Source organism: Paenibacillus sp. J31P316 (assembly GCF_056269105.1).
Genome location: NZ_JBWDNI010000010.1, coordinates 1 through 57671, shown reverse-complemented (window position 1 = coordinate 57671; position 57671 = coordinate 1). Strand labels below are relative to the sequence as shown.

Below are 57671 nucleotides of genomic sequence, written 5' to 3'. Positions count from 1 at the left end.
TTGGATCAATTGGATCCGGCGTCGTGCCTCCGGCTTCGAACTGGAACCAATCGACGATTGCGCCGTTCGTGAATACGAGATAGATATCCTGCACGCCGCTTGCTCCGCTGAGCGTGGCCGTCCCTTCCTTGGACGCGTCCCAATTCGAGCCCGAGATGTCGACTGTTCCGAGCACCTGCCCCGTCACGCTGCCTTTTCTGATTTCGATCGTGCCCGTATAGTTCGTTTTATAGGCTACTTTTATCTGGTTGTAACCGCTTCCTAAATTGACATTAGAATAGCTAACCCACGTATTTCCCCCTGAAACGAAGATTTCGCTGCCTTCGCTCCATGACCCCACGTGCACGGGATTTCCATTGGTCACGCCCTCTTGCGCATAGGTCTCCGCTTCGATTTTGATCGGCGCTGCTTGTTCCGCATGAACCTTGCTTGCGGGCATAGCTCCAAATAAACCCGTGAACGTTAGTAATATGGACATCAATAATGCCAACGACACCCTTGCTCTTGTCATCACTCTAGACCCCCGTTTATTTATTTCATCGCGACTAACAGGGCTAGTATAGCGAGTAACGCAGGCAGAAAAATACTTTAAATACAGGCAAAGCGACTGCAAATAGACAACATGGACGCAAAAAAACGAGATATTAAAGTCCAATATCTCGTTTTTAGAATGCTTAAACAGTCGCCTGTTTGCTGTAAGGCTCATCCGATTGGAAAGTTCGCTTTACATCATGTGCAAGGCACGCTATACTCCTCTTATGGAAAGCTAACTTTCCACAAGGATGGTGAATGCATTGAACAACCGCTTAGAAGAAATCCGCAAGCAACGCGGAATTAAGCAAGAAGAATTAGCGGCGGCTCTTGAAGTGTCACGGCAAACGATTAGTTCGCTGGAAAACGGACGTTATAACCCATCGATCGTTTTAGCATTCAAGATTGCCCGTTTTTTCGATATGGGCATCGAAGAGATCTTTATTTATGAGGAGGACGAACAGGCATGAATAAAATAACTGCGTTTTATTTTCTTACCGTTGTAGGCGTAGTACTATTTGCAGGCGGTCTGTACCTCATCAAAACGATTGAAGATCCGCAAGGCATGCTGCGAGCGTTGTCTTTTCTCAGCGTTGGGTTTGGCTGCAGTATATTCGGTTACGGCGTGGGAGAAATAATTGTCCGACACGCGATGAAGCATGCCCCAGCCGCAGCGAAGCAGCTAGAGATCGATCGGAAAGACGAGCGTAATTTGGCAATCTTTAACCGGGCAAAAGCGAAAGCATACGACATGATGGTTTTTGTGTTCGGAGCTTTGATTTTAGCGTTTTCCATGATGGGTATCGATTTCATGGTGCTGTTGCTATTTGTCTTCACTTATCTATTCATCCTAGGATATAACGCTTATTACCGTTTCAAATACTATAAAGAGATGTGATGGGTTGACGCCAGATAGTCAGAAGAGAGGATTTAATTCTTTATTTCAAGAATCCGTCACGCTCTCATCCCGGCATACCATGACAAGATTATGATCGGGATCCTTCAGGACGAAGAAGGAAACCGGGCCGTAATGCTGAGGCTCGCCGAACAACTCGAAGCCGTTATCCTTGGCGTACGTGAGCGAAGCCTCGAGGTCCTCCGTCACGAACATAAACGGAATGGTGAAGTCGTTGCCTTGCAGATGGCGGTTGGCGTCCAATAGAATGCCGCCCCCTTTCGTCGTCGGCAGGTCGACGACTTCGCCTTCGGCATGGTAAGCATCCGCCGGAATACCGAGCAGATCCGCATACCAAGCCGTCATTGCGGTCATGTCCTTCACGTCGATGAATGCGGCCCCGATGCGGGGGAGGATCGGACTTGCGCCTGCCGGTTCTCCAGGGTCTTCCTCTAATGCGGAGGTCCAGCACGCCATCTGCGCATTGCCTTCCGGATCGCGGAAGTTGAAATAAGCCATGACGCCGCCGTGGCGCTCCGGTTCGGAGAACGGCTCGCCTTTCTCCTTCACGTAGGCATACGCCTCGTCGATGTCCGCAGCCTTGAACATGATCCGCGGCTTCATGGATGCCCGCCATTCAGGGTTTGCCCGATTCGCGGCGTTGTCGTCCAGGACGAGATTCGTATGCTGCAAATTGTACCAATAGACAGGGCCGCCATTGAACCGGTCCTCCAGCATGGGCAGGCCGAGCAGCTTGTTATACCATTCCGCCGATCTCCGCAGATCCGACACATGCACGAATATGGATGCCGCTCTCGGCTCCAACGGGGTGATTCCTCTAACGCGGCTGTTCAACGGTCACCGACTCCTTCTCCGATATGCGAATCAATAGCCCTTCTGTTGAACGGACGTGAAATTGCATGATTCCGTCCTGTTCCGTGCATTCGTCCGCCGTCACGCCCCGCTCTCGGAGCTTCCGGTACGTCTCGTGAATGCGGTCGGACTGCAGCGAATAGTACGGAATGTCGTTCATGCCTGCGATCGCCTCGCCATGAACCTCCTCGGACATCGCGATCATCGTAACGATCGTCTCCCCGCCGCCGACGGTCATGTCCGCCCCTTGCCCCCAATGGTTGTGAAGCTTGAAGCCGAGCACGCCGACATACCAGGCAATGGACGATTCCAACTCCCGCACGGGCAGGAATACGGCCAGCACGCGGTGGAACATCGGGGGCAGCGGGCCTTCATGGGGCGTATGGTACAGGGAGCCTGCCTTCTCGTGGCAAATGCCGATGATATTGCCGTCCGGGTCCGCCATCTCGGCGACGTTCATATGCGGATCGATCATCGCTTCGGACGTACGCACGCCTCGTTCCTTCAGCCAATCGAGGTGCAAATCCTCCCAATGCGTGTAGAAATTAAAGCAAGGCACATGTCCATCCTCGTGGAGATGCGTCCTCGGCTTGAACGGCTGGACTTCCGTCAGCGTCAGCAGCGCTTCGCCCCTATGAACATGCAGGTCGATTTCCCGGCCGCGATACCGGTGAATCCGGAATTCCAGTTCGCTTGCATACCAGTCCGCGGCGCGCTTCACGTCGGCGACAGGCAGGAAGACACGATCGATACGCTCAAACATCGGCGGTTTCCCCCTTGATCGGAACGTATACCCATGCCTCGTCCGGCCAGATCGGGCTGGCGAAGCGGTATTCCTCCCAGAACAGCGCCTTTTGGTCCGAAGCCTTGCCGATTTCCGCCAGATAAGCGTGCGCCGCTTCATAGGGGTCGCTCTTAGAGCGGACGACAACATAATCGTGGGCGGGTACCGAGAAACCGATCATGCCATCCGGCACATCATCCAATTCGTCTACCTCCAGACAGTGGCTGTACGTAAACAACACTTCGGACGTAAAGCTGACGCAGGCGAATTGCTCCGAATCGACGACGTGCCGGATCTCGCCGCGCCTATTCATGAATTGCTGCCGAACGGCCGCGATTCGCTCGGGTTCATGGGTCGCGAATGCCGACGTGCAGGGAATGCCGACGAACTTCTTAGCCTGCAGCTGACCAGCCGAATTTCCACGCTCATCGTCAGGCCTCCTCCTGCTTCTCGTTCATCTGCAAGGCGCCCCACAGATTGCCCTCGGGATCGTAAAATTTCAGCACCCAGGCGAAACCGCCGTCTTCATAGACTTGGATTCGGGCTCCCGCTTCCGCCAGCCGATCATGCAGCTCGTGAATGCGTTCCGTCCGGTACAGCAGCACGGGAAAATCCACGCCGTCCACCTGATAATGCGCCGCCGTATCGCTCGTCGTCTTCCACAGCATGAGAATCGGCCCGGCAGGAAGCGACAGGAACGCGATCCGGTCCCCGTCCCTCCCCGTAGGCTTGAAGCCCAAATATTCCGTGTACCACTTGATCGCCCGGTCCATATCCCTGACCGGTATTTGCGCGTGCTCCAAAGCCTGCAGCATTCTTCATCCTCCTCTTCTTGCTTCGCCTAATAAACGAACGAGCGGCGTGTAACCATACACGCTCGCAGGCAAGCTGCAAAAAATATTATCCGGTGACCATCAGGAGATTGCCGTCGGGATCGCGGAACGTGAACGACAATAGGCCTCCGGGCGACGTTCCGATTCTTGTAATTGTCGATCCGCTCTCGTAGAGCTGCAGATACGCTTGATAGATCCGCTTCGGATCGTGCCGGCGGAACGCTTCCGCCACTTCGTCGAGCAGGCGGGTTTGCGGAACCGAGATCGAAGAGGAGGTTCCGGCGACGTCAGGCATGGATTCTCTGGATGCCAGCCGGCGAAGCCGGCTTCGGGCGCGGGAGAGCGCGACCTGTACGGCAACCTCCGCCGAATCGATGCAGTTCGCCGTTTCTTTGGCCGTAAATCCGAAAACGTCGCAGAGCAGCAGAATCACGAACGGCCTCGGCGGCAGCCGCCGGATGAGCGTATCGAGCAGCTCGCGCGTGGCATAAGTAGAGTCCTCCCCATAGGCCGCCGTCTCTGGCGATTCCGGCATGTCCGGGACCGGCACTTCCCGCCGCTTCCGCAAACGGTCGATCCAGAGATTGCGGGCTGTCCGCAGCACATATGTTTTGGCAGGTTGAAAATCGGGGTCCTGCGCGCGGCGGCCGAGCAGCCTGGCAACGACCTCCTGGGCGACGTCTTCCGCCTCCCAGCCTTGGGTGCCTTTGCCGCATAACGAGCGGCAGTAGCGGAGCAGGTCCGGCCGCACCGTAACCAGCCAATCTGAATGGTCCATCATAGGTTCATGTCTCCATAGTGAGTGATTTGGGCCTATGCAAGCCTCGCAATACGAATGTATATTCGCCTTTTGGGTGGAAATTCCTTCATGAAACGCAAAAAGAACCCAGTGTTCCGGGTTCTCTAACGCCGCGCTTTGCAATTCTATAGCGCACTAGTTTGTCGCTTCTATGACCGCCAGCATATTGCTTTACTTTAGCGATTCGGCGACCTTCATTGCTTCAACAGCCGTAATATTGCCCGTAAGGCCGTACTGGATGCCGTCCTGCATCCAATACAATTCCGTGAGCTCGGGCTGTTCGAACACGAATCCGTCTTCCCGGCCAACCTTCGTCTTGGTGAACATCTCCGTCGGAAAAGCAGCCGGCATGCGGCTCGCCAAGAACGTGAGGGTCTTGTCGCCCGCGACATACGTGATGGTGACGTCTCTGATCGGTTCGTTCTTCATCCCTACCGCTACGATATCCGTCAGCGTAAAACCCTGCGGCAGGACGCTCGGAACGCGCAGGCTGGGCCCGAAGGCCGACTTCGCATCTTCCACGGTACTTAGCGGCGTGGTAATTAATTGCGTCAGCTCCGAACCGACGTTGCTTCCGTCGGATGGCGCTCCGTTTCCGGCCAAATTCTGATCGGGATTCGTAGCATTAGGCTGTTGCAGTAGCATGAAACCCACGATCAGCACGACCGCGGCAGCCAGCGCCGCCGTCCACGATTTCTTGAAGGTGAATCGACGGCCCGCCTTCTCTGCAGCCGCTTGCTGCCTTATCTTCTGCTTCATGCGATCACCAAGCTCCATATCGGAAAATAGCAGCTCATCCGCTTCTTCTTGAAGCTGCCCGCGCAAATTATGATCCATGTCCGTCATATCTGTTGTCCTCCTTATTCATCTCTCGGGCCAACGCCTCGCGTGCCCGGTGCAGCCTGTTGCGCACGGTTCCTTCGGGAGACGCGGTCGCTTCCGCGATTTCCCGCGTGCTCAGCTCCAGATAGTAATACAGATACAAGGCTTCCTGGTACGGCAAAGGCAGGCGCAGCACATGCTGCAGCACTTCGCTCTTCGCCATCCTTTCAAGTGCCTCATCCTCGACGCTGATGGTACGGCCTTGATCCATTCGACTAGGGTCCGTAGGCTGCTCCGTGTACATCCGAACGCCCATCTTATCTCTGCAGACGTTGATCGCGATCGTCGTCAACCAGGTTTTAACGGAACTGTCCCCCCGGAAAGAGGTCCATTTTCGAAATGCGCGCAGGAAGGTTTCCTGGCTGATATCCTCGGCAAGATGCCGATCTCCCGAATAGAAATAAGCGGTACGCATCACGATGGTGCCGAAGCTTTCCATTAACTGCTCAAGTGCCTGGGCGGGATCTTGCGCGAAATTTTCTTTGGTTACTAAGCCGGCCGGCTTCACTGGATAACCACCTCCACCCTATTAGACGCCCTTGGCGCGTAATCCGCTGCATGGATTTAAGAAAAACAGGCTGCCATATGGGCAACCTGTTGTTTATCGTACGATATCGTCCTGTTTGTATAAGCAAATTTATGATCATCGGAGTATTATTCAGGCAAGCCCGCTTGCAGTTTTTCGAATAGCGCGTATGAATCCATCTCCATGTCCACGTAAGTGTTTACCTTCAAATGCAGCTGCCCCTTTGGATGATCATGCGGGATAAAGACATGGCTGAGCGTCCCTTCTCCTCGCGAAATGCCTCGATACGAAATGTGCAAATCAATACGCGTCGAATTCAATTCCTTATCTAGTTGTTTCGCTTCTTTGTTCGTGGCCGCGGCCCTTAGAATTCGGATCCCATCCGGGAATACGATGTCCGGGAAGAACAAATACTTGCCTGATACCTCATCCTCCCCCGACCTTGCAAACGATCCTTCTTCGATGGTGCCGACGATTTCATGGCGCGTCCGAAAATCTGGCGACGTAATGACAAGCTTGGCTTCCGCCACTTCAATCTGACCATCGGAGAGGACATCTCCAAAAATCCCAACCTCCAGACCCGTGAAGCTTCTGCCTTCATTGCGCAGCCCAAACCGTTCGGTTACGACTTGGTCGGGCGCACATTTAATAAACATTCGGTATCCGGTGGACGTAAGCTTGGGATAGCCGTTTTCTTCATAATGAGGCGTGCGCTTGTTCATCTCCCTGAACCGCAGTGGCGTGTAAGAGGCCGATAGATTCGACTCATCGATGGCTTGATAGTCGGTCAGACATTCTTCCGGATGCCATCCGACGACTTCCGCAACGGCGGCTACGTTTTCCTCTGCGAATACCGCTTTCTTCTCCCATGCCTGCCTTAAATCCTGATCCGAATAGCCGGGCAGCACAAGGGACTTCCATTTGCTCGACAGGCCGTTTCGCTTACGGCTCTTCCCGAACATGTCATTATACATCGCCAGGTTATTAACAACCGTATCGATCCGTTTTCCCTGCTCGAATAAACTTAGCAGCATGAGGTCGCTGTCATGCACCAATACCCCGACGGCCGGAACTGACCCTTCTTTCGAGATAAATACCGCTAATTCTTCTAACGCAGCGCCCTGGCTTGCAAGCTCTTCATCATACACCGTCAACCAACGTCCGTTATGGACGTCGCCGACGAGAAACGTCCGATCAGCTTCGGATGCCTCCGACTCGCTGTTTTCGATTATTTCCTCATAGCCGGACTGTTCCATCCACGATCGGATCGCAGATTGAATTTGAAGAACACGCTCTCCGTTATCCATGCTTCCCATAAACACTTGAACGTTTGCAAAGAAAGCGCCCATTCCAATCCCTCCGTGTGTATGCGTCTAATCGCCATTTTACACGGTTTGTCTATCTTGTTAAATATTTCTTATCCGTTCATAGTCAAACATCTCCCACGATCTAAAACGGCAGCCCCTGGCGGCTGCCGTTTCTTCGTGTATGTGTCGCAATTTGCAGCCTTACTTCAGCTTCATGATCAACGAGCCCTGGGTCTCCACGACCACCGGCTCCAAGAATTGAATCTCATCCCCGTCGATCCGATACGCCACGTTGACGCCGCCCGCTTCGATCCGCTCGATGCGCGACGCCTGCTCCTCGCGGAGCTTGAGCGTTTGCAGCGATAACGTCCCGCCCTGAACCTGGACGCCGACTCCGTTCGCGCTTTGCTCGTAGCTGCCCCAAGCCATGTCGAGCGACCAAACGACGCGGAACTCATCGGCAGCGCCGGCGGACACCGGTTTAAACCCGATCATGCCCGTGACCATGTCGTACTCAAACCCGCTGTATGCCTGCAGCAGCGCGTAACTGGCCATCGATCTGGCGTAGTTGCTGCCGCATTCGATCTCGTTCCACGGATTGCGTTTCTCCCCGTCGTAACGATCGCGGATTGCTTGCACGACCGACAAGCCTTCGTCGACCAAGCCCTCTTGGATCATATGCGCGGCCGCTTGATATTCGAAGCCCGTCATCGTCTCCGAATTGTACGTGAGCGGAATGGCCGGCTTGCTCGCGCCCTCTGGCCATGTGCAGATGACAAGCCCGCCCTCGTCGTTCAGCGAATACAGCCGCCACGTGTTCGCTTCCTGGCGCATCGTCGACTTGAAATTATGCCGGTACAACGATCGCAGCGCCTTCCGCGTCTGTTCCTTGTCGAATATCTCGCCCAGCCCGCTCAGATTGGCGTGCCACTGCGCGACCACCTGATCGATGGCGCAGCCGTCCGCGACCTGGTATTTGATCTCGCCCAATTCCCGGTTCCAGTACGTACGAACCGTCCCTTCGTCGAAAGCATCCAGCAGCGACTTATCCGACAGATCCACCTGCTGGATATAATAGTCGCCGTTGAACAAATGCTCGTCGACCCAACGCTTGCCCGACCGGAACAAGCGCTCGAATTCATCCGCCGTCTCCCGCTCGCCCAGATAAGCTGCCATCTCGGCACCGGCCTTGAGCGCGGCCAAATAAAACCCGTTCAGCCAGGAATTCGGTCCGTATAGCTCCATGTCCAGCGTATGATGCTGCCTGCCCGACAGCACGCCCGTTTTGCCCGGATCCCACTTGTCTTCGTTGCTGTCCGCCCACGCATAGGTGATCGAGTCTTTGACCGCCGGCCAGACGGATCGCAGCCAATCCGGGCTGCCCGAGATTTTCCAATCGCGGTACGCCTTGATGACGCCGCCGAATTGTCCGTCCGCGCAGGCGCGGAAATTCTGCCTGTCGCGGCCGAGCGGCAGCATCAGCCGGAACGACATTCGGCCGTCCTCGCGTTTGTTGTACGCGAAGTCCAGCTCCCGCATGCTGCGTTCCAAACGCGGGAACAAGAACGGCAGCGCGTAAGCGTAATTCCATACATGCGTGCATGAGCCTTCGCAGCAGCCGGTATCCTCGATGCAGCCTTCGAAGCCGTAGAACGAACCGTCCGTCAGACGAAGCGTCGTCGCCGATTTGACGACGGACAAGTTCGCGGATACCGCGTCCATGACCGCGTCCGGCACCGTCGAAGCGAACAGCGCTTCCTTGAACCGCAGCGTCTCCCCGTACAGCCGGTCCCAATGCTCGAAGACGTACCGCGCGCTCGCGCCGGAATCCTCATACAGCGACGCATAGTAGTTTCGCCAGCCGTTCGGGCCTGCCGGATTCGGGTTCCAGTAGTTCTCCACGTTCGGAAAATGCCAGCTGATCGCGAAGCGGACCGCCTTCTTCTCACCTGGCTGCAGGTCGAAATGCGCCGCAAGGGAAGCGGTATCTTTTCTTCCCGCAGGCGGTTCGTCCGCGCCGTACTGCCTGTTCGTGAATCTGCCGGGCTGCGTGAAATCATGCCAAAACATCTCGAGATTGTCGCACCATCCGCCGCGGTACCAATATTCTTGATAGCTCGCGTCCGCCGCGTCGGAGGCAATCGTAATATCTCCGTACCGAGCATCCTCTGGGCTATACTGGTTCGAGCTTAGCTTGATCGCATGAACCTTCCGATCCTGATCGCCCCCGATCTCGCCGTACCGGTACGCCACGTTCTCGGTAGCATAAGGATTTCCTGCCGACAGGCATACCGTGTACGTGATCGGCGCATCGTCCGTATTCTCCAGTTCCCATTCGAAGAACGCCGCGGGCAGGCTCGAATCATCCTCCTGCAGCGGGATGAACGGGTTGAACGCCGTTAATCGCGCCAGTCCCGGGAACGCCGGTTCCGCGAAGGTCATCTCGGCCAGCGGGAATTCGCCCCTGAACGTCGTCTCCCGAAAATGCGGCATACCCGCCATCGTTTGGCTCTCCGGACCGAAGCCGTAGCCGCTGTGCAGCGGCCCCCCTCGCACGGTCTCGCCGACGTACGGAGACTGCATATCGCCGTTCAGCACCCTCGCGTCGAGCAGCTTCCCGTCCCGTTCCGCCTTGACGGCAAAGTGGCTGAAGCCATTGAAGCTCCGTTTGTTCGGCCGATTAAAAATTTCCCAATCCACCAGTCTGCCGTTTCCCGCCAAGCCGATGCTTCCGCTGCCGATTCCCCCAAGCGGGAAGACGATCTCCCGCGTTTGTGCGCCTTTGTATAAATGAGTCACTTAAGTGATCCCCCTCATGACATGGTATACTGAAATTACCTTCATTATAGAGGTTTGCGGACATGGTGCCTTTATATATAAGCACTGTTTTTTATGTAGATTACGATTGTTTTGAGGAGGTAACGATGAAATTAGAGGACCATGCAGTCGCCCCTTATATTCGCAACGCGGACTATGCGATCCGTCCTCCTTTTCTGCTCGGCGAACGCAGCTTGCTCGATTATATTATTTTCTACGTCCAGGAAGGGCGGTTCGACCTGCACGTTAACGGTCAGCACCATGTGGTGAAAGAAGGCGACCTCTGCCTGCTTCAGCCCGGAGACGTTCATACGATTCAGGGTTTGGACAATACGATCAATCCGTACGTGCATCTCGATTTCTTCTATAATCCGCACCGGGCGGACAGCTTCGTCACCCGCCCGGGACAATTGGACATGACGCCGTACGCATCGTACATGCAGCCGCGGCTGCATGACTGCGATTCCTTGCGGATTCCGCTCAAGCTGGAGACCCCTCATCCGAAGAAAATGCGCGATCTCGTCTTCCGGATGATCGAGAGCTGGCAGCTGCAGACGTATCTCGGCGTGATGGAAGCCAATCAGCTGGCCCATGAATGGGTTACCGCCTTGTTCAAGGCCTACATGACGCCGGATCCGGGCACGCTTTCCGTTCAGCCGTTCTTGAACTGGATCACGTCCTACTTCGCCTTCCACATCTCGGAGCCGATTAAAGTGGAGGACATGGCCAGAAGGGCAGGGCTGTCGCCGTCTCGGTTCACCGTGCTCTTCCGGCAGAGCTTCAACATGTCTCCGTATCAGTACTTGCTGAAGCTCCGGATCGAACACGCCCAGGAACTGCTGAAGGACGGCCTCTCCCTGCAGCGGGTGAGCGAATACTGCGGGTTTACGGATGTCCACCATTTCTCGAAGACCTTCAAATCCGCCACCGGCGTGAACCCGGGTTATTACAAGCGGCATCAGGATTGACGGGGATGACAGGCACGACAGACACGACAAGCACGACAGGCACGACAGAGCATGCCGAGTGGCGAAGCGAGCATCGAAAAAAGCTGACCCTCGCCATTAGGAATGGTCAGGTCAGCCCCTAGGTTTTGCTTATCGTGAAACCGCCGGCATTGATACAAATCAGGCATCTTCGGCTTTTCCAGCCGCTCATAAGGACCCTTCCCTTAAGAACCGGCCCTGTACGGACTAGCGGAATGTCCGGTTCGCCTTCAACCATTCACCTGCCGCATCCACTCCGGCTCTTAAGCTGAAGAGGCGGCAGTTCGCCATGCCGGCTTTGCCTCGCCGCACCGGCAGAACGCCGCGATCATCCAGCTCTGCGCCGATCAGGCTGAAATCAGCCGAATCGTAGGCGAAGTCCTTGAACCATTTCCAGGTTCTCGCGCCAGCTTCCATCATCGCCGTCCCCATCTTCTTGGAAGGCATGTCCTCGAGCAATGACTCAGCTAGGTGGAAGCTCGTGCAGACGTCATAGCCGGCGCCGAGCAGCAGCACCTTGGCGTTCGGCAGTCCGTAGAGCTTGCCGAGCGGAGAATCCATGCCGAACTGCGGCGTAAGCGGATGATCCGCTACAAGATGCGCAGCCAGCTTCCCGTTCGCGCAGAAGGAAACCTGCGGATGACCCGATCGCAGCGTGCCCGGGTACGTCCGGAACGTCTCCGCGATCCGGCCCATGCCGCGCGTCGGCGTCGCCAAGGGATCGAAAGCCGGCATTTCGCAATAGATGACGTCGAGCCATTCCGGCGGAACGGGCGGGTTCGCCCACTCGGCAGGATCGCTCCAATCCCCGCTTTGCGCCGGCATGACGATCGTTCCCGCTTCCCCGACCGCGCCCAGCAGCGCTTGAATGACGGCCTGCGGCCCTCCGCATACCCAGCCGAGACTGGACAAGGAGGAGTGGACGAGCAGGCAGTCGCCTTCCCGGACGCCGAGCGCGACTAGATCGTGCTGCAGGCTGCTTACGGTAACGGGATTACTTGTATTCGCAACAATTTCATGTTCTCTCATGTTGTTTGTTCTCCTAAGTGGCTCTGGCATGCTCTCATATTGCGATCCCTTCAATGCTTATCCGCGCACGCCGCCATGAACGTTTGCAAAATCGCACGCAAGCCATCCGGGTTCCCTAGCATCGGGAGATGGCCCGTATCCAGCTGCTCGACCGTCTCCGGCTTCAAATTCGCGATCATCCGGTCCTGCAAAGCCGGGCTGAATTCTTTATCCTGGGTCAGCTTAACATATAGCGATGGTACATCGGGAACCGCAGCATGGCAAGCATCCGTATAAATGCGCCGCGATTCCGGTACGAACGCTTGCACGATATCCGCCGATTGCGACTCGGACAAGTCCTTGCATAAACCGGCGCGAATCGCCGATTCCGGCGGCCGTGTCCCCGAGGCGCGCATGATGAGGCCAAGCAGCGTCCGTTTCAGCAACGGCAGTTCCGACAAGAAGGAACCGCCGCGGCTCGGGATCGCGGCTCCGACTGCCACGAAGCCGGCCAACCGGCCCTGTTTCAATAAGGCTTCGGCTATTTGCAAGGCTAGCACGCCGCCGAGGGAATGCGCGACTACAATCACATTGGACACATCCCACGATTCCACCTGCCCGCGCAGATGAGAAGCGTAGTCGTCCAAGTTCAAAGCAAGCCTCGTTTGCTCGGGACCGTCCCGATACGGAAAATCCGCCAGCAGTACGGGCGCATCAAGGCCGCTTGCCACCGCCTCCCATACGCCCCCTCTTAGTCCCGCGCCGTGAATGAACATCATGCCCGTTTCTTGCCGCCGATCCCGGTGCTGCGTCCTCATGCGAATTCCTCCCTCTCATTGAACGCTATGGTCTAAGCATAGCAGGCGTCGACTGACAAACGCCGTCAGTGGATCGATAGCATGCGCTTCATAGCAAAATGACTCCCCATGTTGTCATGAGGAGTCATTGAGGTGTCCCGAGGTCGGGTATGGTGGTTGATAAACCAATCAAAGCTGATTCCACGATGTAGACGAATGCTGCATTCTCCGACCGATTCGAGGAAGCTGGATGAATGCTGCATTCCCGTCTCGCGACGGGAACGCAAACCAATCATCCTACGCAAACCAATCACCTTAAGTGAATGCTGCATTCTCCGACCGATTCGAGGAAGCTGGATGAATGCTGCATTCCCGTCTCGCGACGGGAACGCAAACCAATCATCCTACGCAAACCAATCGCTAAGCCTATTCCACGATGTAGACGAATGCTGCATTCCCGTCTCGCGACGGGAACGCAAACCAATCGTCTATGAATCCATCGTTTTATACTCGCTCGCCGTCGTCGCCATATTATTTTTACGCTCCAGCATGATATTGCGGATATAGATGAAGACGCTCGGCAGCTGGCCGAGGATGAAGACCGGGTCTTGGCGATAGATCGCGTAGATCGACAGCACGATGCTGCCTAAAATGCTGTAAACCCAGAAGGAAAGCGGCACGACGGTCCGCTTCGCCTTCTCGCTCGCCAGCCACTGCGTGATGAACCGCATCGTGAACATGATCTGTCCGATGAAACCGAACACGAGCCATCCCATGCCGCTGCCGGAGAAGCTGCCTATCAACGAATGCCACCACATCTTACTGTCCCCTGATCTGGTAGCGAATGACCCGTTTTCGCAGCCAGCCGATGACGATGGCGTCCATCAGACCGACGAACGCGCGGTTGAATACGCCGTATTTGGATACGCCGTGCTGCCGCTCATGATGGGACACCGCGATCTCGATAACCTTGAAGCCGTTGATCTTCGCCAGCGTGGGCAGGAAGCGGTGCATGCCTTCATATAAGTAATAGCTGTCGGCCACCTCGCGCTTCATCAGCTTCATCGGGCAGCCCGTGTCGTAAATCTCGTCCCCCGTCAGCCAGTTGCGCACGCCGTTGCCCACCCGCGACGATACCTTCTTCACCAACGTGTCCTGCCGTTTGACGCGCTTGCCGTTCACGAAATCCATGTTCGGAATGTACGGCATCAGCTTGAAAATATCCCTCGGATCCGTCTGCAGATCGGCATCGATCAGCGCGATGAGCTCGCCCTTGGATTCCTTCATGCCTGCGTAGATCGCAGCGGTCTGCCCGCAATTCTTGGTGAAATGGATCACCTTGACGGCCGGATCGCGCTCCGCCAGCTCGGTCAGAATACTCGCGCTTCGATCCCGGCTGCCATCGTTGACGAGCATGATTTCGTAGCTGTCCACCTTGCCTGCCACTGCACTGGTAATCGCCTCGTGCAGCAGCAATATATTCTCTTCCTCGTTATAGATCGGCGCGACGATCGAGAGCTTGACCATATCTATTCCCCCTATACCAGTTGACGAACTTGTGCAATCCTTCGGCAAAATCCGTCTGCGGGTCGTAACCGAACAGCCGGTTCGCCTTGGAAATGTCCGCGTACGTCTGCTCCACGTCGCCGGGCTGGTTCGCCAGCCAGCGGAGCTCTGCCTCTTGGCCGAAAGCCTGCTCGATGCCTCGGATCAGCTCGAGAAGCGAAATCGTCCGGTTTGTGCCTAAATTCACGATCTCGAAGACCTTCTCCTGCGATTCGACGAAAGCAAGCGCTCCGACCAAGCCATTCAAGATATCCCCGATGTAGGTGTAATCCCGTCTCGACGAACCGTTGCCGTAGACCGTCAGCGGCTCCCCGCGCTCAAGCATGCCCACGAATTTGTGGATGGCCAGGTCCGGACGCTGCCGCTCGCCGTAAACGGTAAAGAAACGAAGCATAATCGTGTCGATGCCATGCAAATGATAGTAGGCGTGGCCCAATACCTCGCAGGCTTTCTTCGTCGCGGCGTAGGGCGATATGCTTCGGTCGACGATGTCCTCTTCGGAGAAAGGCACCTTCGCGTTGTTTCCGTACACGGACGAGGAAGAAGCGCACAGCCACTTGCGTACGCCGTGCCGCCGCATCGCTTCCAGCACCGTCAATGTTCCTTTGACGTTGACATCCTCGTAGAGCAGCGGATCCTCGATGGAAGGCCGTACGCCGGCCATCGCCGCCAAGTGAATGACCGCGTCGATCCGCTCATGCTCGAAGGCCGCTGCCAACTCGTCCACATGGCGAATATCCGCAACAACGAGCTTGAAGCTGTCCCCGCGTACAGCCTGCTGCAGATGAAGCAGATCGGTTTCTCTGTCCATGAATTGAAAAGTCGATAGTGATCCTGTACTATTCAGGATATTCCGGATTTTGATTCTGTAGTCGTACACGTCGTTAAAATTATCGATACAGATGACGCGATGGCCAAGGGCGAGCAGCCGTTCGCAGAGATGGGAGCCGATAAATCCCGCTCCTCCGGTAACGCAGTAGGTTTTCACTCACTGGGCCTCCTCCAGGGAATACGCCAGTTCATTCGAGCCGATCGGGTAATAGTCAAACAATCGGCGTACGCGAGCATGCTCCGCGAACATATTGCGCAGATCGAAGAACACATTGCCGCGCATGCTCTTGGCGATGATATCCCAGCTGCTCTCCCTGAACTGTTCCCATTCCGTCATTAATACGATGGCATCCGCGTTCTGGGCGCAGTCCGCCTCGCTCTCGCAATACGCGATGGAGCCGTTCAAGTCCGTCCATAATCGTTCCGCCTGCTTCATGCCTTGGGGGCAGTATGCTTTCACTGCCGCGCCCCTGCCTAGCAGACCGCTGATGATATCATAACTCGGCGCGGAGCGAATATCATCGGTCTCCGGTTTGAACGAGAGCCCCCATACGGCGATCGTTTTTCCTTTGAGCGTGCCGCCCCACGAAAGCACGTCGTTGATTTTATGAACCATTTTCATTTTCTGCTTCTCGTTGGCCGCGATAGCCGCGCGTACAACGTACAGCTCTTCGCCGTTCTTCCTGCCGACATCGACGAGCGCCTCCGTGTCCTTCGGGAAGCAGCTGCCCCCGTAACCCGGGCCGGCCTGCAGGAAATGCGGCGAAATGCGGTCATCGAGCCCCATGCCCGCCGCGATATCTTGAATGTTCGCGCCGACCTTCTCGGACAGAAGCGCGAGCTCGTTTACGAATGATATTTTGACCGCGAGAAAAGAATTGGATGCGTACTTGATCATCTCTGCCGTTTCTAGATTCGTATACAAGAATGGAACATCCTGGCGAATATGAACGTCATAGAGAGATTGAAGCATCCGCTTCGCTTCCTCGTTCTCGGTTCCGATGACGATCCTGGACGGATGCCGCGAGTCGCCGACCGCTTTGCCCTGCCGGAGAAACTCCGGATTCGAAGCGACGTCGACCCGGAAAGGCTCATTCCGCGCTTTCAGCACGCCGTCCAGATAACGCGCGATGCCGCGGTTCGTGCCGACGGGCATCGTGGACTTGCAGACGACCACTTTATAACCGTTCACGTATTTGCCGATCAACTGCACGACTTCTTGGACAAAGGAAAGATTGGCGCTCCCGTCTTCCTTCGCAGGCGTTCCTACCGCTATGAAGATCACGTCGCTCGATTGAATCACCTGCTTGGCGCTCGTCGTGAACGACAGCGTCCCATCGCGGAGCCCGCTTGCCAGCAGCTCATCAAGACCCGGCTCATAGATCGGGGATATCCCGCCTGCCAGACTTTCGATCTTGGCGGCATCCACATCCATGCAGGTCACCGGGAAGCCATAACTGGAAAGGACGGCGCCATGAACTAAGCCCACATACCCCGTTCCCATAATTCCAATCTTCACCATTGTTCCTCCTCGCCATCGTGCCGTTTTCGCAATATGAGAAAAATTAGTTTACCAACTTAACTTTTATAATAAAGATCCATGTAGTATATTTCAAGTATCAAAAAAAAAACAGAGATGGATAGGAGCACGTTATGAAGGACGACCAAGAAACCATACAACGGTTGAAGGACGCGTTCACGCTGTTTGCAAAAGCCGAATGGCGGCAGAAACCGGTTAACGGCCTAACGCGCAGCGACATACGCATCCTCTTCTGCATCATGGAAAGCGAGTGCAACGGCAATCCGAAACCGCGCATCTCGGATCTGAGCAAGCGACTGCTCGTGACGACGCCGACGGTCACCCAACTGATCAAGAAGCTGATCGATGAAGACTTGATCGAGCGCACCGTCGATCCGGACGACCGGCGCTCCGTGGGCATCGAGCTGACGGAGAAAGGCAAAGCAGTCGCCATGGAAGCCGATGCGAGCATCAAGCAGACGCTTGGCGGACTCATCGACCATCTGGGCGCGGAAGAAAGCGATCATTTGGCTGACCTGCTCACTAAAGCGTATCATTATTTTAATAATCGTTAAGCTGAAATATGCCTGTAAGCACGGCAAAAGCCGGAGGGCGCGCTCGATAACGAGCGCCCTTCCGGCTTTTTTCTAATCCCCCAGGATCATCTGATCCAGCGTCGTGCCGCCAAGCACCATCGGATATACGTTCTCGTCCGTCGGGACCGTGAACTCCACGAGCACCGGCCCCGAGGTATCCAGCGCTTCCTGCCACGCCTGCCGGGCTTCAGCCTTCGTGCGCGCCCTCAGACCTCTGATACCGTAAGCTTCGGCCAGCTTGACGAAGTCGGGACTGCCCGCCAGGTCGATCTGGCTGTACCGGCGCTCATACATCAGCTCCTGCTGCTGCTTCACCATGCCGAGCACCTGGTTGTTGATAACGACGATCTTAACGGGAAGATCGTGAATGGCGCAGATCGCCATCTCCTGCGCGCACATCTGCATGCCGCCGTCGCCGTTGATGGAGACGACGAGCCGGTCCGGATGCCCCAGCTGCGCCCCGATCGCCGCGGGGAAGCCGAAGCCCATCGTTCCCATGCCGCCCGACGTAATGAGCGAGCGCGGATGGTTGAACGCGTAGAACTGCGCGGTCCACATCTGATGCTGACCGACGTCCGTCGTGATAATCGCTTCGCCGTTCGTCGTCTCGTGAATCATCTCGATGACGAACTGCGGCTTCAGTTCCGTCTCGGAATCCCGATAATGCAGCGGATATTCCGCCTTGCAGCGCCGCAGCTCCCCGATCCACTGCTCTGAACGGGACGGCTTCACCGCCATCTCGTTCGCGGCGCGCAGCACGTCCTTGATATCCCCGATGCAGGCGATGTCGGTCCGCACGTTCTTGCCGATCTCGGCCGGATCGATATCGATATGTGCGATGCGCTTCGCCCTCGGAGCGAAGCCGTCCAGCTTCATCGTGACCCGGTCGTCGAAGCGCGAGCCGATCGCGATCAGCAGATCGGCGTTCTGAATGGCCATATTGGCCGTATACGCGCCGTGATGGCCGGGCATCCCCAGCCACAGCTCGTGGGCGCTCGGGAAGCCGCCGAGTCCGAGCAGCGTTGTCGCGACGGGCATTCGCGTCCGTTCCACGAATGCCAGCAGCTCCGCCGACGCATCGGCATACACGACGCCTCCGCCGGCGATAATGACCGGCCGTTCGGCTTCCGCGATAGCCGCGAGCAGCTCGCCGACTGCAGCCGGATCCACGGCCGGAGCAGGCTCATAGCCCTCCGGCCGAATTTCGGTTTCCGCCGGCTGGAACGGCATCCGATGGTTGGACACATCCTTCGGAATATCGATCAGCACCGGTCCCTTTCTGCCGCTGCCCGCATGGTAGAAGGCTTCGCGAACGATACGCGGGAGGTCGCGCGCATCGCGGACCGCATAGCTGTGCTTGGTGATCGGCATCGTCATGCTTACGATGTCCGCCTCTTGGAAGGCATCCGTCCCCATGACGGTCGTCGGCACGTTCGCCGTAATGATAACCATCGGGACGGAATCCATATAGGCTGTCGCGATGCCCGTGATCAGGTTCGTCGCCCCCGGTCCGGAAGTCGCGATGCAGACGCCAATCTTCCCCGTCGATCTCGCGTAGCCGTCCGCGGCGTGAACGGCCCCCTGCTCATGCCGCGTCAACAGATGCTTGAACGCCGGGTTGCCCGTCATCGCATCGTAGATATTCAGCGCGTTTCCGCCCGGATATCCGAATACGCACTCTACCCCCTCTGCCAGCAGCAAACGCAGCAGCGCCTCCGAGCCGGTCATCCATGATTGCTCCTTGCTTTGATTCTGTCCTGTTTCGAGCTCCCGTTGCGGCTCATGATTCCGTTCTGCTTCGCGCTCCCGTTCCGCGCCCATTCCCGTCTCTAACTTCGTGTTCATCTTCAACGGCCTCCTCCAAAAATAAATAACCCCTCCGCGAGCGCGAACGGCGGCTGCCGTCCGGCTCTGAAGGGGCGAAAGAGGTCGATATTCGCGGTACCACCCTGGTTTGCCGAAACCATGCGGTTCCAGCCTCAAGAGACAAGGTCGAGTACCCTTGCCTGCCGCACGATAACGTGTGCCACTCCGTTCGAGCCTACTCCCCGAACCCGATGCGCATGCCGATGACAGACGCAGGCTCCGGTTTTTCGATCGACCGCTCCGAGACGACGTCATGCAGCGCTTACGACGGAGGTTTCACCGTTCCCCCCGCTCTCTGGGCATCAAGTCCGCTGCATGTGATTCTCTTCATCGCGTTACTCCTATGAATAAATCGTGAAGCACATCAACAAACCCCTCTCCTCCCAAGGCGCGGACAACAGCTGTCCGGCCTAGGGACGAAAGGGGTTAACTTTTCGCGGTACCACCCTGGTTTGCCGAGATCTCGCGATTCCGGCCTCAAGAAGCAGTCGATTGCCTTGCCTCCGCACGGTAACGTGTGCGCTCCGTCTGAGCCTACCGATCGTGTCCGGGAACCAGCAGTTGGCTTCCAGGCTTCGATGTTCGGTCAACCGCTCCGAGACGACGTCATGCATTGCTTATGACGGAGGTTTCACCGCTCCCTCCGCTCTCTGGGCATAAGTCCGTGCATGTGCTTCTCATCTTCGCGTTCTAAATTTGATTCATAGTAGCATACTCGTTCACGCTTTTCAACGCTTTTCAACGCTTTTCCGTCCGCAGCCCTGCAATTCTCGCTGCCAGGCACTTCTCGCTTACATTTTGAAAGGAACTCCCCCTGCCTTGCGTCCATTGGTATAATACGGAGAGAAGGAGTGTGGCAGGAATGAAACGACTGATCGATACTTATATTCGCAGCGAAGATGAGCAGGCCAGGGTTCAACAAGCGGAGGCGCTGGCGGCCCGTTTCGCGGAGAGAGCGGTCGTTCATGACCGCGAAGGCTCGTTCCCTTTCGACAATTTCGCCGACCTGCGTGAGGCGGGTTATCTGAAACTGACCGTTCCCCGCGCATACGGCGGTGACGAAATATCGCTCTACGAGTTCGTCATGCTGCAGGAACGGCTGGCCTACGGAGACGGATCGACCGCGCTCGCCGTCGGCTGGCATCTCGGCCAGATGCTTCATCTGCGGACGACCGGCAAATGGCCGGGCAATACGTACGAGGAGCTCTGCCGCTCCGTCGTGAAGGACGGCACGATGATCAATACGTTCGCCAGCGAAGCGGCAACCGGCAGTCCGAGCCGCGGCGGAAGGCCGTCGACGACGGCGGTGCCCGTAGATGGCGGCTGGCGCATCACGGGACGCAAGACGTTCAGCACGCTCTCCCCGATTCTCGACCGTTTCGTCGTGACCGCGTATCTTCCGGACGAGGATTGCACGGCGGATTTTCTGGTCCATCGCTCGGACCGGGTCACGCTCGTGGAAACATGGGACACGCTCGGCATGCGCGCGACCGGCAGCCATGATGTCGTGCTGGACGGAGCATTCGCTGCCCAGAACATGCGGCTCACGGGCGGTAAAGGCGTGGATGACGGCGGAGGATGGATGCTGCATATTCCGGCCTGTTACATGGGCATCGCCCTGGCCGCAAGGGATTATGCCCTGGACTTCGCAAGATCCTATCGCCCGAACGGGATGGAAAAGCCGATCGCGGCCATTCCATACGTCCAGCATACCATCGGGGAGATGGAGGTCGAGCTTCGAACCGCGCGGGCGGTCCTCTATGCGGCGGCGGAGCGGTGGGACAGCGAAGTCGACGACCGACCTTCGCTCAAGCCGGAGCTCGGCCTGGCGAAGTACGAGGTTACCAACAACGCCATCCGGGTCGTGGACCTGGCCATGCGCATCGTCGGCGGTTCAAGCTTGTCTCGCAATACGCCGCTTGAACGCTACTATCGGGATGTCCGGGCCGGCCTTCACAATCCCCCGATGGACAACGCGGTGCTCTACGGCTTGGCTGCGGCCGCGCTGGGCGAGGCGGACGAGTAAGGGGCGATTCTTTCGGTGCATTGGGACACTGGAAGCTCGAAATGCTGCGACTACGTAATTTCATCGCCCTTTACGCCACAAGAGGCTCAAAACGCTGCGCTACGCCAGCATTTCGAGCCTCTTAATTATCATCTTCGCCGTATTAGAATAAATCCGTGCTATCCCGCTGTGCCGCCTGAACGTCGCCTTTGAGGAAGTATTCATGCCGCCCGAAACGGGACAACGCCTCGTCATCGGCCAGCCACACCCATTCGTCGATCTCGGTCTGGCAGCGATGGGCTCGGAACGCCGCGAGCTTCGCGGTTTGATAGGCTTGCACGTCGATCTTGACGACGTCCTTCCGCTTGTAGCCGTATCGCTCCGGACGCTCCATCGCATCCCCGAACGTAATGAAATATAGCGCGCCCTTGCGTGCAGTCCGCCGGAACGCTGCCGTTGTCGCTTTGCCGATCGCGCAGTGGTCCGGATGCCCGCCGAACCGCTCGTGAAACGTCAGCACGACGTCCGGCTCGATATCGCGAATCAAGTCCTCGATGCGCCCCGTCAGCGATTCCTCGTCTTCGAATTCGACTGTTTTGTCGCGGATATCGAAGAACAGCAGATTCCCGATGCCCAAGCAATCGCAGGCTTCCTTCAGCTCCTGCTCGCGGGCGGCCGCCATCGTTTCCCGGTTGAGGTACGGCGGGTTGCCCATCCGGCGTCCCATTTCTCCCCGGGTCGCGCTTACGAGCGTAATCTCGACGCCCTCGGCGGCGTATTTGGCAAACGTCCCTCCGCAAATAAACGTCTCGTCGTCAGGATGAGCGAAAACCGCCAGCAGCTTGCGCGGCGTATTCGCGTTATTCGAAGTCGTCATTCCGGGAACGGCTCCTTTCCTAGATGGAGCGCCACGTTCATGCGTCCTCTGTCATCGTAGCCGGCCAGCAGCAGGCGGCCGTATTCATCGACCTCGTAATGCGTGAGCGCTTCCATGCGAAGCCAGCCGTGACCGTCAAACCGCAGCGCGGCGCGGTACGAGCCCTCTCCGGCGATAAAAGCGTGCGTGACCCTAACCTTGAAATTGCGAACGAATACGAATGAAGTCGCCTCGCTGTGGATATAGGCATCGGCTCCGACGAATTTCCGAAGCTCGGCCTCCGCTTGCGGCTTGTTTATTGGCAGCATGGCATAGGTTCCTTTTCTGAAATAGAGTAGGATTGCAGCATTATTGTAGCATGCGACGGACGTTTTTCCGAGAGCAGCGCATAAAAGAATAGATGACGCGCGGCGGAAAAGCCGCGGTGGCAGGCCGCCGACCATGGCAAAAAGCACGCACGGACAGCCGATGAACCGGTCATCCATGCGCGCGAATAAGCGTGAGGCGCAGCGTATCTCCGCTACCGCTTCTTCTCCCGCTTGCGGCTTGCCTTCTCGATGTTCTCCGCCACGCGGTATTCCACGATTCGCTTGATCAGCGCCAACGGCAGCGGCTGCCCGATCGGGAATTGCACCGCTCCCTTCGACGTCTTATAGGCCGCCAGCTCGTCCTGGAAAACGCGGATTCCGCTTGCGGTCGGGTAAAAGCCGATGTGATTTTTGTAAGCGGCGAAGTAGACGAGGCTGCCGTGCAGGTCGAATGCGGGCATCTGATACGCGATCTTCTCCTTTGCTTCCGGCGCCGCCTCTTTGATCGTTTGCCGTAACGCCTGCATCATGTCCTGAACGTTCGGCGGGAAAGCCGAAATATAATCGTCGGTCGTACCTGGTGCCGTTTGGTTGTCTTGCATGGCCGTCCTTGTCTCCTTCCGCTTGCCGGGGTTGCCCGAATGGTCGAGCCTTGGCTCCATTTTATCAGAATGCGGAGAAGGATGGAGGCTCGGACACTCGAAAAAATACGGACCGTTCAGACAGGCGTCCGGTCACGGCTGCCCATTGCTCCCTTGCCCGGACTTTGCGAAGCACCGCCTCCTCCTGCCCGCGTCTGCTTCTTGCCCTGTCCTTCTTCCTCTTGTTCCGCCTTCGGCAGCTTCTTGCCGAGCATGAGACGAAGCGCGAGCAGCAGGAACGGCAGCCCGAAGGCGATCGGGAGCGCGATATACGGCCATGTATGTTCAAGAAAAGTCATCGACCGATAATGATCGTTCAACAGCCAATAGTTGAACGCGCCGATCAGCACGCTGATGACGGAAATCATCGGCCTGATGCTCTTGATCCCGAAGATCCGCGAAGCGCTCACGGACATGCCGTAGATGCAGAACATGATTTCGAACAGGCTGGGCAGGGCGTACAGGGCGATCATCACCATTTCGTACCGTTGGAGGAAATTGCCCATATGCGCATTGCGGGCCAGCTTCATGCAGGATAACGTATACTGCCCCGTCACCTCCGCCGACAGCACGGCACCCTCGAGGATCGCCCAAATGACGACCATCAAGCTAGCCGCCATGATGCCGAGCATGCCGACCTTGCCGCCCAGCTTGCCGGGTTTATTGATCATCGGCATGATCAGCGCGGCCAGCATCGTCCCGAGCGCCCAATCCGCGTCGTAGTGCAGGCTGGCGCTCAAGTTGCGGGGCAAGCCGGATTCCATGACCGGCAGCAAGTTCCGGATATCGAATTCATGGGTGGATCCGATTACGATCAGCACGTTAAGCACGAACAGAAACACGAGGCCGATCAGAGCCGCGCGCGCCATGACCTCCACGCCGTAATAGCAGCCCAGCATCCCGACAAGCAGCGCGGCAGCAAGAAACACCCCTAACGGCGCCGCAGGCAGAAAATAATCCTGCAAGTGATAGACGAAGGTCATCATGATCGGCCCGCTTCCAGCCAGGAAGAACGCGAAGATCAACAGCGCGACGATGACGGAGAACCATTTGCCCAACAATCGCTCGCTAAGCGCGATGAAGTCGAGCCGCGGCGATTTGCGCATGACAAGATAAGTGACGTACATCATCACGATGCCCTGCAGCGCGCCGAGCGCTGTCGCAATCCACATATCCTGGCTAACATAACGGGCCAAGACGCCTTGCGTCAGCCCGATCGATTTGACGAAGATGAGATTCACGATCATCGCGATGAACATGCCGTTCGAGATCCGAAATTTGGTCATTTGATCTCCGCTCCCGCCGCTTTGACTACCGTGCTCTTAATCGTCGTCTTCACCATCACGGACGTTTGCGCATCGGCGAATACCGTATCCCACTTATCCTTCACCTGCCGCCACTCCACGGGATATTCATTGCGGAACGAGTCTCCTAACTTCAGAAAATCGGACCGATACCGGTCCTGCGCCTTGGCGAGGACGCCTTCGATTTCGGATTTGAGCTCCTGCGCCAGCTTCTCTTCGAGTTCATCCCTGCTGCTTTTCAGATTGATATCGCATCCGTTCTCCACGATATCCGCGTCCGCCCTCAGCCGGATTTGAAACCGCGGCTTGCCGTCCTGGAACTGCGGATCGACCGAGAATCGCGCTCGCTTGTATTCCAACGTCACCTGATTGCGATTATTCGGACAATCGACCGGGATGATGCCGCTCTCGAGTCCTTCCAGGAAGAAGAGCACGCCCTGCGTTTCCTTGACGTTCAGCCAGCCGGCCATCTTCCCCTGCTTGAACGCCGCGGCCCCGGCCAGCTCGACCTGCTTGAACGAACCGTGTTCGTCGGGCTTCTTGTTCGATATGCCGCGCGGCATGAGCTGAAGCTTCGCCAGCACCGGGCTGGTCGAGCGGCTTAAGAAGGCTTCTTCCAGGTTCATCATGTTGCTCCCGGAAGCCTGCCCGACGACATGATTGTCATTGAACAACCTGTCCACCGCTTCGCCGGGCACGACCTCGAGACCCGTCACCGTGGAGATGACTTCCTCCGGCTTGTCCGGCGTCACGGCGACCCACGTATCCATGCGAAGCTCATGGTTGCGGGTGAAGAAGTCGACCATGTCCTCGATCCCTTTCCTCGCGTAATCCTCTCCCATGACGATAACGAAGTTATGCGCCCAATAGACTCTGCGCGAAGAGACGCGGCCCAAATTCCGTATCGCCTCGAAAATGCTTCTCCCTTCGCTGCTGATCGTATAGATGGGGTCGCCCGTACCGCCTGAAGGCGCTCCGGTCTGACCGCGCGCGTCCGCGGGACGGATGATTTGAACGGACAGCTTGGTCATGCCCGGCTTCTCGCCGAGATCCAGGCCGACGGCCGTAACGATGGCCAATTCGTTGATTTGACGCACGCCCATGCATGCGGTTAAGGACAGAAGCGACGCGACGATGAGCAACCACCGCAAGGCGCGCTTCATGAACCGTTTCCCTTCTCCGACGGCTTCGGCATCATGCCGTCGCCCATCCGCTGGGTATCCTGCGCGAATTCCGGACGTTCCTCCTGCATCCAGATCGGCAGGCGAAGCAGCATGTCGCGCTGGTCGGAAGCCCGGAAGGGGCTGGCAGGCGCCAGGTAGGATTCGCCGAACGAACGGATCGAGAGGGCGTGAAGCATCAGCGCGAAGAACATCGTCGCAAAGCCGAGCAATCCGAGTACGCCCGACGCAAGGAGGATCGGAAACCGGTAAATGCGCAGCGCAAGCGAAGAAGAATAGCTCGGGATCGCGAAGGAAGAGATCGCCGTGATCGCGACGATGATGACCATGAACGGCGAGACCAAGCCTGCCTGTACCGCGGCTTGGCCGATGATCAGCGAGCCGACGATGCTGACGGCTTGTCCGATCGGCTTCGGCATGCGCAGGCCGGCCTCGCGCATCAGCTCGAAGGCCAGCTCCATGACGACCGCCTCGAGCAGCACGGGGAACGGAACGACCTCCCGTCCGGAGGCGATCGTCAGCGCCAGCGAGGTCGGAATCATTTCTTGGTGAAACGATACGAGCATGACGTAGATTGACGGCAGGAACAGGCTGATCATCAGCGCGACGTAACGGACGAAGCGGAAGAACGTGCCTACCCAATAGCGGCTGTAATAATCGTCCGGCGCCTGGACGAACTGCCAAAAGAACGTCGGTACGATCAGCACGACGGGCGTGTTGTCGATGAAGATCGCGACTCGGCCTTCCAGGAGAGCGGAAGCCGTTTTATCGGGCCGTTCGGTGCTCTGCACGGTATTGAACAGCGACAGCGGCGCATCCTCGATCAGTTCTTCGATATACCCGCTCTCCAGAATCGCATCGATCTTGATGCGGGCAAGGCGCTGCTTGACCTCGTCGACGAGACCGACCTTCACGAGATCCTCGATGTAGGCGATATTGATATCCGTCTGCGACCGCGTCCCAATGACCATGGCGTCGAATCGCAGCTTCGGATCCCGGATTCTTCTCCGGATCTGCGCGGTGTTGGTTCGAATGCTCTCGGTAAAGCCGTCGCGCGGCCCCCGGACATTATTCTCGGACGACGGCTCCTCGACGCCGCGCGCCTTCCAGCCCCGCGAGCTGACGAGAATGGCCGCTTCGAGCCCATCGATCAGGACGAGCGTATCGCCGGATACGATGCCCGCGATTCCTTCCTTGACGCTGCCGCAGGATTTCGCCGATGCGTTAATCAGCAGCTGCGTGCGAATGGCATCTGCCGTCGTCATGGAGGCCGGATCGCGTTTCAGCTCGCTGCCGCTCACGATCAAGGCTTTCAGCAGCTCCTCCACGACGGCCGTATCCGCCATTCCGTCTAGAAAACAACATAAGCCGGGATAATTCGGGCTGCCGCACAACTGAAATTCCCGCCGCTGCACGTCCGCGCTCTGTCCCAATATCGTATCGATGGCGGCGGCATTGACGGACAGCTCCGCTTGGAACTTCTCCTTCCCTTCTTCCTGCCGGTCCGGCATCCGCATCCCTCCCTGAAAATGGTATAGGTCGTACAACGTTGGCTGATACTAGCATGGCAATCATGCAAAAGGAGGCCGAGTATGGATTTCTATCATTCCTGGTTCTATCGCGAACTCGTTAATACCCGTTGGTTCATGTGGACCATCGTCTATCTCGTGCTGGGCATCAATGTTTTGGCCCCTGCGCTGGTCTGGTATTTCGTCAACGGCCGGCAGATCATCCGCAGATTCACGGCGAGCAAGAAGCAGCGGGCCGGGAACGGCAGCTCGCAGGATTCGGCGCCCGGTTGACAGGAATCGTCGTCCCGAATCGGCACCGAACGCGCATCAATGCCCAGCATATGGAAAGCGGCGCTCGAGTGGTTAGGTTCTCCTAACGGACTGAAACTATTCCCAATTGCCATGCCAAAAAAGCCGAATGAGCATCTCGGTATGAGATGCGCATTCGGCTTACTAAACCGCAATTCTTGAATTCTCTTATTATGACGGCTTTAGTCGAACCGATACGTCCAGAAGCGTTCCGTCCCGAACCGTTCCTGCAGCTCCGGATCCTCCAACGTCTTGCCGCCCATCAGCTCCACGGCCTGGAACTGCGAGCGGTGCGCTTCGATGCTGGCCAGCTTCTGCTTCAGGAAGTCCCGAATATCGACGACCACGTCGGGCTTTCCGATCGCTTTCTCGAGGTCTCTGGCGAATGCCATCGCATGCACTCGCGGCCTTTCGTTCTCCGGCAGCCGGCCGATCACGCGCACGACGGCGGCGCCGGTGGCATCATGGTCGGGGTGGACGGCGTAGCCCGGATAGAAGGTCAGGACCAGCGAAGGCTTTAATTCCTCCAGAAGCGCCCCGATCTGTCCGTCGAGCAGCTCTTGATCTTCGAATTCGAGCGTCTTGTCGTGAAAGCCGAACATTCTCAAATCCTCGATGCCGATCGCGCGGCAGGAGGCTTCCAGCTCGCCTTTGCGGATTTGCGGCAGCGTGACCCGATTGGCGAACGGCGGAATGCCCATATTGCGGCCCATCTCGCCGAGCGTCAGGCAGGCATAAGTCACCGGGGTTCCGGCTTGGATATATTTGGTCAGCGTGCCCGACAAGCCGAAGGCTTCGTCATCCGGATGCGGCAGCACGACTAGAATATGGCGTTCTCGTTCCATGGCGTTCCTCATCTCCTCTTCCATCAGAAAGGCTCGCGGCTCAACTGCAGCGCGACAACGAGCTTGCCCTGTCCGTCATGTCCCGCCAGAATCAACCGTTCCGTATTGGCTTCCTCGTAATGCGTCAGTCCCTCGGAATAAATCCAGCCGTGTGCCATCTTCAGGCCGACCCGATACGGACCGTTCCCCGAGATCGAGCCGAGCGAATAGCGAACGACCGCATTCGTCACGAACGTCGCCGCGGGATGCTTCGAGGCGTCGAGATGGGAGGCGTACGCACCCGTCGTCATTTCCAAATGAAGATATAAATCCTGATCCTTGAAGCGATCGATCCGTTCCTGGATCGCCGTGCGTTCGATAAGCTGCATAGCGCGGCCTCCTTCCTGCTTGCGAATGATACGTATATAGAGATTATAGCCGATAACGGCTCCGGTTCCAAATCTAATTCCTTGTATTCCGACCAGTTCATAGGTAATTATACACTACATCATCCTTGTTCTGCACGAACAATTTTGCTCAGGGGGACGGATGTTGTCCGCCAATAAGAAAAACCTGACCAAGTCGTGTCGGGACTTGGCCAGGCTCGCTGCACCTATTTGATTCAAGCATTTTACGAAAACCTATCCTTCCACATCGATCAGATACACGCGCTCCTCGAAGCCGCCCCGTTTCTCCGCCTTCATCGCCCGTATCGCTTCGAGCCGCTCCCAGTCGGCGCCGTTCACGCTGGCTAACGCCCGGATAACCTCAAGCAGATCCGCCAATTCTTCCAGCGCTTCTTCCGGCTCCTTTGCCCGCAGCAACTCTTCCGATTCTTCCTGCAGCTTTGTCTTCAGTTCGCTCACGTATTCTTCTGGCTCCAATATACGCGTGCGAAAGCTTTTGCCATTGGATGCAATGATGCGCGGAATGCCGTCACGTACGAGCTTGTTGTAAGTGGGCATGGGTTCATCTCCCTCTCAGGCATTCCTTATGCCTGCGCCTTAATCTGACGATATGTCGCTTCATCCGCAACCACATAAAGCCTGGCCGCCGCAGGAATCGGATCGTTCAGTTTGCGATTGATCCCGAGATCTCCCCGGTCCGACAGCAGCGTAGCGCCGCGTTCCAAGATAGCCTGGAAGGCATCTCTATACGTCTTCCACTCCGGTCTGACCGGAATCTCGTAAATGTCGTCCCCGACCTCCCGGCTGATCAGCTGGTGGATGATCTCGGAGCCGCCTTGCTGCAGAGCGCTGCGGACCGCAAGCCTGGAAACCGCGTCATGCGACAAGACGAATTCATTGACCTTGGCATGCCGGAAATTTTTGATATTCTTATCCTGCGTGATTTCAACGGTCGTGTGGATATTGGGATGAAGACGTTCGATGCTCGAGGCGATCAAGAGCGTTTTGCCGTCCGCAAGCGCCGGTTCGTCGATCCGGGTATCCGCGAAAATAATGACGGCCCTCGCCTGCTTGATCATCGCTTTATCCAACACTTCTTCGGCCGAAGGATCGCCGCTGATAAAATGAATCTCCTGCCGATCCACGATGGGATGTTTGTCCGACTCGTCCAGGATGACGATATGCGAAGCGGGCGAGTAAGACAGGATCTCGTCGATGGCGTACTGGGCTTTCTTGCTCCAGTTAATGATAATGATGTGGTCCTTCCCGTGAAAGTGCATTTTGCCGGCCTCCCAATGCTTGTAAATGGTCGATATCGAATCGATGATTTTACCGATAATCAGACTGAGAAGGCCAATGCCGAACACGTAGATAAACAAGGAGAATGCTTTGCCTATCCAGGTTTTCGCATAAAAATCCCCGTATCCGACCGTGGCCATCGTGGTCATTACCCAATACAGCGCATTGAACCAGTTCCGGAACGTGGACGGCTCGATCGCGTACGCAATGGTGGCGCAGCCGAGAATAAAGGCCAGCACCGTAATGAGGATGGTCGTATTCGGCACCCGTAAAACCTTCAGCATCGTCCTCATGATCAAGGGCATCCAGCTTCTTCCTCTCTTCTGTGCAGTCCCGCTCCCGTTCACAAGAAAGGCTTCCGTTCCGATGCGCTCGGTAATGGAAGCCCTCTTGCGATGCGAAGGAAGACCTTAAATGATCAAGCTGCTGATGGCGAAGCTCATGCCGATGAACACGCAGCATAGCAGAATGCCGATCGCTACGTTGCCTTTCTGCAGATGCTCCGACACCTTCAATCCAGGCGTCACCAGCTCAAACAGCCAGTAAGTCGCGATGAGAATGACATAACCAACCGCAAACCATAGCATCATGTGCCAGATGGAGGTGTTGGTATAGGCGGATACGCCGATGATGATGGCGGTGGAGAGAAACTTCCCTCCGAAAGCCAAGCCGACGGCCGTATTGCCTTTCTTGAGTTCCTCTAGATCGTTGAACGGCGTCATGGCGCTGAAAATCAGCATGCCGGCCAGCTGCAAGGCCACGATGACGACGACGCTGCCTACGAGATTAATGAATACGGTCATTGCGCCCACCCCCGAAATTTTGCGTATACGGTATCGTAATCCCCGAAATCATGAATCTGTTCGATATTCGCTTTGACCTTCTTCTGATTCTTCAAGGCAGCGTACTTCTCTTCGCTGACCGGCTGCTTGATCACGTTGCCGGACGGCATGGTCACCACGGCGAACTCGCGGAACTTCCCTTGGTTCTCGGTCTTGTAGACGCCGACCAGGTCGAGCTCCGTTTGAATCGTTTCCTTCAGCTCCGCCAGATCCTTCTTGGCGCTAGCTTCGTCCTTATAAGACTTCAGCGTTCCCCAAGCGGAGAGCTGAAGCTGATTGCGCTTCTGTTCATCCGTCGTGATCTCGGCGTCCATGTACTGCAAGGTCCACACCGCGTCGCCGGTCGCGAAATTATTATCGTTCGGAAGCATGACGTTATCGGGCAGGATCGTCATGTCGCTGCCGACTAGATCGCCGACCTTGCCGTTCACGATCCGGTAGTCCCACGGAACCCGGGCAACGTCGGGCGCAGAGGCGTCTGCCGATGACGAATCGCCCGAAGACGAAGACGTGCTGAAGATCGACGTCTGATCTTCCGTGCCGCAGGAGCTGAGAAGAAGGCAGAGCATCAAACCGCCCAGGATAAGATAAATGCGTTTCATCGCGTTATAACACTCCAATCGGAATAAAGTGGCTGGTGTTCCCGGTGATCGGCCCTCCGGCCCGGCCTAGAAGGCCGCATGGCTTGCCGTTAATGACGAACATGCCCACCAGCAGATGGAACTCGCCTGCCGCGGTTTCAATGCGCGCGAGGTCGGCCCGCTTCTGGTACACGACCGGGAAGAGCGCGCTCGTATCGAAGCCGTCTTGGTCTTCGACCTCCAGCTGTCCGCTTTCGTCGAACATTTTGACCGAACCGCCTTCGCGGCCGAACATCGACTTGGACACGAAGTCCCCTTCGAAGACGGGCTTGTTATAGGTCGGAAGCAAATAGCGCCCGATGGTGTCCCGTTCTTCCGCGTCGAAGAGGAGACCCAACTCGTAGAGGCCCCATGCGGCGGCCTGAAGTCCTTTGGATTGCAGCAGAATGCTGTGCATGCCGTTGAACAGCTGCAGGTTGCCTTGCTCGATGGCGTAGGCGAGCGCTTCGCCTCCATCGTCATGGGCCATCCATTCTTTCGGATAGAGGGCGAACATGCGATGGATCGGCTGATCTTCGCTATTCTTCAAAATCCCATTATCGACCCACAGGTCCAAGCAGTCCGCGCAGTTCACCTGCAGGCCGCTGTGCTTCACCAAGGCTTCGATCGTTCCGGAGTCTTCGAGATGCGCTCCGTAAGCGACGCATGCAGCGGTGTCCGGCTGTTCGATCGACCACGCCGAGGCAACCTGATCCTTCATCGCTTCGTTAACCGTTGCGATTCCCGCTTGCCCGCAAAGCCATGGCGTCGCTATGGAAGCTTCCACATAGCCCGTCGGCGTATCGGCGTTGAGTTCGAGCATCTTGATCTTGCCGTCTGCCGAGATCGCATAGTCGAATCTGGCATATCGGCTGATCAGCCCTTCCGGAGGAATAGGCAATTGATCAAGCAAATCCCAATGAATGTCCGGGATGCCGAGCAAATGGTACAGATCGCGTCTTCCCAGGACGTACCGGGCGGTCTTGTCGAGAATGAGCCACAGCCGTTCCGACGCTTGGAAGAGCTCCTCGCAGGTTTCGCGGCGCATCCCGACGATCTGATCGAGCCAGTAGGCTTCGTCGTCCAGGTCGGCCCATGCGAACCCAAGCTCCCTCAGACGCGCTACTTTCTCGGCACGGTTATCGTCCGGGCGGCCGATCACTTGAAATACGTCCTCGGTCATCCTCCGAACCCTGACGACGACGCGTGCGAGCTCGATGAGGACGCATGCGAGCTCGAAGAGGACGAAGAGCTCATGCTGCTCGACTTGCCGCCGATTCCGCCGGGCTTCGAAGAGGTCGTGCGCCGCGTGATGCTGCCGGTCGTGTTCGAGGTTTTAGGCTTGATGGTCGAACCGGCCACGGGCTTATTCTGATAGACGCCCGCGGTACGCGTCCTTGGCTGATACGGTGCATTGCTTCCGTAATAGTAGGAGCGATGGGATGAAGACCACGATTGCGCGGAATACGGACCGCCGCTGTTGAACAAGAGATGGTAGAGCATCAGGTCATCCCAGCCGAAGCCGGAGGACGTCGTGTTAATGATCGTCGTGCCGCCTGACGTACCGCCGGAAGCGGCGCCTGCGCCTGAACCGGCTCCCTGGTCGAGCTCGCTCTGATCCAGCTCTTTCTCCGGAGGCAAGGGCAGATTCCAATCGACGGCCGGATCGTAGTAGGCTTTGACCGCCTCGTTCGACCATTCGACCAGCGTAGGCGATGCCGTCGTCGATGTCGTGCTCGCGGCATCGGGCGCCGCTTGCGAAGCATGCGGCATGAAGGCCACGTTCGCCAGCAGGGCGATCCCGAGCGAGGTCGAGAGAATGCGAAGGGGCTTCCCGTCGCTCGTGAACAGTTTGTTTCGTATCAAATCGTCCGGTTTATCCGGTTTGTCCGGGTGCATATCCAAACTCCCTTCCAGCTCAAGCGATTATTGGTCTTTGTTCATTTTCACGACAAGCAGCTCCAAGCTGCCGGAATCCACGTTCAATTTCCCTTCGATCGTCTGATATTCCTGGTTATTGACGCTGAGGTAATTCACGTGCTCGAGCGCCGTGATCATGACCGTGTCCCACTCCCGCTCGTCGATCGGGATTAAGGTGCCGTCCAGCGACTTCTCAATTAAAGCGACTTTCATAATGATGTCAATTCCCCTTTTTTGGTCGGATTGTCAATTATACGTGGCAATTGGAACCCTGTTTCAACTTCCTGCGCGCGACTCGTCCTTCTCAGGCTTCGACGGTCGTTCTCGCAACTCCTTCTTGACAGAGTTTCCAATCGCCCCCAGCACGCTGGCGCGCGCAGCCCCCTGGATCGCGACTAGAGAGAAATTCAAATAAAAAAACGCGCAGGATGCTTAGCTCCTGGCGTTTTTGCTCTTTGATCAGCATTGACTTGGTTTCATTTCACACGATCGTTTACGCTTGAATCTTCACTTTCGTCCCCGTCGGAATCGTGTCGTAGAGCCATTCCACGTCCTTGTTGTTCATCCTTATGCAGCCGCCACTGGCATAGCTGCCGATCGACGCAGGCGCGTTCGTCCCATGAATGCCGTATTTCGTGCCCTGCGTATTCGGAACGTTGAGTCCCAGCCAGCGGCTGCCGAGCGGATTGTTCGGATCCCCGCCGGGAATGCCTTTCGCCGAATACCACGGATTTTTGATTTTCGTCATAATCTCGAAGCTGCCGGTCGGCGTCAAGCCCGCCTTCCTCCCGCTGGCGATGTCGAAGCTCTTCAGGGCCTTCCCTCCGGCAAGCACGTTCAGCTTGTTGTGCGTGAGGTCGATCTCGATCGAGATTACCTTCGCGGGGCCAGCCGGGGCGACCGAGCCATTGCTAGGGCTGCTGCTCTGGGAGCTCGGGGCGCTCGCTTCGTCCGCGTAATACGGGTTCGGGATTTGCAGCGTCTGTCCGGCCTTGATCGATCCCGCCGCGTCTTTGATCCCATTCGATTGGGCGATGGCCTCCTGATAGTCCGCCGCCTTGAAATAACGGGCCGCCAGACTGAACAGCGTATCGCCCTTCAGCACCGTGTGCCGCAGCTCCCCGGCAGGCAGCGGAATGCGCAGCGCCACGCCCGCCTTCAGACCCGTATTCGGATCCGAGATCCCATTGTAATCCATTAGCGCCTTCATATACTGCGTACGGTTGAAGTACCGGTTAGTTACTCCATACAGCGTATCGCCCGTTTTGACCATATATTGGTCCAAGAGCAGCGGATTACGCAGCGTAAGGGAAGTCCCCGACTTCAGACCAACCTTCGGATTCCAACCGTTCGTCTTCGCGACCTGCTCATAATTGCCGGTTAGATAAAACTTCCTGGAGATGCTGTACATCGTCTCCCCGGGTTTGATACTGTACGAGACGCTAATGTAAGCTTCTCTCGCTTGATTCGCTTCTTGCGCGTTCGATCGGCCCGGCCCCCCGGCCACTGCCATTATCAATGCCATTACCATACAAAAGACCCACTTCGTCTGCCTGTTCAACGATGATCACACCTTCTGCCGAATTAAATGCGGCAGACAGGATTCGCCGCCCTTCGACGTAAATCCTCCTTGTTCGTCATCGACGGCTGTGAATTGAGGCGGTGGTAGGAACAGAAGGCAGATTTCCGTGCTGACGAGTTCTGGAGGGCGGGCGACTTCCTACCTACGCCTTGACCTCCTGCAGCTTTAAGTCGGGACTTCCACCCTAGACTCGTCGTACTCGCCAGGGACAACAAACAAAAGGCAAAGACTGCGATCGCAGCCTCTGCCTTTGCTTTGTATGCTGTTGCTTGAATAGGTTTGGTTATGCTTGGTTATGCCATTGCTTGGTTATGCCATTGCTTGGTTATGCAGTGTTCGGGTTATGCCGTTGCTTAGTTATAACGTTACTAATCGTGGCTTAAATTAAAGCGTCAGACCAAGCTGCAGCGTCACGTTCAGCATCCGCAGCAGCATGGCGGTCGATTCCGCGCGGGTCGCGCCTGCGTTCGGGGCAAACGTGCCGTTCGCGCTGCCGTTTACGATCCCGGCACCCGCTAATGCTTCAATAGCCTCCGCCGCCCAATGTCCGTTCACGTCGCTGAACGACGCCGATGCGGAGCCTTGGCCGAAAGCGATGACCTTCGCGAGCATAGCCGCGATCTCCGCCCGGGAGATCGCCTGATCCGGCTTGAAGGCGCCATTGCCGTAGCCAGCCGCAAGACCAGCCGCCTTCAAGGCGCTGATCGCATCGGCCGCCCAATGTCCCTCCGTGTCCGCAAAGCCGCCGCCGGCTGCGGACTCCAGACCGAGCGCGCGGACGAGCATGGCCGCGAATTCGGCGCGCGTGATGCCTCCGCTCGGGTCGAAGCTGCCATCCTCATAGCCCTTGACGATACCCATGCGGGCGGCGGCTTGAACGATATTGGCGCTCCAATCGTTCGCCTTCACATCTTTGAACGTAACCGGCGGTGATCCAGCGGCCGCTTGGAGCAGGTTAGCTTTCAAGACGCTTGCGTCCACCAAGCTATCCTTCAGCGTCGGCTTGTCTTGCGCCGGATTCGTGTCTGATCCGCCATTACCCGTTCCACCTGTGCCAGTGCCAGTACCGCCAGTCCCAGTACCTGTGGCTGTAATGGTAATCTGCACCGTTCCGGATACATTCGACCCGTCGCGGGCGGTCGCCTTCACGGTTACCGAACCGGCTGCCGTCGCCTGCAGCAACCCAGACGCTGAGATCGTCGCCGCGCCGGTGCCGTTCGTTACGGACCAGACGACGCTGTTATCCGACGCATTGGCCGGCAGTACCGCCGCGCTCAGCTGCAGCGTCCCGCCGTTAACGACGCTCGCTGCGCCGCCCGCAGCGGATACCGCAATGCTCTGTACCGGAGTAAGAGTCGGTACATAGACGGTCGATGAGGCACGATTTACCGTAATCGTATAAGTCTTAGTCGTCACGCCATCCTGCGCGGTTACGGCAAGCAGCAGCTTGTTGTTCCCTTCCGCCAAAGACACCGTCTTGGATTCTCCCGACGTATACGGCGAGCCGTTCAGCTTCGTCGTCACCGCGGACGATTCGTCGGTGACGACGGCCTTCAAATCGACGGAGGAGACTTCGTTCGCCACTTGGACGTTATAGTTCAGCACGCTCGGGTCGAATGCCGGCGAGAGCGTACCTTTGCTAAGCGTGATGCCGTTCAAGGTGGCGACGTCGATCAGCTTGCCGGCGATCAAGTCGTCCTTCACTTGATTAAAGTCCGCGACGATCTGGTGGGAATAATCCTCCGCGGCGTTCAGCATCACATTCTCTAGTTCGTCCCATTGCGGGGCAACGCGCGTGCTGAACGCGTCCTCGAAGCTGCCATCCAGCCCGCCGATCGGCGAATCCTGGTCGGAATAGGCATGCATGTACGCATATGCCTTCGCCGAGTCGATGACGTACTGCGTGAGCTCTGCTGCACTTGCAAACGTCTTCTTCGTGTAGTCGCCTTTATACGGCGAAATCTCGCGGATAAGATACTCGCGTTTCATGGCCTGCAAGGTACCCAGGAAGGCATCCGGATCGACGGCCATCGCCTGATAAGCCTGCATGGATAAGCCGGCATCTCGACGCTGCTGCTTCATGTCCAGCACGACATCGTCCGATCCGTCCGTCGTCGCGCCTTCGATCAACACGTTGTAGCGATCGGTGCCGATGCTGCCTTGGCCTTGATTAATGCGATGGACCACCGATTTGATCGTGAAATAATCCGTCAACTGTACGGGCGTGAGTGCATGCAGCGGACTTCTGGCATTGGCGCCGATTTGCTGTACGTAATCGCTCCAGCTGCCCTTCAGCGCGGCGATCTCCGCTTCGCTGGCATCCGCGTATTTGGACGTATCCGGCTTCGTTACCGTATCCTTGATCCATTTCGCGACCTGATCCGCCCTAGCCGCCGCGTAGGTCTTACCGCCAATGACGGCATTCATCGTAGCAGCCGTATACGTCTGGACCTTGTCCGTCGTCAGCTTGGCCGTCTTCTCGGAATCGTTGCCGACCGTGCTCAATACCGCATCCTTATAGGCGTCCAGGAACTGCTTCGCGGCCGCGCGAATCTCGGCGTCGGTCAGTCCGACGATGCCCGTCGTGTCTTTGTCGCTGCGCACCACGTACATGCTTGCGACGAATCGCAGCAGATCCGAGTAGAACGCATCGACGCCGGCGGAATCGTAATCGTTCAAGCCGAACACGGCCGTACCCGTGCTGTCGTTGAAGGAACCGACGTTTTGGATATGCGCGTCGCCCTGCGTGTACGTCTTCATGTCGGCGAACTTCGTCAGCGCGTCCGGCAGCGGAAGCACTTGCGAAGCTAGATCCGCCTGGTACACGGCCAGTGTGCCGCGCAGGAAAGTGAACGGATCATGCGCCAGCGCCTGCACGCTGTATTTGTACGCTTTCGTGATTGGGTCATTGAAGAATGTATTGTCCTGTTTCAGCGTGTTCTCGACGTATGCCTTGCGGACGTCGGACTGCACGGCATCCGTGCGGTGGCGAAGCAGCGAGATGCCCGTGATGGTCTCGGAATCGAGTACGCCCGCTTCCTGAACGGCGCCTCCTTTAATGACCACGGAGATCGGGGCATCGGCGAACACCGTCTTATGGGACGGATTCGTCACCGTGAAGATCACCCGATTGTTCGCCGTATCCGGCGCAGCCGTCACGACGAATTCGCTGGGCAAGCCTGTGACCGTATAGTCCGTGCCCGCAACATAAGGGACCGTGCCCGTATTCGTACGGACATGCGCGGTATCCGTCAATTGCACGGCGAACGTCCCTGTGCCGATCGTATCGTAACCGCTCATCGCTACGTTCGCCATGCCTGCGACGACCGATCCCGCGACCTTCGGCACGATGTCGAGGTGCTTCAGCGTCACGTTGATCGGCGCGGAGTTCACGGTCTCGCCGGTAACGGCGGCGCTGCTCTTCACGATGACCGAGAACACGACATCCGCGCTGACGGGCGATGCCGCCGTGCCGCTTAGCGTAAGCGCGATTCGATTATAAGCGGCGTCGGCCGCAGCCGTCGCGGTTAAGCCGGCCGGAAGATTGCCGATGATGAGATCGGCGGCCGTCAGAGCCGGATTGACCACCGAAATCGGCAGATTGATGAGGACGCCATTGTTCGCGGCATCGATCTCCGTCGCCGAGCTCATCGCGATGTTCGGCTTCGCTGCGTCAAGGCTGGCATAGACCTGCGCAGGGTACGACACGCTGTTCGTGCCTCTTGCTCCGGCCGGATTAGCGGGAGGCGCAGACGCGGAGCCCGATCCGATCAGCAGCCAGTCGTTCGCGTTGTTCCCCGTATTGAAGCCGTTGCCATACTCGGCATTCGATGAACCCGTCGTCGGATCGTCGGGATTAATGCCTTTACGGACCGCATAGTTGTACGGCTTCATGCTGCCGTCCGGCGCGAAGCCGCCGCTGGCCGAGCCGTAGGAGACGACGTCGGCAATGGCCGCGGCATTCGCGTCCTGGGCAGGGTCGGCATTCGTGAGCAGCGTCGCATTGGCGACGATGGCGAGCATGCCGTTATTTTTGATGAGATCGATCGTGCCGGTCGCATCCGCCGGAAAAACGTCGCTGGCTCCCGTTGCCGCCGGGGCGCAAGCCGGAGGCGTAGCCGTCGAGCCTTCCTTGATCAAGTAATAGCCATGCGGCTGAATCGTCGTCCCGCCCGGGCTCCCTAAGCTCGTAGACGTCCATCCGCCGCCGCTCGTATTCTGGAACTGAAGGCTGTAGCCGCTTACATCGATCATGTGGTTCGTCGGATTATATAGCTCGACGAAATCAGTCTTATAGAGATTGTAGTTCTTCACGTTGCTGCCCGTGCAGCTTGGCTCATTGCCCGACGTAAAGAAACGGCTGATCAACACGCCGCTCGCCGCACCCGCATCGGCCGCAGCCGTAAGCGGCGCAGCCGCGAAGCCGCCCAGCACCGAGCTCGTCGATAACGTCAGCAGACATAGGCCGGGAAGCCATTTGCCCGCCGTTCCTTTGCCTGATCCTGTGCTTGCAGCTGCTTTGCCCGCGCCCCCATTGCGCGCAGATCCATCGTACGCCAACCCGCTGGTTGCAGACGCTCCGTCTGCCGGCTTTTTGCTCTTCCCCATGTGAATGGAATCCTCCTCAAGCCTCACTTTTTTTGGACATTCATGTCCACTATTAAGTACATTAGCATAGAAAAGTAGGCTCAAAAGATAAGGTATTGTTAAGATGGGGAACGGTTCCCGCGGCCGTTATGCGGACAACTGCCTGCAGACGAAACAAGGCTGCCGAAGTCATCTTGCGATGACCTTGCGGCAGCCCTGCTGGGACTTATTGGTTGACATTTTTCCTTTTATGGATAGACATTTTGCCTCTTATTGATAGACATGTTGCCTCTTACTGATAGACATTTTGCCTCTTATGATAGTCATCTATTTCTCATTCATAGACGTCTTCATCTTATTACTAGAGATCTTGCCTCTTATTGTAGAACATCTTGCCTCTTATTGGCGGACGTCTTGCCTCTTATTTGAACACGGCTCTCATCTTCTCGGCATTGGCATTCCACACCGCTTCCACCTTCGCCATGCCCATCTTGTCGGTCTTCTCGACGAATTTCGCGTACAGATCCTCGACTTCCTCACCGCTCTTGGCCATCAAGAAGGTCGGGAACGCTTCGTTGAACTCCGTCTTCACCTTCTGCAGAATGGACGCTTCCTCCAGATCGGAGTCGGGCAGCAGGTTCAGCATGTAGAATTTCATGTTTTTGTGCGGCAGATACATGTCGAGCGCTTCCTTCTGCTCGGGGTTCTTGGCCATCTCCCCGCCCTGCAGCCAGTGATCGTAGAGATCGAGGTTGAACCAATAGCTGCCGACGCCCTCGTTGCCCCCGTAATTCGGATCTTCCTTCATCGCTTGCAGGAACTCGTCGGTCCGAACCGGCCGATCGCCGTCCATCTTCCAGTCCTTGCCCTCTTCGCCGAAGGTCGTCAGCTTCTCGCCTTCGTCCGACAGCATGTAGGACATGAACTTGATCGCCTCTTCCTTATGCGTGGAGGATTTGGATATCGACCAGCCGGTCCAGCCGATGCTGCCCTGCTGCAGGATGGTCGCATTGCCGAACAGCGGCGCGTAGACGTACTGGACGTCCTTGTTGTTCGGCGGGTGGTAATAGCCGTTGCCCACTTGATCGATCATAAAGAAGACCTTGCCCGATTCCTTCGCGGCCGTGCGCTGCTCGTCGGTCAGCGTCAGATCGGTCCGCGTGATGAGCCCGCTCGTATACAGCTTATTGAGCCATTTGAGCCCATCGACGTAGCTCGGCGCTTTGTACGTCGCTTGCAGCATGTCGTCCTTCTCGTAATATTTCTCGATGCCGAAGTTCGCGAGAAGGAATTGGTACCCGCCCGGCTGTCCGTCGAAATCGAATTTCGTATTGCCGATCATCAGCGGCATGACATCCGGATACTTCTCCTTCACCTGCATCAGCACGTTGTACAGATCCTCCGGCGTATCCATCTTCGGCTTGCCGAGCGCCTCGTAGATATCCTGGCGGACCAGAGGAGCCGGATTCCACGGCCCGACCGGAAGGAATTTATCCAGGTTGCTCGGTCTCATCTCGGCGTTGACGAACGCATAGTTCTTGCCGTCCGGAGCGGCGTTCATCTTCCAATAATCTTCGCCCATCCGCTCTCTCATCTCCGGCGCATACTTATCCATCAGAGGTCCCAGATCTTCGAAGACGCCGGCCGCGAGCGCCTTCTTGTAGGTCGGGTTCTGCGTGTCGTTGACGATAAAATCGGGCAAATCGCCGGAGGCCAGCATCAAGTTGAACTGTTGGTTATCGTCCGTCGTCGGCTTCGAAAATTTCAGCGTGACGCCCGTCTTGTCCTGCACGAGCTTGGAAATCCGGTTCGAACCCCATTCCGGATACGTGGCCCAGGAAATATTGTAGAACATCTCAAGCGTGGCCTGCTTCGGTCCCGCCGTCGCGCTTGCATTGCCGGCATCGTTCGATGCCGCCGTATTCGCCGGCTCCGAATTGCCGTCGTTGCCGGCGTTCGAACATCCGGTTGCCGCCGCAACCGCCAGCGTCATCAATGCGATGACGGTCATCAGTCTGCTCTTTGCGCTCTTTGTTCTAGGCACGACATAGCTCCTCCCGATAGTTGGTGCGGGATGATCCCGCATCTTGTTTGGACCCTTGTGGTTTCGACCCTTGTGGTTTCGACTCTTATTGTTCGACCCTTGTCGTTTCGACCCGCCTTACCGTTCCGTCACGTCGCCATTCGCATCCGTATCCCTATCCGCCCGGACATCCCTCCGTTTCAAAGTTGCTCCCGTCAGCCTTTCACGGCGCCCAGCATGATGCCTTTCGTGAAATATTTGGTGATGAACGGGTAAATGGCGACAATCGGCCCGATCGCGATCATCATCGTCGCAAACCGAATCGATTCCAGCGTATACGCGGCGGATTCGTTCGTCACGCCGAGCTGCGCCTTCAGCTTCTCCTGGCCGGCGGCCAGCGCGATGATCTCGAACAAGATCAGCTGCAGCGTCTTCAGATGCTGGTCGGTCGTGAAGAATTGCGAATCGAACCAGGAATTCCACTGTCCGATGCCGTTGAACAGCGCGATCGTGGCAAGAATCGGCGTGGACAGCCGGAGCACGATTTTGAAGAACACGTAGGCTTCGCTCGCGCCGTCGATACGGGCGGATTCCTTAAGGGAGACCGGGATGCTCTTGAAGAAAGCGATGAAGAGGATGGCATTGAAGAAGCCAAGCAGGTTCGGCACGATGAACACGGTGAAGGTATCGAGCATGTGCAGGTATTTCAGCACGAAATAGAACGGAATCAGGCCGCCGCTGAAATACATCGTGATGATGCCCATGACCATATAAAATTTCCGGAACATCAGATTTTCCTTGGACAGTCCGTAGGCGACGGCCGCCGTGAACATGACGCTCGTCAACGTGCCGACAATCGTCCTGGCGACGGTAACGAGCAGGGCGTTTCCGAGATGATTGTTCTTGAACGCCATCTCGTAGTTCGCCAGCGTAAACGCGCGGGGGAAGAAATAAATGCCGCCGAGATTCGAGTCGTGTCCGTTGTTGAAGGACATGACCAGGCAGTAATAGAACGGATACAGCGTCACGATGATGACGCAGGTCATGAACAGATAGAGGGCGGTGTCCGCGCTCTTCTCTCTGAAGCTCTTCTTCATGGTTCGTCCCTCGCTTAGTTAGAAAATAGCGTCGTCGTTGATTTTGCGGACCGTCCAGTTGGCCACGTAGATCAGGATCATGCTGATCACCGCGAGCAGCAGTCCCGCCGCCGCCGAGAACGAGAACCTGCCCAGCTGCAGGCCCATTCGGAGGATGTACGTATCGAGCACGTCGGAGACGCCCATATTGAGCGTGTTTCCCATGATGTAGGCTTGATTGAAGTTCGAGCTGCCGAGCCCGCCCGCGAGCAGGCTTCCGATGCCGAGGATGAGGACGACGACGATCGTGTCCTTGATCATCGGAATGGTGATTTTGTAGATGCGCTGCAGCCGGCTTGCACCGTCGACGATCGAGGCTTCATACACTTCGTGGTCGACGCCGGCGATGGCCGCCAGGAAGATGATCGCGCCGAAGCCGGTCGCTTTCCACACATCCGACAGCAGCGCGATGGCCACGTAATAGCCTTCATAGGACAGGAACGGGATGGCTTCCTTGATCAAGCCGAGCTTGATCAGAATCGGATTGAGCACGCCGTCGGAGGCACCGCTGACGAAGATCGTGATCATTCCGCCCGCGATGACCCAAGAGATGAAGTTGGGCAGGTAGCTGGACGTCTGCACGAATTTCTTGAAGAAATTGTCCTTCAGCTCGTTCAGCAGCAGCGCGAAGATCAGCGGACAGAAGAAGCCGAGCACGAACTTCAGCGAGCTTAAGACGACCGTATTGCGTGCGGCCCGCCAGAACGCGTCGTCGCTGAACAAATCCTTGAAGTGGTACAAGCCGACGAACGAGCTGTGCACGAACCCTTTGGCCGGATTGAAATTCTGAAACGCCATGACGATGCCGAACATCGGCAGGTAACAAAAGACGAGCAGGAACACGCCGCCCATAATGGCCAGGGACTGAAAGAACAATTCCTTCCGGAACCGTCTCATTCCGCTGCGAATCCGTCCCTTCTTCGCCGTATACTCCGTTTCCATCTGCAGCCTCCAATCCTGATGACAGCGCTCTCAATTCGCGTTGTCTTCTCTTGCCTTCATCATAGCCTGCGCGGGCAGCAGCCCGGACTCTACCTTTTTGCGAAGTACTATCTTATTTTTGGCCGGACGTGTGACCCTTGTACTCCAACGGCGTCATCCCCGTCAAATCCTTGAATACGCGGAAAAAATAATTGTAGCTGTTGAAGCCGACCTCGCCGACGATATCCTTGATCCGCAGCGCATCCCGGTCGATGAGCGCTTTCGCTTTGTCCACTCTCACCTTGTTCAAATATTCAACGAAACCGATGCCGTACTCATCCTTGAACAGATGGCTGAGGTAGGAAGCATTGACGCCTGCCGCTGCTGCAGCATCCTGAAGGGAGATGTTCCGTTTGTAATGCTGATGCACGTATTGGATCGCTTTCAGGCAGATGGGATTGTCCTTCTTGCCGACGGGATGCGCGCCCAGCTTGGCGAACAAGCTGTCGTACACGCCGAGCAGCCACTCCCGGATGTCCGAGATCGTATCGAATTGCTGCGGTTTATTGTACGGCACGTCTTCGCTCGAATAGAGCTCGTCGATGCCGATGCCGTGTTCTCTCGCCGCTCGGTTGACGATATTAATCAAGTCCGCGCATACGAGCTGGATGGACTTGAAGGTGCTCTTGCCGGCAGCCATCCGATGGAACAGACGCTCGATGAAGGCCGCCGCGGCCTCGTCTTCCTTCGCCCGAATCAGCTTCAGCAGCTCTTTCTCTTCCTGAATGCCCAAGCTGAATACGGCCGCTTCCTTCTGCGCTTTGTCCGCGTCCCGCCAGTACACCGTGTTTTTGCCATCGTAGAACTTATCCCGCAGCAGCTGCTGCGCTTCCACGCAATAGCGTCCTATATCCACAATGTCCGGGCATTTTCTGCTGATCGAGAAGCAGGCGGTCAGATTGAGCTGCCTCCCCATGCTTTGCCTGATCATGCCGATCGCTTCGGACAGCTGATTGTACATGTACAGCTCGCTGTGCATCTGTCCCAAGGAGACGAATATGATGAATCTCCCTGCATCCAGCTGGTCGACCGTGCACTTGGCGAAGCCCTCCGCCGCCTTTCTGGCGATGTCCGTGAAAGCCTCTGACAGCGAAGCGAGCTCCGGCTCCGAATACTTGTCCCGAAGCAGCGCAAAGTCGTCGAGCTCGGCGACGATGACCACGATGTGCTTCATATCCAAGCTGATTTGCAGTGAAGCTATCGTCTGCTCGATCTCTTCCCGGCTGTCGATAGTCCCGCTGGCGAGACGCTTGATGAAGGCCCGCACCGCGATCGTTCGCCCGATCGTCAAATGCGCCTCGTTCCGCTGCCGGTCGAACGAATCCCGCCGTTCCCGGTTGATGGAGTCGCGCGCTTGATTCAGAATCGCGAGCAGCGTTCCCGCGTCCAGGCGATGCTTCAGCAGATAATCCACCACGCCGGACTTCAAGCTGTTCCGCACGTATTCGAAATCGTCGTACCCGCTCAGAGCAATAAGCTTCATCTCCGGGCGATGCCGCGTGACCCAGCCGATGAACGCTACGCCGTCCATGATCGGCATGTTCATATCCGTAATGACGATATCCGGCCCGGATTCCTCCACCAGCTTGATCGCAGCCGAACCGTTCGCGGCCTCGCCGCAGAGGACGAAGCCTTCCCGAGGCCAGTCGATCAGCTCCCGAAGATTCGCGCGCGCCGACATATCGTCATCCACCAGCAATACTTTCAGCATGGCGTTACGCTCCTTCCTTGTTCTCGAGTATCGGAACGATCACTTCGACGGTCGTATAGAGCTCCGGGACGCTTGTGACGGTGATGCCGTAGCCCTCGCCGAAGAACAGCTTGATCCGCTCATTCACGCTGCGAATGCCCATCCCCTGACTTTCCTTGCGGCTAACGGCGGGACCATCGCCATGCATAAGCTCCGCCAGCCGTTCCTCAGCGATGCCGATTCCGTCATCCGTAACCGTGATGCGCAGCTGTCCGTCTTCCCTGCGGCCTTTGATCATAATCACGCCTTGTCCGCTCTTCTCGCCGATGCCATGAATCAGGCTGTTCTCGACGAGTGGCTGCAGCAGGAACTTCAGGATCCGGCAATCCAGCGCCTCCGGCTCCACTTCGATATAGAGCTCGAACCGGTCGGTGTAGCGGTACTTCTGAATGTTCGCATAATGCGTCAAATATTCGATTTCCTCGCGGAGCGTGATCAGGTCGCTGCCTTTGCCCATGCCGACATGCAGGATTTGGATGAGGGAGACGACCAAATGGTCGATATTGTGCGCCTTCTGCTTCTGCGCCAGCCACCGCACCGTGTTCAGCGTATTGGATAGAAAATGCGGATTGATTTGGGCCTGCAGCGCCTTCAGCTCCGCCAGCCGCTTCTGGTCCTCCTGGCGTTTGACGTTCTGCAAGAGATTGTCGATCTCGCCTACCATCCGATCGAAATTCCCGGTTACCACGGCCAGCTCGTCCTTGTACCGGTTATCGCTTATGATGCTGCTGTCGAAATTGCCTTCCTTGGCGGCGTTCATCGCTTTGACCAGCTTCTTGAGCGGGTTGTAGATGCTTCGGGAGATCAAGGAGGACAAGTAAATCGATGACGCGAAGCAGATGGTCATGATGATCGCGATGTTGTAGCCGATCTTGCGCGATTCCGCGTTCAGGTAGGCATAGGGAAGCATGCTGACGAGATACCAGTCCGTTCGGTCGATCGGCGCGTAGACGGCCAGCGTGTTCCGTCCCTCCAGCTTGGTACTGAAGGCACGTTCTAGTGAAGCGCTTTCATTTTGTCTGATGCTTTGCCCCAGTTCCTTCACGTTGGCGGACGATTCGTCCGATTGGCTCACGATTACCTTTCCTTCGGCACTCGTCACGAACACGTTCGAATCCTGACCGATATCGATATTGGCGAAGGCATTGGACAGATACGTATCCTTCATGGCCACGATCAGCGTAGCGACCGGTTTACCGGTAATGAGCGAATTGATCGCCCGGATGAGCAGAATGCTGCCCTTCTCTTCCTTGAAAGGCGGCAGCATCCACACGACGGCTCCCTTATGCGCGACCGCGATTTGACGCAATGGGGAGAAATGCTCCTCGAGACTGGCTTGGTAATGGTCGCCGATGCTTTCCGTCGAGGCGAGTCCGTTGAAGACATCGCCGCTCTCGTCGACGATTTCCACCAGCTGCACGTCCTGCATGATCGCGAATTTGTCGCCTAGATACTCCTTGATTTCGTATTTGAGCTTCACCGTATCCTCATCCGTCTGCTTGTTGTACGATTGGATGTTATCCTGGACCATCTTGGACAGGTACACCTCGTCGGCGGCCGCTTCGATCTTCTCCATCTTGACGCGAAGGTTCTTGGACACCTCGTTCATCATTTGAATCAAATAGGTTTCCGTCTTGGCATCCATCGCATGGCTCGATTTGGAATAGGCGATGAATCCGGTCAATGAGAGGGGCAACAGGGACAGCAGCACGAAAGAGAGGATCAATCGGTTGGGGATGCTGGTATTCCGTAGAAAGTTGTTGATCTGCCTTTCGAAAGAGCGAATGGGCTTCATCGTGACCTCCTTGCTCGGTAGTGGTTGCATAGGTTACTAATTCGCCGGACTGACTGGATCTCCCTTGAGGGCAAAGAGGTTCCACGGTACTCGACTCGACGGTCATGTGCGACAAAAAAAGCCCCGCCATGAAAGTCATGTAGGGGGCGGGCGCTTAATGGCTGTTCTTTCGTTCTGTTATTACGAACTGCTATCTCGTTCTGTTATTTCGTTCTGCTATTTCGCTCTGCTATTTCGTTCTGTTATTTCGAGATTAGCTCTCTCAGAGGAAGCATTGACGCGTCAGGCACATAATATTTGAACGGATTCGAATCGATGACGCCTAGCAGCTGTTTTTGGTACGGATTCGCCTTCTCCAGCAGCTCGGGCGACGCATGGCGGTAATCGATCGGACGCATCCAGATCGGGCTGTAGCCCAGGAAGAGCTGGCGTCTCGTATGCGAGGAATGGTTGGGCGCCGCCGAATGCCACAGGTTCTGGGCGAAAATAAAGACGTCTCCCGGCCGGCCGCAAATTTGCACCTCGCCGTCGAGCTTCTGCCTCGTGTCCGGGCACTCCGGCTGGTACGGCCGGTTGTGAGAGCCCGGGATGACCTTTGTATTGCCGCGATCCGGCTCCGACATGTCGCTTAGAATATAGCACGCTTTAATATAATACAGCCCCGTCACCCCTCCAAGGGAAGGGAACTGCGGGTGCGGTCCGTCCTGATGCCAATTAATGAAGCTTTGCGTCGTCGTATCCAGGTCCCGGGGATTCGGTTTGCGGATCGTCAGGTGGGAGATGTGAAGCTGGATATTGTGGCTCAGCAAGCGAACGATCAGCGGGAGTACCGCCGGTTCGTCCATCAGCGCCGCAATCTCCTCATGCCGCTCGACGCTGTTATACAGATTATAGGCCAGCGCCTCGGGCTCCTTGGCAATCAGTTCATCCACGACCCGATTCAGCCGCTCCACGCGCTCCTGCGGCAAAACGCCGCGCAAGAGCAAGTAACCGTCCCGTTCGAATTGCTCGGCATACGCCGCCATTTCCAGCTGATCCATTGTAAAACTCCCCCTCGATTGATTTCGCAGGCTTGACTCGCGAAGTGATTTATACAATATTTAATTTATAGGGTTTGGATTTGATTTGAAATACACAATCTTACAAGAATCGTTATACAAAATTTACGACGATTGCGGTGATGGATAATGATCGAGGCATGGGAGCTGGCTGCGCAGGTGCATCATCACTTCTTCAAGGAGAAGGCGGATCGCTTCATGCTGGAGCATTCGCTCTATTCGGATTGGGTCATGTTCATCGTGGAGGACGGAAGCTTCGAATTCGAATGCGATGGAACGAAGGGGATTGCCGCGAACGGGGATTTCGTGCTGTTTCCGGCGGGCTTCGAGATCTACCGGAAGGCGCTGACGCCGTTGTCCTTCCACTTTTTCGTCCTCGATTGGGCGAATTCGGCCGCGGAAGCGGAGGAAGCGTACAGCCGGATTCCGAGAGGAAAGTTTCGGCTTCAAGACGCGGCACGATTGCAGTCGACGCTTGCTCAGCTCAGGGCCGTCTCCGAAAAGACGGATCCGCTGTCGGTTGCGCGAAGGAATCATCTGTTCCAAGACTTGTGGCTGTCCTATTGGACCAATGAAACCGACATGGAGCCGAATTCCGGAGATCCGCTCATGAACGAGAGCCTGCGGCGCATCAGGCAGCAGGCTCTCGGCAAATTCAGTCTGAAAACGATCGCGGACGAGCTGCTGCTGAGTCCTTCGCAATTCACGCAGAAATTCACGAAGCAATTCGGCAAGAACCCGATGGACTACGTCACGGAGCTGCGACTGCAGCAAGCGCAAAGGCTGCTAAGGGATACCGCCTTGCCGCTGTCCGCCATCGCGGCCCGCTGCGGCTACGAGAACGAATACTATTTCAGCCGGATTTTCAAGCAGAAGATGGCGATTGCCCCTTCGAGGTACCGCAAGGCTTTTCGGATATAAGACGCACGAACGATTAACGCCGGGCGGTTCGATCCCGATAGGCCCAATGATTCGTCGGACCATGGCCATGGCCCAGCTCCAGGGAGTCCTCGATGGCGGCTTGGATGAACGTTTTGGCAAGGGGCAGCGCTTCGAGTACGGAGCGCCCTTTGGCGAGCTCCGCCGTAATGGCCGCCGCAAACGTGCAGCCGGTGCCGTGCGTATGGCGCGTCTCTCGGCGTTCGCTGCTGAATTCATGGAAATCCCGACCGTCGAACAGCAGATCCACGACCACCGCGGCGCCCAAGGGATCATGACCGCCTTTCATCACGACATGCTTCGCGCCATAAGCGGCGAGCTTCCTGGCCGCTTCCTTCCGATCCTCCAAGCTGAGAATCTTCATCCCCGTCAGCAGCTCGGCTTCCGGAATGTTCGGCGTGACGACCCAGGCGAGCGGTAGCAGCGATTCCTTGAGCGCCCGGATCGACTCCTCCAGCAGCAGCACGGCCCCGCCTTTGGCAATCATGACCGGATCGACGACGACCTTCTGCCAGTTATATTGGCGGAGCTTCTCCGCCACGCAGACAATGATCTCGCTGCTGAACAGCATGCCGGTCTTCACCGCATCCGCCCCGAGATCCTCCCCGATTGCGTCGATCTGCTGCCCGACCGCTTCGACCGTCAAGGGGTAAATCCCCTGCACGCCCAGCGTGTTCTGCGCGGTTACCGCCGTTATCGCCGACATTCCGAATACGCGCAGCTCCTGAAAGGTTTTCAGGTCGGCCTGAATGCCGGCCCCTCCCCCGCTGTCCGATCCTGCCACCGTTAACGCCCGTGCGACTTTCTGCTGAATGCTCATGTTTGGACCCACTTTCCGTTATGATAATGAACGACAAAAAAGCGCCCCACCTGCAAAACGCAGGCAAGGCGCACGATTATAATGTACGCAAACAACTGTACCCTTCCTACGATGGCATTACCCAACAGGTTAAACGGTCTACGGCAGATTAGCCGTACTCTCAGCCTGCTTCCGCAAGCTCCCGCGTCTATTCAATTACGGTAAGTGTAGTCCAGGAGGTTGGTAAAAGCAAGGATATTCATGAGGGCAACCGGAGGTTGGGCCATTTTCCGCCGCCGCTCGCCCCAAATCCCCGCACCCCATATATAAACATGTTCATCCCCCGCTTGAAATAAGATACAGTAGGAGCATTCATTGCGAGGGGAGAAATTCCATGCCGTATCCCATGTATCCCTATATCGGTTGGAAGCAGCAGTGCGCCAACGTCCCGGTCGTCTTCCCGGCGCAGCATCAGAATCGGCATCCGGGGTTCGAGTACCTCATGCAACCTCGTCCGTTATCGGAGAATCCTGCGTATATCGGCAGCGGGAAACTAAAGAATAAAGTGGCGATTATTACGGGCGGGGACAGCGGAATCGGACGGGCGGTCGCGATCGCTTTTGCAAAGGAAGGCGCCGATCTGGTCATTGCCTATCTGGATGAACATCAGGATGCGTCCGAGACGAAGCAAATGATTCACCGTCTAGGCCGTCAGTGCCTGATCATGGCTGCGGATTTGAGGCAGGAAGAGAACTGCCATGCCGTCGTGGAGGCGGCGATTCAGACCTATGGACGATTGGATATTCTGGTCAACAATCATGGCGTGCAGTTTCATCAGAAAAGCATCATGGATATTACGAAAGAGCAGCTGATGAACACGTTCCATACGAATATTATCTCGTTCTTCGATATGACCAAAGCCGCTTTGCCGCATCTTCGCCCAGGCAGCTCCATCATCCACACCACTTCGGATACCGCCTTCTCAGGCATGGGCAGGATGATTGATTATACGGCGACCAAAGGGGCCATCGTCTCCTTCACCCGCTCGCTGTCCCTCTCGCTTGCCGATCAAGGAATCCGCGTGAACGCGGTCGCGCCCGGGCCGACTTGGACGCCGTTAATCCCATCCGCCTTTACCGCGGAAGAAGTCGCCACATTCGGAACGGACGTCCCCTTGAGACGCCCGGGACAACCGTTTGAATTGGCACCGGCGTACGTGCTCCTGGCCTCCGATGATGCTTCCTACATATCCGGTCAAATTATGTTCGTCAATGGCGGGTCTATCGTGACTTGATCGATTTGAATAGCCAAGGGGTGAACGGGCGTGTTTGCAATCACATTGGCTATCGCGAAACAAACAATTGCTTGCGATTACGGAACGGATGGCACGGTAAACGGGGCTCGCCTGCGATATCGCGACTGTCAATGAAGGAGTCAACATCATCGCTTTTCACCGCATGGACAATGTCTGAATTGCGATATCCACGTCTCCATGAGCAAGGCATGGACGAGTGCAGCCCTGCCGATGTCGATCGAGACCCTTGAGCGACTCGCGCTCCCCGCGGGCGATGCGTGTGGGATCAACACTGCAACATGGGAAAATCACCATCGTAGGCGGCGGCATCGGCGTCAGCGGAGGAACGAAGATACAAGATATCTAGGTAGCCAACGCTGTCGTTCAAGCCTTTGCGAGCATGCGGGAAAGCAGCGCTTTAACGGTCGTGTATGCGCGCATTGGTTCGGCTGATTATATCCGTTCGATAACGTTGACCCCTCCGTACAGGATTCCGCCGAAACTTCCATAATAATTGCTAGTATCGCTTTTCTTTTCGCGATTTTACGATCGCATTCGCCATGTTCATAAAGCTAGCGACGTCGTCTCTTACACTCCTATGATCCTTAATCAGCTGCAGCTCTTTAAGAGCTTCGTCCTTCGACTTGGCTGCGAGATCGTTTACGTACTTCTTCACGAGCTCGGCCTTCGTGTTTCTCGAGGCGGTCAACATGACCTTACGGGTTACGAAGTTTTGCAGTTCTTTCACCGTTCTGAACGTGTCCTTGGCTAGAAGCAACCTTTGAATCTTACAAAGCAGTTCCTGGTGCTCAGGATCACGATCTATATCACACGCAAAACCCGTCGCTGCACCTGCTCCCGCAGCCGTTCCCCTAAGACGCTTGCTGCTTCTGGTCTCGGCTACGCCATCGAGCTCTCGAAGCAATTGAACGATTCCAACCAGATACGGGTCCGAGCCCCCCTTAAGCACGGCAGCAACCTGCTCGAATTCCTTGTCGTCATACCGCACCTTCAACTTCAGCAAATCAAGCAGCAGCTCTTTGGATCGGTTCGTCATGCCAACCCCACGCTCCGCAAAAACTCGTCTCCGACCGCATAAAATTCCTCCATGGTCTTGCCGGGTACCCTGCTCTCTTTGAACATCGGAATACCGTCGCGAATGCCGTTCACATACGCTTTGGATTCCCTGACCTCGTGGTCGAACACGCGCCAGCCGTGCTCTTCGGCGAACGCCAGCACTTCTCGCTTGGAGATGCGGTTCTCGGGAATGTCTCCGGATTCCACGTTGTTGAAAATAATGCCGGACACCGTAATCTTGTACTCGCCTTCGTTGTCCTCGTTGAATTCGTCGATGCTGCCCTTGAGCAGCGGCAATCCGATAATCGCCAGCTTCTCGGGCTTTACGGGAATCATCAGCGAATCGCTGGCCAAGTAGCTAGCTGTCGATAGGATGGAGTCCGTCGGCGGACAATCGATTAGGATCAAATCGTAATCGCCTTTGACCTTCGCTAGAAACCGGCGCAGCTTATGCTCTTTCGCCGTCGGATTTTTTAGCGTTTTGGCTAGCTCCGCCCTGGCCGGAAGCAGATGAAGAAGACTGCCGTCCGTCCATTGCTCGACGGCCTGGATAAGATCCGGCGTCACGCTGCCGGAATGCTCGAAGATGTCGACGATCGACTGCCTCGAACTTTCCAGAAACGCCCGATAACCGTCGCCGCCCATCATGATTTGCGTGAGATTCGATTGGGGGTCGAGGTCGACGACCAATACCTTGCGCAATTTTTTGTAAGCCACATACCAGGATAAGTTATAGGTAAGTGTGGTCTTGCCGACTCCGCCTTTCATATTGAGCATCGAGACAACTACGGACACTCTACCCTCTCCTTTGACCTATGAATGAGCAACGTTCCACGCGTTCCTTCGTCTTGCATCTTCCATGATACGTATGGATGATTCTGCATATGCTTCGTCGTTCTGCTGAATCCTATAACGAATCAACGGCCTCGAGCCAAAATCGAACAAAAAGTGAACAATTAAGATCCACTAGGATATGTTATAATTCCTTTGTTTTGGGGTGAAGGCACCCGCTTTGCTCGAATTCCGCATTTTAGAAACCTACAGAAGCTGGTGATTCCATGTTTCAACTGAAGTGGTTATGGCACAATCTAACAGGCGATCGATTCCGTTACGTTCTCGCGTTATGTCTATCGGTCGTAGGCTCTTCGCTCACCATCATCAACCCGTACATCGGGCAGCGCATCGTCGATACGTTCATCACAGGCGACGACGCGGCAAGCCATCTCGTGGACGAGCGCGGGCTGCTCATCGGTCTTTGCCTCGGGATCGTCGGCTTCTCGCTCCTGCGAACGGGGCTCGCGTATTTCACGACGATGTTATACGAACGGGCCTCGCAGAACATGCTCTTCCGCGTCCGGATTTATTTGTACAACAAGATCCAGGGGCAGGACATGCGATATTACGACCGCAACCGGACCGGGGACCTCATGACCAAAATGACCGGCGACCTCGAAATGGTGCGGCATTCGCTCGCATGGATCATCAAGACGATCATCGAATCGCTGACGGTGTTCGCTGCGGCGGTCGGTTACTTCTTCTTCATCGACGTCGAAATGACGCTATGGCTGCTGATTCTGTCGCCGCCGATCTTTATCGTCGCCTTCCTGTTCGCAAGACGCGTCCGGCCGATGTACGTCGACCTTCGGGAGCGCCTGTCGCAGCTCAATACGGCTACGCAGGAGAATATCGCGGGCAACCGCGTGGTGAAAGCTTTCGCGCGCGAAGAACACGAGATTCAGAAGTTCACGGACAAGAACGTGAACTACGCCCAGGCGAATAAAGCTGCCGCGATGGTCTGGCTCGATTATTTCCCTTATCTCGAAACCTTCGCACAGGCATTCAACGTCATCCTGATGGTGGCGGGCGGTCTGTTCGTTATGGATGGACGCATCACGTTCGGGGAATTCTCCGCTTTCTCCGCGCTGATCTGGGGCTTATCCAACCCGATGCGCAGCATCGGCATCATTATCAACGATATTCAGCGCTTCTTCGCGAGCTTGAACAAAATCATCGACGTCTACTATGCGCATCCGGACATCGTGAACGAGCACAATCCGATCGTGAAGCGCCGCTATGAAGGCCGCATCCGCTTCGAGAACGTCAGCTTCAAATACGAAAGCGCGACGGTTCTGGAGGGCATCAGCTTCGAGGTGCAGCCTGGCGAGACAGTTGCCATCATGGGCGCGACGGGTGCCGGCAAAACGACACTCATCAACCTCATTCCGCGCTTCTATGATGCAACGAAGGGACGCGTCCTGATCGACGGCACCGACGTGCGCAAGCTGGAGCTGGACGAGCTCCGCGGCAATATCGGCGTGGCGACGCAGGATGTGCTCCTGTTCTCCGACACGATCGACGGCAACATCGCCTACAGCAATCCCGACATACCGGAAGAAGATGTCACAAAGTTCGCCAAGCTCGCGGCCGCGGATGATTTTATCCGTAAAATGCCCCAGGGCTACGACACCGTCGTCGGCGAACGCGGCGTCGGACTCTCCGGCGGGCAGAAGCAGCGGATCGCGCTGGCCCGCGCCATGGCCGTGCAGCCGCCGATCCTCATTCTCGACGACACGACTTCCGCCGTCGACAACGAGACGGAAGAACATATTCAACGGAGCTTGCGCGAACTCGACTATTCATGCACCAAAATCATCATCGCCCAGCGCGTGTCCACGACGGCGGAAGCCGATCGGATCCTCATTCTCGACCAGGGCCGCGTCATCGAAGAAGGCACCCACGCCGAGCTTCTCGCGAAGCGCGGTTACTATTACGACGTATTCATGCTGCAGAACGTAGGCATCGGAAGGCAGGCGACGGCAGTTGGCCAGGAATAAATTCGACATCGACGAGAACTTGGAAGCCCCCTTCGACATTCGGCATTTCAAGCGAGCGATGGTCTATATCAGGAAACAGAAGAAGCCGATGATCATCGCACTTATCCTCAGCGCACTATCCGCGGGCATCGGATTATCCGCCCCGCTCATCCTGCAGCATGTCGTGGACGTGACGATCCCCGCCAAAGACAAAGAAGGCCTCATAGGCTGGTCCGCGCTGATGCTCGGGACTATCGTCGTCAGCGTCGTTCTCGCCACCATCCGCTCGCGTATGATGACGCGTGTCGGGCAGGATATAATTTTCGATATTCGGACGGATCTATTCAAGCATCTGCAGAAGCTGCCGTTCCAATATTACGACGACCGGCCGCAGGGCAAGATCCTCATCCGGGTCGTCAACTACGTCAACTCCGTGTCCGACGTGCTGTCGAACGGGATCATCAATTTCATTCTCGAGATCCTAAACTTGGTGTTCATCGCCATCTTCATGTTCGCCGTCAACGTACAGCTGTCGTTCGTCATACTCGGTGGGCTTCCCATCTTCCTCGGGATCATGCTGCTCCTTAAGACGAAGCAGCGCCGGGCATGGCAGGCAGTATCGAATAAAAGTTCCAACATGAATGCGTATACGCAGGAGAGCATCAGCGGCATACGCGTGACGCAGATCTTCACGCGGGAGCAACATAACGAAGGCATCTTCACTCGTCTGGCGGCCAATTACCGCTATGAGTGGATGCGCACGATGTACTTGAACTACCTTGTCCCTTTCACGGTCGATAACCTATCGACGATCGTGGGGACGGCCATCTATCTCATCGGCCTCCTGGCACTAGGACCGGAAGAGGTGACCTTCGGCGTCATTCTCGCCATGGGCGGTTATGCCGCGCGGTTCTGGCAGCCGATTCTCAACCTATCTAACATCTATAACAGCTTTATCAACGCCGTCGCGTATCTAGAACGAATCTTCGAGACGCTCGACGAGCCAGTGACTGTGAGCGACAAACCGAAGGCCATCGGGCTGCCGCCGATCCAAGGACGCGTCACGTTCGACGATGTGACGTTCGCCTACGACCCTGGCGTCAACATTCTCGAGCACCTGAGCTTCGACGTCAAGCCGGGCGAGAGCATCGCCCTAGTGGGACCGACGGGTGCCGGCAAAACGACGGTCGTCAACCTGATCTCGCGCTTTTACAACATTACAGGCGGCAAGCTCATGATCGACGGCCATGATATCGCCGACGTGAAGCTGCAGTCGCTGCGCAGCCAGATGGGGATTATGCTGCAGGACAGTTTCATCTTCTCCGGAACAATCCTGGATAACATCCGCTACGGCAAGCTCGATGCCACCGAAGATGAAATCATCGCCGCCGCCAAAACCGTCTGCGCCGACGACTTCATCCGCGAGTTCGAGCAAGGTTACTTGACCGAGGTCAACGAGCGCGGCTCGAAGCTGTCCCAAGGCCAGCGGCAGCTCATCTCGTTCGCCCGCACGCTGCTCGCAGACCCGCGCATCCTCGTCCTCGACGAGGCGACGTCTTCCATCGACGCGCAGACCGAGCGCCTGCTCCAGAAAGGCCTGAACGAGCTGCTCAAAGGCCGCACCTCGTTCATCATCGCCCACCGTCTCTCGACGGTGAAGAACTGCGACCGCATCATGTACGTCGCGGACCGCGGCATCGCCGAATCCGGCTCGCATGACCAGCTGATGGCGCTGCGCGGGCGGTACTATAAGCTGTATACGGCGCAGAAGATGGATGCTGTATAGAATGTCCTGGACACACGAACAAGCCCCCGATCGAAGTTTGATCGGGGGCTTGTTTTTTATTGGCGGTTCTACCGTCAGAGAACCTATGGATGAACCACAAAAAATTCGCTCCCCAGTTGTCTTCAACTCAATATTCAGAGTTAAATAAGGTCCAGTACCGAAATCGGGGCAAGATTGCTTGGTAGGACAATTGTTAAAGATTAGTTATAAGAAATCCTGCCATGTCATGGTCGGCTTAATAGATGGCAAAACTGAAATGCCCGCTGGAATTCGAGGACAAGTAGTAAGGGCAGCTTCAATCACATTGGTTAGAAGTAGCACAGGCTCTAAGGTGCTCATGGATCTTACGTTTCTTAATCTAATCTCTAAGCTAGAGAAAAACAAAAAAACACCCACAAGCGTGGATGATTTCAGAATTACACATTGAAAACTGGATACGAACCTTTGCGAAAGGTTTACTTAGCTGACATTACCGCTGCTTCCGAAGTTTGCACTCCGTAAGCTTTTAGGATAAGCCCTCGACCGATTAGTATTCGTCAGCTCCACGCATTGCTGCGCTTCCACCTCGAACCTATCAACCTCGTCGT

At 56.5% G+C, this 57671-nt stretch carries 53 protein-coding genes and 1 rRNA gene (1 of these 54 running past the window's edge); 10 read left to right on the top strand and 44 right to left on the bottom strand.

Features of this window, described 5'->3' with window-relative positions; translation table 11 throughout:
- Window positions 1-511, bottom strand: partial view of a carbohydrate-binding protein gene (locus tag AC0YNU_RS23350; RefSeq protein WP_475761091.1) — the 5' portion only. Its footprint begins 5705 nt before the window's first position; only the first 511 of its 6216 coding nucleotides appear in the window; it begins with the start codon at window positions 509-511; its stop codon lies beyond the left edge, outside the window.
- Window positions 512-794: 283 nt separating this feature from the next.
- Here AC0YNU_RS23350 and AC0YNU_RS23345 point away from each other — a divergent pair, with 283 nt between their 5' ends.
- Window positions 795-1001 carry a helix-turn-helix transcriptional regulator gene (locus AC0YNU_RS23345; protein ID WP_475761090.1) on the top strand — a complete coding sequence of 69 codons (207 nt, stop codon included), beginning with the start codon at window positions 795-797 and terminating at the stop codon, window positions 999-1001.
- Window positions 998-1429, top strand: coding sequence for a hypothetical protein (locus AC0YNU_RS23340; RefSeq protein ID WP_475761089.1), 432 nt, complete (start codon window positions 998-1000; stop codon window positions 1427-1429). The genes AC0YNU_RS23345 and AC0YNU_RS23340 overlap by 4 nt, the downstream gene beginning before the upstream one ends.
- 45 nt (window positions 1430-1474) lie before the next feature.
- On the opposite strand, the gene AC0YNU_RS23335 is transcribed toward AC0YNU_RS23340, so the two are convergent.
- The 9 genes from AC0YNU_RS23335 to AC0YNU_RS23295 all read right to left on the bottom strand — a co-directional run bounded on the left by AC0YNU_RS23335 (window position 1475) and on the right by AC0YNU_RS23295 (window position 10229).
- A complete protein-coding gene (locus tag AC0YNU_RS23335) occupies window positions 1475-2281 on the bottom strand; it encodes a VOC family protein (protein WP_475761088.1) in 807 nt (268 codons plus the stop codon).
- Window positions 2265-3062, bottom strand: a complete 798-nt coding sequence (locus tag AC0YNU_RS23330; RefSeq protein ID WP_475761087.1) for a VOC family protein — start codon at window positions 3060-3062, stop codon at window positions 2265-2267. The genes AC0YNU_RS23335 and AC0YNU_RS23330 overlap by 17 nt, the downstream gene beginning before the upstream one ends.
- The gene (locus AC0YNU_RS23325) at window positions 3055-3462 is read right to left on the bottom strand and encodes a GyrI-like domain-containing protein (protein WP_475761162.1); all 408 of its coding nucleotides are present in this window, start codon (window positions 3460-3462) and stop codon (window positions 3055-3057) included. The genes AC0YNU_RS23330 and AC0YNU_RS23325 overlap by 8 nt, the downstream gene beginning before the upstream one ends.
- Window positions 3463-3514: 52 nt before the next feature.
- The gene (locus AC0YNU_RS23320) at window positions 3515-3898 is read right to left on the bottom strand and encodes a VOC family protein (RefSeq protein ID WP_475761086.1); all 384 of its coding nucleotides are present in this window, start codon (window positions 3896-3898) and stop codon (window positions 3515-3517) included.
- Window positions 3899-3983: 85 nt separating this feature from the next.
- Window positions 3984-4697: an RNA polymerase sigma factor gene (locus AC0YNU_RS23315; RefSeq protein ID WP_475761085.1), complete on the bottom strand. Its 714-nt coding sequence runs from the start codon at window positions 4695-4697 to the stop codon at window positions 3984-3986.
- 189 nt (window positions 4698-4886) lie between these two features.
- Window positions 4887-5561, bottom strand: a complete 675-nt coding sequence (locus AC0YNU_RS23310; protein ID WP_475761084.1) for a DUF4367 domain-containing protein — start codon at window positions 5559-5561, stop codon at window positions 4887-4889.
- Entirely contained in the window at window positions 5542-6105 is a 564-nt protein-coding gene (locus tag AC0YNU_RS23305; protein WP_475761083.1) for a sigma-70 family RNA polymerase sigma factor, read from the bottom strand. Before AC0YNU_RS23305 ends, AC0YNU_RS23310 begins: the two co-directional genes overlap by 20 nt.
- A 146-nt stretch (window positions 6106-6251) precedes the next feature.
- Window positions 6252-7472: a hypothetical protein gene (locus AC0YNU_RS23300; protein WP_475761082.1), complete on the bottom strand. Its 1221-nt coding sequence runs from the start codon at window positions 7470-7472 to the stop codon at window positions 6252-6254.
- A gap of 159 nt (window positions 7473-7631) precedes the next feature.
- Window positions 7632-10229 carry a GH116 family glycosyl-hydrolase gene (locus tag AC0YNU_RS23295; protein ID WP_475761081.1) on the bottom strand — a complete coding sequence of 866 codons (2598 nt, stop codon included), beginning with the start codon at window positions 10227-10229 and terminating at the stop codon, window positions 7632-7634.
- A gap of 125 nt (window positions 10230-10354) precedes the next feature.
- Here AC0YNU_RS23295 and AC0YNU_RS23290 point away from each other — a divergent pair, with 125 nt between their 5' ends.
- Complete coding sequence (locus AC0YNU_RS23290; protein WP_475761080.1) at window positions 10355-11215, top strand: helix-turn-helix domain-containing protein; 861 nt, start codon at window positions 10355-10357, stop codon at window positions 11213-11215.
- A gap of 225 nt (window positions 11216-11440) precedes the next feature.
- Here the strand turns inward: AC0YNU_RS23290 and AC0YNU_RS23285 are convergent, their stop codons facing one another.
- The 6 genes from AC0YNU_RS23285 to AC0YNU_RS23260 all read right to left on the bottom strand — a co-directional run bounded on the left by AC0YNU_RS23285 (window position 11441) and on the right by AC0YNU_RS23260 (window position 16957).
- Window positions 11441-12262, bottom strand: a complete 822-nt coding sequence (locus AC0YNU_RS23285; protein WP_475761079.1) for an AAC(3) family N-acetyltransferase — start codon at window positions 12260-12262, stop codon at window positions 11441-11443.
- Window positions 12263-12312: 50 nt separating this feature from the next.
- Window positions 12313-13059 (bottom strand): alpha/beta fold hydrolase, encoded by a 747-nt coding sequence (locus AC0YNU_RS23280; RefSeq protein WP_475761078.1) that lies wholly within the window; start codon window positions 13057-13059, stop codon window positions 12313-12315.
- Window positions 13060-13526: 467 nt separating this feature from the next.
- Window positions 13527-13856, bottom strand: a complete 330-nt coding sequence (locus AC0YNU_RS23275) for a lipid-A-disaccharide synthase N-terminal domain-containing protein (RefSeq protein WP_475761077.1) — start codon at window positions 13854-13856, stop codon at window positions 13527-13529.
- Window position 13857: 1 nt separating this feature from the next.
- Complete coding sequence (locus AC0YNU_RS23270; RefSeq protein ID WP_475761076.1) at window positions 13858-14565, bottom strand: glycosyltransferase family 2 protein; 708 nt, start codon at window positions 14563-14565, stop codon at window positions 13858-13860.
- Window positions 14531-15592, bottom strand: coding sequence for a GDP-mannose 4,6-dehydratase (locus AC0YNU_RS23265; protein ID WP_475761075.1), 1062 nt, complete (start codon window positions 15590-15592; stop codon window positions 14531-14533). Before AC0YNU_RS23265 ends, AC0YNU_RS23270 begins: the two co-directional genes overlap by 35 nt.
- On the bottom strand, window positions 15593-16957 hold the full coding sequence (locus AC0YNU_RS23260; protein WP_475761074.1) for a UDP-glucose dehydrogenase family protein: 1365 nt from the start codon (window positions 16955-16957) through the stop codon (window positions 15593-15595).
- 131 nt (window positions 16958-17088) lie between these two features.
- Here AC0YNU_RS23260 and AC0YNU_RS23255 point away from each other — a divergent pair, with 131 nt between their 5' ends.
- Window positions 17089-17529, top strand: coding sequence for a MarR family winged helix-turn-helix transcriptional regulator (locus AC0YNU_RS23255; protein ID WP_475761073.1), 441 nt, complete (start codon window positions 17089-17091; stop codon window positions 17527-17529).
- Between the two features lie 72 nt (window positions 17530-17601).
- Here AC0YNU_RS23255 and ilvB read toward each other — a convergent pair whose 3' ends face one another.
- Window positions 17602-19278 (bottom strand): biosynthetic-type acetolactate synthase large subunit, encoded by a 1677-nt coding sequence (gene ilvB, locus AC0YNU_RS23250; protein WP_475761161.1) that lies wholly within the window; start codon window positions 19276-19278, stop codon window positions 17602-17604.
- 1000 nt (window positions 19279-20278) lie between these two features.
- On the opposite strand from ilvB, the gene AC0YNU_RS23245 reads away from it, so the two are divergent.
- Entirely contained in the window at window positions 20279-21442 is a 1164-nt protein-coding gene (locus tag AC0YNU_RS23245) for an acyl-CoA dehydrogenase family protein (RefSeq protein WP_475761072.1), read from the top strand.
- A 142-nt stretch (window positions 21443-21584) separates the two neighbouring features.
- Here the strand turns inward: AC0YNU_RS23245 and AC0YNU_RS23240 are convergent, their stop codons facing one another.
- The 6 genes from AC0YNU_RS23240 to AC0YNU_RS23215 form a co-directional block, all read right to left on the bottom strand.
- Entirely contained in the window at window positions 21585-22298 is a 714-nt protein-coding gene (locus AC0YNU_RS23240; protein WP_475761071.1) for a PIG-L family deacetylase, read from the bottom strand.
- Window positions 22295-22606, bottom strand: a complete 312-nt coding sequence (locus AC0YNU_RS23235; RefSeq protein WP_475761070.1) for a DUF1806 family protein — start codon at window positions 22604-22606, stop codon at window positions 22295-22297. Before AC0YNU_RS23235 ends, AC0YNU_RS23240 begins: the two co-directional genes overlap by 4 nt.
- 212 nt (window positions 22607-22818) lie before the next feature.
- Window positions 22819-23208 (bottom strand): iron chaperone, encoded by a 390-nt coding sequence (locus tag AC0YNU_RS23230; RefSeq protein ID WP_475761069.1) that lies wholly within the window; start codon window positions 23206-23208, stop codon window positions 22819-22821.
- 116 nt (window positions 23209-23324) lie between these two features.
- Window positions 23325-24533 (bottom strand): GerAB/ArcD/ProY family transporter, encoded by a 1209-nt coding sequence (locus AC0YNU_RS23225; protein ID WP_475761068.1) that lies wholly within the window; start codon window positions 24531-24533, stop codon window positions 23325-23327.
- Window positions 24530-25714 carry a Ger(x)C family spore germination protein gene (locus AC0YNU_RS23220; RefSeq protein WP_475761067.1) on the bottom strand — a complete coding sequence of 395 codons (1185 nt, stop codon included), beginning with the start codon at window positions 25712-25714 and terminating at the stop codon, window positions 24530-24532. The genes AC0YNU_RS23225 and AC0YNU_RS23220 overlap by 4 nt, the downstream gene beginning before the upstream one ends.
- On the bottom strand, window positions 25711-27243 hold the full coding sequence (locus tag AC0YNU_RS23215; RefSeq protein WP_475761066.1) for a spore germination protein: 1533 nt from the start codon (window positions 27241-27243) through the stop codon (window positions 25711-25713). Before AC0YNU_RS23215 ends, AC0YNU_RS23220 begins: the two co-directional genes overlap by 4 nt.
- Before the next feature lie 81 nt (window positions 27244-27324).
- Here AC0YNU_RS23215 and AC0YNU_RS23210 point away from each other — a divergent pair, with 81 nt between their 5' ends.
- Entirely contained in the window at window positions 27325-27534 is a 210-nt protein-coding gene (locus AC0YNU_RS23210) for a hypothetical protein (RefSeq protein WP_475761065.1), read from the top strand.
- 200 nt (window positions 27535-27734) lie between these two features.
- On the opposite strand, the gene bshB2 is transcribed toward AC0YNU_RS23210, so the two are convergent.
- The 17 genes from bshB2 to AC0YNU_RS23125 form a co-directional block, all read right to left on the bottom strand.
- Complete coding sequence (gene bshB2, locus AC0YNU_RS23205) at window positions 27735-28397, bottom strand: bacillithiol biosynthesis deacetylase BshB2 (RefSeq protein ID WP_475761064.1); 663 nt, start codon at window positions 28395-28397, stop codon at window positions 27735-27737.
- A 23-nt stretch (window positions 28398-28420) separates the two neighbouring features.
- Window positions 28421-28765: a YojF family protein gene (locus tag AC0YNU_RS23200; RefSeq protein ID WP_475761063.1), complete on the bottom strand. Its 345-nt coding sequence runs from the start codon at window positions 28763-28765 to the stop codon at window positions 28421-28423.
- A 252-nt stretch (window positions 28766-29017) separates the two neighbouring features.
- Complete coding sequence (locus AC0YNU_RS23195; protein ID WP_475761062.1) at window positions 29018-29341, bottom strand: pyrophosphohydrolase domain-containing protein; 324 nt, start codon at window positions 29339-29341, stop codon at window positions 29018-29020.
- Window positions 29342-29367: 26 nt separating this feature from the next.
- Entirely contained in the window at window positions 29368-30387 is a 1020-nt protein-coding gene (locus AC0YNU_RS23190; protein ID WP_475761061.1) for a potassium channel family protein, read from the bottom strand.
- Between the two features lie 105 nt (window positions 30388-30492).
- On the bottom strand, window positions 30493-30885 hold the full coding sequence (locus tag AC0YNU_RS23185) for a DUF350 domain-containing protein (protein WP_475761060.1): 393 nt from the start codon (window positions 30883-30885) through the stop codon (window positions 30493-30495).
- A complete protein-coding gene (locus tag AC0YNU_RS23180) occupies window positions 30882-31526 on the bottom strand; it encodes a signal peptide protein (RefSeq protein ID WP_475761059.1) in 645 nt (214 codons plus the stop codon). Before AC0YNU_RS23180 ends, AC0YNU_RS23185 begins: the two co-directional genes overlap by 4 nt.
- A gap of 4 nt (window positions 31527-31530) precedes the next feature.
- Entirely contained in the window at window positions 31531-32727 is a 1197-nt protein-coding gene (locus AC0YNU_RS23175; RefSeq protein ID WP_475761058.1) for a glutathionylspermidine synthase family protein, read from the bottom strand.
- Complete coding sequence (locus AC0YNU_RS23170) at window positions 32724-33443, bottom strand: hypothetical protein (protein WP_475761057.1); 720 nt, start codon at window positions 33441-33443, stop codon at window positions 32724-32726. The genes AC0YNU_RS23175 and AC0YNU_RS23170 overlap by 4 nt, the downstream gene beginning before the upstream one ends.
- Window positions 33444-33470: 27 nt before the next feature.
- Window positions 33471-33677, bottom strand: a complete 207-nt coding sequence (locus AC0YNU_RS23165) for a hypothetical protein (RefSeq protein ID WP_475761056.1) — start codon at window positions 33675-33677, stop codon at window positions 33471-33473.
- 280 nt (window positions 33678-33957) lie between these two features.
- Window positions 33958-34995 carry a L,D-transpeptidase family protein gene (locus AC0YNU_RS23160; RefSeq protein WP_475761055.1) on the bottom strand — a complete coding sequence of 346 codons (1038 nt, stop codon included), beginning with the start codon at window positions 34993-34995 and terminating at the stop codon, window positions 33958-33960.
- 435 nt (window positions 34996-35430) lie between these two features.
- Complete coding sequence (locus AC0YNU_RS23155) at window positions 35431-39654, bottom strand: DUF2252 family protein (RefSeq protein WP_475761054.1); 4224 nt, start codon at window positions 39652-39654, stop codon at window positions 35431-35433.
- Between the two features lie 400 nt (window positions 39655-40054).
- Entirely contained in the window at window positions 40055-41677 is a 1623-nt protein-coding gene (locus AC0YNU_RS23150) for an extracellular solute-binding protein (protein ID WP_475761053.1), read from the bottom strand.
- A gap of 194 nt (window positions 41678-41871) precedes the next feature.
- Complete coding sequence (locus AC0YNU_RS23145; protein WP_475761052.1) at window positions 41872-42753, bottom strand: carbohydrate ABC transporter permease; 882 nt, start codon at window positions 42751-42753, stop codon at window positions 41872-41874.
- 18 nt (window positions 42754-42771) lie between these two features.
- Window positions 42772-43734: an ABC transporter permease gene (locus tag AC0YNU_RS23140; protein WP_475761051.1), complete on the bottom strand. Its 963-nt coding sequence runs from the start codon at window positions 43732-43734 to the stop codon at window positions 42772-42774.
- A 112-nt stretch (window positions 43735-43846) separates the two neighbouring features.
- On the bottom strand, window positions 43847-45484 hold the full coding sequence (locus tag AC0YNU_RS23135; protein WP_475761050.1) for a response regulator transcription factor: 1638 nt from the start codon (window positions 45482-45484) through the stop codon (window positions 43847-43849).
- Window positions 45485-45488: 4 nt separating this feature from the next.
- A complete protein-coding gene (locus tag AC0YNU_RS23130) occupies window positions 45489-47318 on the bottom strand; it encodes a cache domain-containing sensor histidine kinase (protein ID WP_475761049.1) in 1830 nt (609 codons plus the stop codon).
- Between the two features lie 242 nt (window positions 47319-47560).
- On the bottom strand, window positions 47561-48358 hold the full coding sequence (locus AC0YNU_RS23125; protein ID WP_475761048.1) for a phytanoyl-CoA dioxygenase family protein: 798 nt from the start codon (window positions 48356-48358) through the stop codon (window positions 47561-47563).
- Between the two features lie 147 nt (window positions 48359-48505).
- On the opposite strand from AC0YNU_RS23125, the gene AC0YNU_RS23120 reads away from it, so the two are divergent.
- On the top strand, window positions 48506-49297 hold the full coding sequence (locus AC0YNU_RS23120; RefSeq protein WP_475761047.1) for a helix-turn-helix domain-containing protein: 792 nt from the start codon (window positions 48506-48508) through the stop codon (window positions 49295-49297).
- Window positions 49298-49310: 13 nt separating this feature from the next.
- On the opposite strand, the gene thiD is transcribed toward AC0YNU_RS23120, so the two are convergent.
- Entirely contained in the window at window positions 49311-50135 is an 825-nt protein-coding gene (gene thiD, locus AC0YNU_RS23115; protein WP_475761046.1) for a bifunctional hydroxymethylpyrimidine kinase/phosphomethylpyrimidine kinase, read from the bottom strand.
- Window positions 50136-50508: 373 nt separating this feature from the next.
- Between thiD and AC0YNU_RS23110 the strand changes: the two genes are divergently transcribed.
- Window positions 50509-51408 carry an SDR family oxidoreductase gene (locus AC0YNU_RS23110; RefSeq protein ID WP_475761045.1) on the top strand — a complete coding sequence of 300 codons (900 nt, stop codon included), beginning with the start codon at window positions 50509-50511 and terminating at the stop codon, window positions 51406-51408.
- A 517-nt stretch (window positions 51409-51925) separates the two neighbouring features.
- Here AC0YNU_RS23110 and AC0YNU_RS23105 read toward each other — a convergent pair.
- Together AC0YNU_RS23105 and AC0YNU_RS23100 are read right to left on the bottom strand one after the other, a co-directional pair.
- Complete coding sequence (locus tag AC0YNU_RS23105; RefSeq protein WP_475761044.1) at window positions 51926-52465, bottom strand: hypothetical protein; 540 nt, start codon at window positions 52463-52465, stop codon at window positions 51926-51928.
- Window positions 52462-53280 carry a ParA family protein gene (locus tag AC0YNU_RS23100; protein WP_475761043.1) on the bottom strand — a complete coding sequence of 273 codons (819 nt, stop codon included), beginning with the start codon at window positions 53278-53280 and terminating at the stop codon, window positions 52462-52464. Before AC0YNU_RS23100 ends, AC0YNU_RS23105 begins: the two co-directional genes overlap by 4 nt.
- Window positions 53281-53543: 263 nt before the next feature.
- Between AC0YNU_RS23100 and AC0YNU_RS23095 the strand changes: the two genes are divergently transcribed.
- A complete protein-coding gene (locus AC0YNU_RS23095; RefSeq protein WP_475761042.1) occupies window positions 53544-55319 on the top strand; it encodes an ABC transporter ATP-binding protein in 1776 nt (591 codons plus the stop codon).
- Window positions 55306-57084: an ABC transporter ATP-binding protein gene (locus AC0YNU_RS23090; RefSeq protein WP_475761041.1), complete on the top strand. Its 1779-nt coding sequence runs from the start codon at window positions 55306-55308 to the stop codon at window positions 57082-57084. The genes AC0YNU_RS23095 and AC0YNU_RS23090 overlap by 14 nt, the downstream gene beginning before the upstream one ends.
- Before the next feature lie 506 nt (window positions 57085-57590).
- Here the strand turns inward: AC0YNU_RS23090 and AC0YNU_RS23085 are convergent.
- Window positions 57591-57671 (bottom strand): 23S ribosomal RNA (locus tag AC0YNU_RS23085); the annotation flags it as partial.

Coding starts and splice junctions, on each gene's coding strand:
- AC0YNU_RS23340 (WP_475761089.1), top strand. CDS start 998: ATGAATAAAATAACTGCGTTTTATTTTCTTACCGTTGTAGGCGTAGTA.
- AC0YNU_RS23220 (WP_475761067.1), bottom strand. CDS start 25,714: ATGAAGCGCGCCTTGCGGTGGTTGCTCATCGTCGCGTCGCTTCTGTCC.
- AC0YNU_RS23300 (WP_475761082.1), bottom strand. CDS start 7,472: ATGGGCGCTTTCTTTGCAAACGTTCAAGTGTTTATGGGAAGCATGGAT.
- AC0YNU_RS23170 (WP_475761057.1), bottom strand. CDS start 33,443: ATGCACCCGGACAAACCGGATAAACCGGACGATTTGATACGAAACAAA.
- AC0YNU_RS23120 (WP_475761047.1), top strand. CDS start 48,506: ATGATCGAGGCATGGGAGCTGGCTGCGCAGGTGCATCATCACTTCTTC.
- AC0YNU_RS23180 (WP_475761059.1), bottom strand. CDS start 31,526: ATGAAACGCATTTATCTTATCCTGGGCGGTTTGATGCTCTGCCTTCTT.
- AC0YNU_RS23105 (WP_475761044.1), bottom strand. CDS start 52,465: ATGACGAACCGATCCAAAGAGCTGCTGCTTGATTTGCTGAAGTTGAAG.
- AC0YNU_RS23125 (WP_475761048.1), bottom strand. CDS start 48,358: ATGGATCAGCTGGAAATGGCGGCGTATGCCGAGCAATTCGAACGGGAC.
- AC0YNU_RS23275 (WP_475761077.1), bottom strand. CDS start 13,856: ATGTGGTGGCATTCGTTGATAGGCAGCTTCTCCGGCAGCGGCATGGGA.
- AC0YNU_RS23270 (WP_475761076.1), bottom strand. CDS start 14,565: ATGGTCAAGCTCTCGATCGTCGCGCCGATCTATAACGAGGAAGAGAAT.
- AC0YNU_RS23130 (WP_475761049.1), bottom strand. CDS start 47,318: ATGAAGCCCATTCGCTCTTTCGAAAGGCAGATCAACAACTTTCTACGG.
- AC0YNU_RS23145 (WP_475761052.1), bottom strand. CDS start 42,753: ATGAAGAAGAGCTTCAGAGAGAAGAGCGCGGACACCGCCCTCTATCTG.
- AC0YNU_RS23195 (WP_475761062.1), bottom strand. CDS start 29,341: ATGCCCACTTACAACAAGCTCGTACGTGACGGCATTCCGCGCATCATT.
- bshB2 (WP_475761064.1), bottom strand. CDS start 28,397: ATGGAACGAGAACGCCATATTCTAGTCGTGCTGCCGCATCCGGATGAC.
- AC0YNU_RS23165 (WP_475761056.1), bottom strand. CDS start 33,677: ATGAAAGTCGCTTTAATTGAGAAGTCGCTGGACGGCACCTTAATCCCG.
- AC0YNU_RS23280 (WP_475761078.1), bottom strand. CDS start 13,059: ATGAGGACGCAGCACCGGGATCGGCGGCAAGAAACGGGCATGATGTTC.
- AC0YNU_RS23200 (WP_475761063.1), bottom strand. CDS start 28,765: ATGCAGCTTATCGAACGCACGGCGATCCAGGAACGGATCGATCGCTTC.
- AC0YNU_RS23215 (WP_475761066.1), bottom strand. CDS start 27,243: ATGCCGGACCGGCAGGAAGAAGGGAAGGAGAAGTTCCAAGCGGAGCTG.
- AC0YNU_RS23160 (WP_475761055.1), bottom strand. CDS start 34,995: ATGGTAATGGCATTGATAATGGCAGTGGCCGGGGGGCCGGGCCGATCG.
- AC0YNU_RS23155 (WP_475761054.1), bottom strand. CDS start 39,654: ATGGGGAAGAGCAAAAAGCCGGCAGACGGAGCGTCTGCAACCAGCGGG.
- AC0YNU_RS23315 (WP_475761085.1), bottom strand. CDS start 4,697: ATGATGGACCATTCAGATTGGCTGGTTACGGTGCGGCCGGACCTGCTC.
- AC0YNU_RS23330 (WP_475761087.1), bottom strand. CDS start 3,062: ATGTTTGAGCGTATCGATCGTGTCTTCCTGCCTGTCGCCGACGTGAAG.
- AC0YNU_RS23290 (WP_475761080.1), top strand. CDS start 10,355: ATGAAATTAGAGGACCATGCAGTCGCCCCTTATATTCGCAACGCGGAC.
- AC0YNU_RS23225 (WP_475761068.1), bottom strand. CDS start 24,533: ATGACCAAATTTCGGATCTCGAACGGCATGTTCATCGCGATGATCGTG.
- AC0YNU_RS23140 (WP_475761051.1), bottom strand. CDS start 43,734: ATGGAAACGGAGTATACGGCGAAGAAGGGACGGATTCGCAGCGGAATG.
- AC0YNU_RS23255 (WP_475761073.1), top strand. CDS start 17,089: ATGAAGGACGACCAAGAAACCATACAACGGTTGAAGGACGCGTTCACG.
- thiD (WP_475761046.1), bottom strand. CDS start 50,135: ATGAGCATTCAGCAGAAAGTCGCACGGGCGTTAACGGTGGCAGGATCG.
- ilvB (WP_475761161.1), bottom strand. CDS start 19,278: ATGACCGGCTCGGAGGCGCTGCTGCGTTTGCTGCTGGCAGAGGGGGTA.
- AC0YNU_RS23260 (WP_475761074.1), bottom strand. CDS start 16,957: ATGGTGAAGATTGGAATTATGGGAACGGGGTATGTGGGCTTAGTTCAT.
- AC0YNU_RS23230 (WP_475761069.1), bottom strand. CDS start 23,208: ATGCAAGACAACCAAACGGCACCAGGTACGACCGACGATTATATTTCG.
- AC0YNU_RS23190 (WP_475761061.1), bottom strand. CDS start 30,387: ATGCCCTTGATCATGAGGACGATGCTGAAGGTTTTACGGGTGCCGAAT.
- AC0YNU_RS23240 (WP_475761071.1), bottom strand. CDS start 22,298: ATGACGACTTCGAATAACGCGAATACGCCGCGCAAGCTGCTGGCGGTT.
- AC0YNU_RS23310 (WP_475761084.1), bottom strand. CDS start 5,561: ATGACGGACATGGATCATAATTTGCGCGGGCAGCTTCAAGAAGAAGCG.
- AC0YNU_RS23185 (WP_475761060.1), bottom strand. CDS start 30,885: ATGACCGTATTCATTAATCTCGTAGGCAGCGTCGTCGTCATCGTGGCC.
- AC0YNU_RS23285 (WP_475761079.1), bottom strand. CDS start 12,262: ATGAGAGAACATGAAATTGTTGCGAATACAAGTAATCCCGTTACCGTA.
- AC0YNU_RS23245 (WP_475761072.1), top strand. CDS start 20,279: ATGAAACGACTGATCGATACTTATATTCGCAGCGAAGATGAGCAGGCC.
- AC0YNU_RS23210 (WP_475761065.1), top strand. CDS start 27,325: ATGGATTTCTATCATTCCTGGTTCTATCGCGAACTCGTTAATACCCGT.
- AC0YNU_RS23110 (WP_475761045.1), top strand. CDS start 50,509: ATGCCGTATCCCATGTATCCCTATATCGGTTGGAAGCAGCAGTGCGCC.
- AC0YNU_RS23235 (WP_475761070.1), bottom strand. CDS start 22,606: ATGCTGCCAATAAACAAGCCGCAAGCGGAGGCCGAGCTTCGGAAATTC.
- AC0YNU_RS23320 (WP_475761086.1), bottom strand. CDS start 3,898: ATGCTGCAGGCTTTGGAGCACGCGCAAATACCGGTCAGGGATATGGAC.
- AC0YNU_RS23135 (WP_475761050.1), bottom strand. CDS start 45,484: ATGCTGAAAGTATTGCTGGTGGATGACGATATGTCGGCGCGCGCGAAT.
- AC0YNU_RS23175 (WP_475761058.1), bottom strand. CDS start 32,727: ATGACCGAGGACGTATTTCAAGTGATCGGCCGCCCGGACGATAACCGT.
- AC0YNU_RS23095 (WP_475761042.1), top strand. CDS start 53,544: ATGTTTCAACTGAAGTGGTTATGGCACAATCTAACAGGCGATCGATTC.